The 55,806-nt window shown below is 72.3% G+C and carries 53 protein-coding genes and 1 riboswitch (2 of these 54 only partly in view); of the genes, 17 read left to right on the top strand and 36 right to left on the bottom strand.

The window, feature by feature from the left end; translation table 11 throughout:
- Positions 1 to 127, top strand: the 3' portion of a protein-coding gene (locus AB0M30_RS14615) for a cyclic-phosphate processing receiver domain-containing protein (RefSeq protein ID WP_364584216.1). Its footprint begins 110 nt before the window's first position; the window shows 127 of its 237 coding nt (coding positions 111-237); its start codon lies off the left edge, out of view; its stop codon occupies positions 125 to 127.
- Here the strand turns inward: AB0M30_RS14615 and AB0M30_RS14610 are convergent.
- From AB0M30_RS14610 to AB0M30_RS14595, 4 genes are all read right to left on the bottom strand, one after another.
- Positions 124 to 1,347 (bottom strand): helix-turn-helix domain-containing protein, encoded by a 1,224-nt coding sequence (locus AB0M30_RS14610; protein WP_364584214.1) that lies wholly within the window; start codon positions 1,345 to 1,347, stop codon positions 124 to 126. The two genes, AB0M30_RS14615 and AB0M30_RS14610, sit on opposite strands and share 4 nt — an antisense overlap.
- A 135-nt stretch (positions 1,348 to 1,482) precedes the next feature.
- Positions 1,483 to 1,941 carry a (2Fe-2S)-binding protein gene (locus AB0M30_RS14605; protein WP_013224858.1) on the bottom strand — a complete coding sequence of 153 codons (459 nt, stop codon included), beginning with the start codon at positions 1,939 to 1,941 and terminating at the stop codon, positions 1,483 to 1,485.
- Positions 1,942 to 1,952: 11 nt separating this feature from the next.
- Positions 1,953 to 4,190: a molybdopterin cofactor-binding domain-containing protein gene (locus AB0M30_RS14600; protein WP_364584212.1), complete on the bottom strand. Its 2,238-nt coding sequence runs from the start codon at positions 4,188 to 4,190 to the stop codon at positions 1,953 to 1,955.
- A gap of 164 nt (positions 4,191 to 4,354) precedes the next feature.
- Positions 4,355 to 4,906, bottom strand: coding sequence for a sigma-70 family RNA polymerase sigma factor (locus tag AB0M30_RS14595; RefSeq protein WP_364584209.1), 552 nt, complete (start codon positions 4,904 to 4,906; stop codon positions 4,355 to 4,357).
- 71 nt (positions 4,907 to 4,977) lie between these two features.
- On the opposite strand from AB0M30_RS14595, the gene AB0M30_RS14590 reads away from it, so the two are divergent.
- Complete coding sequence (locus tag AB0M30_RS14590) at positions 4,978 to 5,769, top strand: zf-HC2 domain-containing protein (RefSeq protein ID WP_364584208.1); 792 nt, start codon at positions 4,978 to 4,980, stop codon at positions 5,767 to 5,769.
- Here the strand turns inward: AB0M30_RS14590 and AB0M30_RS14585 are convergent.
- Positions 5,723 to 6,235 carry a PadR family transcriptional regulator gene (locus AB0M30_RS14585; protein ID WP_364584205.1) on the bottom strand — a complete coding sequence of 171 codons (513 nt, stop codon included), beginning with the start codon at positions 6,233 to 6,235 and terminating at the stop codon, positions 5,723 to 5,725. The two genes, AB0M30_RS14590 and AB0M30_RS14585, sit on opposite strands and share 47 nt — an antisense overlap.
- A 90-nt stretch (positions 6,236 to 6,325) precedes the next feature.
- Between AB0M30_RS14585 and AB0M30_RS14580 the strand changes: the two genes are divergently transcribed.
- Positions 6,326 to 6,886, top strand: a complete 561-nt coding sequence (locus AB0M30_RS14580) for a hypothetical protein (protein ID WP_364584203.1) — start codon at positions 6,326 to 6,328, stop codon at positions 6,884 to 6,886.
- Complete coding sequence (locus AB0M30_RS14575; protein WP_364584200.1) at positions 6,883 to 8,163, top strand: carotenoid oxygenase family protein; 1,281 nt, start codon at positions 6,883 to 6,885, stop codon at positions 8,161 to 8,163. The genes AB0M30_RS14580 and AB0M30_RS14575 overlap by 4 nt, the downstream gene beginning before the upstream one ends.
- A gap of 4 nt (positions 8,164 to 8,167) precedes the next feature.
- On the opposite strand, the gene AB0M30_RS14570 is transcribed toward AB0M30_RS14575, so the two are convergent.
- Positions 8,168 to 8,908: a DUF427 domain-containing protein gene (locus AB0M30_RS14570; protein ID WP_364584198.1), complete on the bottom strand. Its 741-nt coding sequence runs from the start codon at positions 8,906 to 8,908 to the stop codon at positions 8,168 to 8,170.
- Between the two features lie 142 nt (positions 8,909 to 9,050).
- Between AB0M30_RS14570 and AB0M30_RS14565 the strand changes: the two genes are divergently transcribed.
- Positions 9,051 to 10,208 (top strand): ROK family protein, encoded by a 1,158-nt coding sequence (locus AB0M30_RS14565; protein ID WP_364584470.1) that lies wholly within the window; start codon positions 9,051 to 9,053, stop codon positions 10,206 to 10,208.
- Here AB0M30_RS14565 and AB0M30_RS14560 read toward each other — a convergent pair.
- On the bottom strand, positions 10,205 to 10,405 hold the full coding sequence (locus AB0M30_RS14560; protein ID WP_364584196.1) for a hypothetical protein: 201 nt from the start codon (positions 10,403 to 10,405) through the stop codon (positions 10,205 to 10,207). The two genes, AB0M30_RS14565 and AB0M30_RS14560, sit on opposite strands and share 4 nt — an antisense overlap.
- 260 nt (positions 10,406 to 10,665) lie before the next feature.
- Between AB0M30_RS14560 and AB0M30_RS14555 the strand changes: the two genes are divergently transcribed.
- Positions 10,666 to 11,148: a MarR family transcriptional regulator gene (locus AB0M30_RS14555; RefSeq protein ID WP_364584193.1), complete on the top strand. Its 483-nt coding sequence runs from the start codon at positions 10,666 to 10,668 to the stop codon at positions 11,146 to 11,148.
- Between the two features lie 52 nt (positions 11,149 to 11,200).
- Entirely contained in the window at positions 11,201 to 11,530 is a 330-nt protein-coding gene (locus AB0M30_RS14550) for an ester cyclase (RefSeq protein ID WP_364584192.1), read from the top strand.
- On the opposite strand, the gene AB0M30_RS14545 is transcribed toward AB0M30_RS14550, so the two are convergent.
- Positions 11,520 to 12,020 (bottom strand): PaaI family thioesterase, encoded by a 501-nt coding sequence (locus AB0M30_RS14545; RefSeq protein WP_364584190.1) that lies wholly within the window; start codon positions 12,018 to 12,020, stop codon positions 11,520 to 11,522. The genes AB0M30_RS14550 and AB0M30_RS14545 overlap by 11 nt on opposite strands.
- A gap of 123 nt (positions 12,021 to 12,143) precedes the next feature.
- On the opposite strand from AB0M30_RS14545, the gene AB0M30_RS14540 reads away from it, so the two are divergent.
- The 3 genes from AB0M30_RS14540 to AB0M30_RS14530 are packed head-to-tail and all read left to right on the top strand — an operon-like array spanning position 12,144 to position 15,649.
- On the top strand, positions 12,144 to 12,512 hold the full coding sequence (locus AB0M30_RS14540) for a metalloregulator ArsR/SmtB family transcription factor (RefSeq protein WP_364584188.1): 369 nt from the start codon (positions 12,144 to 12,146) through the stop codon (positions 12,510 to 12,512).
- Positions 12,513 to 12,521: 9 nt separating this feature from the next.
- Complete coding sequence (locus AB0M30_RS14535; protein ID WP_364584185.1) at positions 12,522 to 13,253, top strand: beta-phosphoglucomutase family hydrolase; 732 nt, start codon at positions 12,522 to 12,524, stop codon at positions 13,251 to 13,253.
- Positions 13,250 to 15,649, top strand: coding sequence for a glycosyl hydrolase family 65 protein (locus tag AB0M30_RS14530; RefSeq protein ID WP_364584183.1), 2,400 nt, complete (start codon positions 13,250 to 13,252; stop codon positions 15,647 to 15,649). The genes AB0M30_RS14535 and AB0M30_RS14530 overlap by 4 nt, the downstream gene beginning before the upstream one ends.
- On the opposite strand, the gene AB0M30_RS14525 is transcribed toward AB0M30_RS14530, so the two are convergent.
- On the bottom strand, positions 15,630 to 15,812 hold the full coding sequence (locus AB0M30_RS14525) for a hypothetical protein (protein WP_014466904.1): 183 nt from the start codon (positions 15,810 to 15,812) through the stop codon (positions 15,630 to 15,632). The two genes, AB0M30_RS14530 and AB0M30_RS14525, sit on opposite strands and share 20 nt — an antisense overlap.
- Before the next feature lie 41 nt (positions 15,813 to 15,853).
- A complete protein-coding gene (locus tag AB0M30_RS14520; RefSeq protein ID WP_364584181.1) occupies positions 15,854 to 16,795 on the bottom strand; it encodes an exopolyphosphatase in 942 nt (313 codons plus the stop codon).
- Between the two features lie 256 nt (positions 16,796 to 17,051).
- Between AB0M30_RS14520 and AB0M30_RS14515 the strand changes: the two genes are divergently transcribed.
- A complete protein-coding gene (locus AB0M30_RS14515) occupies positions 17,052 to 17,633 on the top strand; it encodes a class F sortase (RefSeq protein WP_364584179.1) in 582 nt (193 codons plus the stop codon).
- Between the two features lie 314 nt (positions 17,634 to 17,947).
- Here AB0M30_RS14515 and AB0M30_RS14510 read toward each other — a convergent pair whose 3' ends face one another.
- From AB0M30_RS14510 to AB0M30_RS14500, 3 genes are all read right to left on the bottom strand, one after another.
- Complete coding sequence (locus AB0M30_RS14510; RefSeq protein WP_103341893.1) at positions 17,948 to 18,988, bottom strand: LLM class F420-dependent oxidoreductase; 1,041 nt, start codon at positions 18,986 to 18,988, stop codon at positions 17,948 to 17,950.
- A 94-nt stretch (positions 18,989 to 19,082) separates the two neighbouring features.
- Complete coding sequence (gene fahA / locus AB0M30_RS14505) at positions 19,083 to 20,294, bottom strand: fumarylacetoacetase (protein WP_364584176.1); 1,212 nt, start codon at positions 20,292 to 20,294, stop codon at positions 19,083 to 19,085.
- Positions 20,291 to 26,920, bottom strand: coding sequence for a DUF885 domain-containing protein (locus AB0M30_RS14500; protein ID WP_364584174.1), 6,630 nt, complete (start codon positions 26,918 to 26,920; stop codon positions 20,291 to 20,293). Before AB0M30_RS14500 ends, fahA begins: the two co-directional genes overlap by 4 nt.
- A gap of 133 nt (positions 26,921 to 27,053) precedes the next feature.
- Between AB0M30_RS14500 and AB0M30_RS14495 the strand changes: the two genes are divergently transcribed.
- A complete protein-coding gene (locus AB0M30_RS14495; RefSeq protein ID WP_364584172.1) occupies positions 27,054 to 28,067 on the top strand; it encodes an AsnC family protein in 1,014 nt (337 codons plus the stop codon).
- On the opposite strand, the gene AB0M30_RS14490 is transcribed toward AB0M30_RS14495, so the two are convergent.
- The 10 genes from AB0M30_RS14490 to AB0M30_RS14445 all read right to left on the bottom strand — a co-directional run bounded on the left by AB0M30_RS14490 (position 28,064) and on the right by AB0M30_RS14445 (position 41,422).
- Positions 28,064 to 28,993, bottom strand: coding sequence for an RluA family pseudouridine synthase (locus AB0M30_RS14490; protein ID WP_364584169.1), 930 nt, complete (start codon positions 28,991 to 28,993; stop codon positions 28,064 to 28,066). The genes AB0M30_RS14495 and AB0M30_RS14490 overlap by 4 nt on opposite strands.
- Positions 28,990 to 29,628: a signal peptidase II gene (lspA, locus tag AB0M30_RS14485; protein ID WP_364584468.1), complete on the bottom strand. Its 639-nt coding sequence runs from the start codon at positions 29,626 to 29,628 to the stop codon at positions 28,990 to 28,992. The genes AB0M30_RS14490 and lspA overlap by 4 nt, the downstream gene beginning before the upstream one ends.
- 77 nt (positions 29,629 to 29,705) lie before the next feature.
- The gene (locus AB0M30_RS14480) at positions 29,706 to 30,293 is read right to left on the bottom strand and encodes a hypothetical protein (protein ID WP_364584166.1); all 588 of its coding nucleotides are present in this window, start codon (positions 30,291 to 30,293) and stop codon (positions 29,706 to 29,708) included.
- Between the two features lie 4 nt (positions 30,294 to 30,297).
- A complete protein-coding gene (locus AB0M30_RS14475) occupies positions 30,298 to 30,900 on the bottom strand; it encodes a hypothetical protein (protein WP_364584163.1) in 603 nt (200 codons plus the stop codon).
- A 16-nt stretch (positions 30,901 to 30,916) separates the two neighbouring features.
- Positions 30,917 to 32,260: an aminotransferase class V-fold PLP-dependent enzyme gene (locus AB0M30_RS14470; protein WP_364584160.1), complete on the bottom strand. Its 1,344-nt coding sequence runs from the start codon at positions 32,258 to 32,260 to the stop codon at positions 30,917 to 30,919.
- A 39-nt stretch (positions 32,261 to 32,299) separates the two neighbouring features.
- Positions 32,300 to 32,414: riboswitch (SAM riboswitch) on the bottom strand.
- Positions 32,415 to 32,568: 154 nt separating this feature from the next.
- A complete protein-coding gene (locus AB0M30_RS14465) occupies positions 32,569 to 34,047 on the bottom strand; it encodes a potassium/proton antiporter (RefSeq protein WP_103341899.1) in 1,479 nt (492 codons plus the stop codon).
- Between the two features lie 97 nt (positions 34,048 to 34,144).
- On the bottom strand, positions 34,145 to 34,837 hold the full coding sequence (locus tag AB0M30_RS14460) for a helix-turn-helix domain-containing protein (protein WP_364584157.1): 693 nt from the start codon (positions 34,835 to 34,837) through the stop codon (positions 34,145 to 34,147).
- Between the two features lie 175 nt (positions 34,838 to 35,012).
- Complete coding sequence (locus AB0M30_RS14455; protein ID WP_364584156.1) at positions 35,013 to 36,638, bottom strand: penicillin-binding transpeptidase domain-containing protein; 1,626 nt, start codon at positions 36,636 to 36,638, stop codon at positions 35,013 to 35,015.
- Between the two features lie 83 nt (positions 36,639 to 36,721).
- Entirely contained in the window at positions 36,722 to 39,880 is a 3,159-nt protein-coding gene (gene ileS / locus AB0M30_RS14450) for an isoleucine--tRNA ligase (protein WP_364584153.1), read from the bottom strand.
- 237 nt (positions 39,881 to 40,117) lie between these two features.
- The gene (locus AB0M30_RS14445) at positions 40,118 to 41,422 is read right to left on the bottom strand and encodes an MFS transporter (RefSeq protein ID WP_364584150.1); all 1,305 of its coding nucleotides are present in this window, start codon (positions 41,420 to 41,422) and stop codon (positions 40,118 to 40,120) included.
- Positions 41,423 to 41,487: 65 nt separating this feature from the next.
- Between AB0M30_RS14445 and AB0M30_RS14440 the strand changes: the two genes are divergently transcribed.
- Positions 41,488 to 42,234 (top strand): metalloregulator ArsR/SmtB family transcription factor, encoded by a 747-nt coding sequence (locus tag AB0M30_RS14440; protein WP_364584147.1) that lies wholly within the window; start codon positions 41,488 to 41,490, stop codon positions 42,232 to 42,234.
- Positions 42,235 to 42,383: 149 nt separating this feature from the next.
- On the opposite strand, the gene AB0M30_RS14435 is transcribed toward AB0M30_RS14440, so the two are convergent.
- The 11 genes from AB0M30_RS14435 to AB0M30_RS14385 all read right to left on the bottom strand — a co-directional run bounded on the left by AB0M30_RS14435 (position 42,384) and on the right by AB0M30_RS14385 (position 51,558).
- The gene (locus AB0M30_RS14435) at positions 42,384 to 42,989 is read right to left on the bottom strand and encodes a hypothetical protein (protein ID WP_364584144.1); all 606 of its coding nucleotides are present in this window, start codon (positions 42,987 to 42,989) and stop codon (positions 42,384 to 42,386) included.
- A gap of 124 nt (positions 42,990 to 43,113) precedes the next feature.
- A complete protein-coding gene (locus AB0M30_RS14430) occupies positions 43,114 to 43,968 on the bottom strand; it encodes a DivIVA domain-containing protein (RefSeq protein ID WP_364584142.1) in 855 nt (284 codons plus the stop codon).
- Between the two features lie 52 nt (positions 43,969 to 44,020).
- Positions 44,021 to 44,296 (bottom strand): YggT family protein, encoded by a 276-nt coding sequence (locus AB0M30_RS14425; protein ID WP_013224824.1) that lies wholly within the window; start codon positions 44,294 to 44,296, stop codon positions 44,021 to 44,023.
- 115 nt (positions 44,297 to 44,411) lie between these two features.
- Positions 44,412 to 45,014: a cell division protein SepF gene (gene sepF, locus AB0M30_RS14420; RefSeq protein ID WP_364584140.1), complete on the bottom strand. Its 603-nt coding sequence runs from the start codon at positions 45,012 to 45,014 to the stop codon at positions 44,412 to 44,414.
- Between the two features lie 98 nt (positions 45,015 to 45,112).
- The gene (locus AB0M30_RS14415) at positions 45,113 to 45,829 is read right to left on the bottom strand and encodes a YggS family pyridoxal phosphate-dependent enzyme (protein WP_364584138.1); all 717 of its coding nucleotides are present in this window, start codon (positions 45,827 to 45,829) and stop codon (positions 45,113 to 45,115) included.
- Between the two features lie 31 nt (positions 45,830 to 45,860).
- The gene (gene pgeF / locus AB0M30_RS14410) at positions 45,861 to 46,565 is read right to left on the bottom strand and encodes a peptidoglycan editing factor PgeF (protein ID WP_364584466.1); all 705 of its coding nucleotides are present in this window, start codon (positions 46,563 to 46,565) and stop codon (positions 45,861 to 45,863) included.
- Between the two features lie 75 nt (positions 46,566 to 46,640).
- Positions 46,641 to 47,945 carry a cell division protein FtsZ gene (gene ftsZ, locus AB0M30_RS14405; RefSeq protein WP_364584135.1) on the bottom strand — a complete coding sequence of 435 codons (1,305 nt, stop codon included), beginning with the start codon at positions 47,943 to 47,945 and terminating at the stop codon, positions 46,641 to 46,643.
- 242 nt (positions 47,946 to 48,187) lie between these two features.
- On the bottom strand, positions 48,188 to 48,943 hold the full coding sequence (locus AB0M30_RS14400) for an anti-sigma factor (RefSeq protein ID WP_364584464.1): 756 nt from the start codon (positions 48,941 to 48,943) through the stop codon (positions 48,188 to 48,190).
- Between the two features lie 11 nt (positions 48,944 to 48,954).
- Complete coding sequence (gene sigK, locus AB0M30_RS14395; protein WP_364584133.1) at positions 48,955 to 49,569, bottom strand: ECF RNA polymerase sigma factor SigK; 615 nt, start codon at positions 49,567 to 49,569, stop codon at positions 48,955 to 48,957.
- Positions 49,562 to 50,296 carry a DUF1365 domain-containing protein gene (locus tag AB0M30_RS14390; protein ID WP_103341909.1) on the bottom strand — a complete coding sequence of 245 codons (735 nt, stop codon included), beginning with the start codon at positions 50,294 to 50,296 and terminating at the stop codon, positions 49,562 to 49,564. The genes sigK and AB0M30_RS14390 overlap by 8 nt, the downstream gene beginning before the upstream one ends.
- Positions 50,290 to 51,558: an FAD-dependent oxidoreductase gene (locus AB0M30_RS14385; RefSeq protein WP_364584131.1), complete on the bottom strand. Its 1,269-nt coding sequence runs from the start codon at positions 51,556 to 51,558 to the stop codon at positions 50,290 to 50,292. The genes AB0M30_RS14390 and AB0M30_RS14385 overlap by 7 nt, the downstream gene beginning before the upstream one ends.
- A 220-nt stretch (positions 51,559 to 51,778) precedes the next feature.
- Between AB0M30_RS14385 and AB0M30_RS14380 the strand changes: the two genes are divergently transcribed.
- Positions 51,779 to 53,041 carry a cyclopropane-fatty-acyl-phospholipid synthase family protein gene (locus tag AB0M30_RS14380; RefSeq protein ID WP_364584129.1) on the top strand — a complete coding sequence of 421 codons (1,263 nt, stop codon included), beginning with the start codon at positions 51,779 to 51,781 and terminating at the stop codon, positions 53,039 to 53,041.
- A 2-nt stretch (positions 53,042 to 53,043) separates the two neighbouring features.
- Complete coding sequence (locus tag AB0M30_RS14375) at positions 53,044 to 53,805, top strand: DUF1295 domain-containing protein (protein ID WP_364584126.1); 762 nt, start codon at positions 53,044 to 53,046, stop codon at positions 53,803 to 53,805.
- Here AB0M30_RS14375 and AB0M30_RS14370 read toward each other — a convergent pair.
- Positions 53,792 to 54,298 (bottom strand): DinB family protein, encoded by a 507-nt coding sequence (locus AB0M30_RS14370; protein WP_364584124.1) that lies wholly within the window; start codon positions 54,296 to 54,298, stop codon positions 53,792 to 53,794. The two genes, AB0M30_RS14375 and AB0M30_RS14370, sit on opposite strands and share 14 nt — an antisense overlap.
- A gap of 81 nt (positions 54,299 to 54,379) precedes the next feature.
- Here AB0M30_RS14370 and AB0M30_RS14365 point away from each other — a divergent pair, with 81 nt between their 5' ends.
- Together AB0M30_RS14365 and AB0M30_RS14360 are read left to right on the top strand one after the other, a co-directional pair.
- Positions 54,380 to 54,823: a MarR family transcriptional regulator gene (locus AB0M30_RS14365; protein ID WP_364584121.1), complete on the top strand. Its 444-nt coding sequence runs from the start codon at positions 54,380 to 54,382 to the stop codon at positions 54,821 to 54,823.
- Between the two features lie 9 nt (positions 54,824 to 54,832).
- The gene (locus tag AB0M30_RS14360; protein WP_103341915.1) at positions 54,833 to 55,267 is read left to right on the top strand and encodes an OsmC family peroxiredoxin; all 435 of its coding nucleotides are present in this window, start codon (positions 54,833 to 54,835) and stop codon (positions 55,265 to 55,267) included.
- Positions 55,268 to 55,351: 84 nt separating this feature from the next.
- Here AB0M30_RS14360 and AB0M30_RS14355 read toward each other — a convergent pair whose 3' ends face one another.
- Positions 55,352 to 55,806: the 3' portion of an SDR family NAD(P)-dependent oxidoreductase gene (locus AB0M30_RS14355; RefSeq protein WP_364584118.1), read on the bottom strand. The gene runs 349 nt beyond the window's last position; 455 of the gene's 804 nt are visible here — the last part of the coding sequence; its start codon lies beyond the right edge, outside the window — the gene reads right to left on this strand; it ends in the stop codon at positions 55,352 to 55,354.

The following is a 55,806-nucleotide window of genomic DNA, read 5'->3' as shown; positions in this document are numbered from 1 at the left end:
CCCAGTGGTGCTCTGGCGGTGCGAACACGACCACCGGCCGCCCGAGGCGCGCATCCACACAGCGAACCCGGTCGCCCGCGAGTGGCCGACCGCGATGCCGCGGCGATACGGCCCCGGCGTGCGCTAACGCGGCGCCGGCAAATGGGTCGCCTCCGGGAAGAGGTTCAACGCCCGCAGGGCCGCGCCCAGCTCGGCGATGTCCGCCGGGTTCGTCAGCGACCGGCCGAGTTCCTCCGTGATCCGCTTCAGGCGGTGGCGGATCGTGTTGGGGTGGCAGAACATCCGCTCCGACGTCAGCTTCGTCGAACCTTGGCAGTCGAACCACGCGCGCAGCGTCAGCAGCAGCACGTTGCGGTCGTCGCCGGGTAGCTCGAGCACCGGCTGGAGCACGTGGTGGGCCAGCTGCACCGAGGCCTCCGGGGCGCTGGCCACCAGGCCGGCCAGCGGCGACTCGGTGAACTGCACCAGCCCGGGTGTCCCCGGCGTCATGCTCGACAGCGCCACCCGCGCGAGGTGCAGCGCGCGGGCGGTGTTGCCGAGGCCGGTGAACACCGGGCTCATCCCGACCCGGCCCACCGGGTGCTCGCGGACCAGGTCGACGATCGCCGGAGCCGCCGCGGGGTTGCGCAGGGACACCACGCCGACCTGCAGGTCCGGCGTGAGCCGCCACGCCGAGGCGTGCTGGAGCGCGCGCAACCGCGCCTCGACCTGCGGCAGTGGCTCCTGGCCCAGCCGCGGGGTTTCCGCGGCGACGACGACGAACGTGCCGTCCAGGGACAGGTCCAGCACGCGGGCGATGTCCCACAACGTGCCCTCGGTCGCAGCGCCGCCCGCGAACAGCGCCTCCACCAGCGCCGAACGCCGGTTCTGGTGCGCCACCATGACTTCCGCGGTGGTGTCCCGGTAGGACGTCGTGAGGGCCTCGGCGAGGTCGTCGATCAGCGCCCAGATCGCCGTGGTCGCGGCGACCAGCCCGGCCAGGTCCTGCGCCCGGGCGGTCAGCTCGACGAACCGGTGCCAGACCTCGGTGAGCCCGATCCGGTAGGCCCGCAGCAGTTCCGGCAGCGGCGCGCCCTGCAACGCCCGGGCGCGGCCGGTCGCGCGGGCCTGGGACAGGTCCGGCACGTCCGAGCCGCGCAGGGTGCGCATCACGTGCTCGAGGTTGGCCCGCACCGAGTTCCGCAGCTCGGTGTGCGTGACGAACCGGGCGTCGGCGTAGACCGGCATTTCGGCGCGGATCTGCCGCACGGTGCTTTCGACGAGTTCCGGCATCGCCGCCTCGACCTCGGTGGCGAGGAGGGCGACGCGCGGCGCGAGCCCGTCGGACAGAAGCGCCTGGTAGTGCATGGTGGCCTCCGGTCCCCGGCCTCCTCGTCGAGGTCCGGGACCGACAGCTAACCCGAACGAGGCCGCCACGTCCGGGTGAACTTTCTACAGCAACCGCGAATGCGGAGGTTCTTTTGTGGAACCTCCGCATCCGCGTCAGGCCAGCTTCGCGGCCGCGCTCTTGATCGCCTCCCGGATCCGGAAGTAGGTGCCGCAGCGGCACACGTTCTGGATGGCGTCGATGTCCGCGTCCGTCGGGTTCTTCGTCTTCTTCAGCAGCGCCACGGCCGCCATGATCTGGCCGGGCTGGCAGTAGCCGCACTGCGCGACGTCCTGTTCGAGCCAGGCCTCCTGGACCGGGTGTAGCTCGTCGCCGTCGGCCAGCCCCTCGATCGTGGTGACCTCGCGCCCGGCGCACTCCGACACCGGCGTGACGCAGGGGTTGAACGCCTCGCCGTCGAGGTGGCTGGTGCAGGCCTTGCAGACGTTGATGCCGCAGCCGTACTTCGGCCCGCGGACCTTGAGCTTGTCGCGCAGCGCCCACAGCATCGGCAGGTCGGCGGGCGCGTCGACGGTGACGGTCTTCCCGTTCACCACGAAGGTGTAGTTCGGCACGGTGGCTCTCCTCAGCGCGGGAACGGGTCGAAGTCGACCGGGAAGGTGATCGGGAAGCTGCGGGGCTTGATCCCGGTCGCCCGGGCGTAGGCGTTGGCGATCGCGCCGACCGGCGCCGGCACGCCCAGCTCGCCCGCCCCGCCGATGTCCTCGCCGGTGGCCGGCATGACGTGCACCTGGACGTCCATCGGCGAGTTCTTCTGCCGCGCGTAGTGGAACTGCGAGTAGCTGCCCTCCAGCGGCAGGCCCTTGTCGATGTGCAGGCCCGCGGTGAGCGTCGTCGAAATCGCGTCGGTCAGGCCGCCGAGCATCTGCGCCTGGATCCCGCGCGGGTTCACCGGCTTGCCGACGTCGACCGCGATGGTCGCCTTCGTGACGCGCGGGTGCTTCGGATCGCGCGCGTCCAGCTCGACCAGGCAGGCGGTGTAGGACTTGTACTCGCCGTGCACCGCGATCCCCTGCGCGAACCCGGTGGGCATCTTCTTGCCCCACTCGCCGAGCTCGGCGACCTTGTCGAGCACCGCGCGCTGGCGGTCGGACTTGATGAACTCGCGGCGGAAGGCCACCGGGTCCTTGCCGAGCTTCTTCGCGATCTCGTCGACCATGATCTCTTCGGCGCCGCGGGTGTTCGCCGAGTAGACCGACCGCCACGCCGAGGTGTGGAACTTCAGCGGCACCTCGTTGAGCAGCTGCGTGGTGACGCCGAAGTTGTACGGCGACTTGACGGTCAGCAGGAACACCGTCTGCGCGAAGCTGAGGTTGCCGCCGACGGGCAGCTTCGCCGCGAACGCGGTGAGGATTTCGCCGAGCCCGTGGCTCCAGTCGGTTTCGACGCTCGCGACGCGGTGTTCGAACGTCAGCACCTGCCCGAGCGCGAAGGTGGCGCGGATCCGGTGGTAGCTCGCCGCGCGCCCGCGGCCGTGGCGCATGTCGTCGATCCGGCTCCACATCAGCCGGACGGGTTTCTTCATCGCCTTCGAGATGTGCGCGGCTTCGAGAGCGGCGTCGAAGAACAGCCGCCGCCCGAACGACCCGCCGCCCTGCTGGACGTGCACGGTGACCTTGTTCTCCGGCAGCCCGAGCTCCTGGGCGATGGTCTGCTTCGCCACGATCGGCGACTTCAGCCCGGCCCAGATGGTCGCGCTGTCCTCGCGGACGTCGGCGACCGCGGAGTTCGACTCCATCGGCGCGTGGCTGGCGAAGGCGAAGTCGAACTCGCCGTCGACGTACTGGGTCAGCAGCGGCGGCACCACGAACGGCAGCGCGGCGGCCCGCAGCTTCTTCTTGATCGTCTCGTTGTCCTCGCCGTCGACCGTGCCGGGTCCCCACGTGACGTCGAGGGCGTTCTTGCCGTCGAGGGCCTGCCCGAAGGTCTCGGCCATCACCGCGACGCCGGTCTTCACGACGGCGATGTCGATGATCCCGGGCATGGCGCGGACGGCGGCCTCGTTGTTGACCTTTCGCACCGTGCCGTTGATGGTCGGCGGGCGCCGCACCATCACCGGGTTCGCGCCGGGGACGTCGAGGTCGAGCGTGTAGACCTGCTTGCCGGTGACCATCGCGCGGGCGTCCTGGCGCGCGGTCGGCGTCCCGACGAGCGTGTGCGCCGACTCCGCCTTCGGCTGGATCGCGCCGACGCTCAAGCCGGAGCGGGCAGCGGGCCCGGCGAGGACGCCGTAAGAGGCGCTGCGCCCGTCGGGTGCCCACACCGCACCGTCGCGTGTGGACAGCCGCGAAACGTCGGTGCCCCACTGCGCCCCGGCCGCGGCGACCATCCGGGCCCGCGCGGTCGCCGCGGTGGCGCGGACCGGGTCGTAGAGCGAGCGCATCGTGTTGGACCCGCCGGTGAGCTGGTTGAACAGCAGCTCGGTGCGGGCGTCCGACAGCACGACGTCGACGCGGTCGAGCGGCAGGTCCAGCTCTTCGGCGACGAGCATGGCGGTCGCCGTCGTGATGCCCTGGCCGACCTCGGCGCGCGGCAGCTGCAGCCGCGCCCGGCCGCCGGACGTCATCTCGAGCACGAGCATCCCGGCGGTCGGCGCGCACGACAGCGTCAGGACGTCACCGAGGTCGAGGATCTCCGCCGGCTGCGGCAGCGTGGGGACGACGGCTTCGGCGCTGGCCGGGGCGACGGCGTCGGCGGTCAGCTTCGTGGCGACGGTGAGCGTGGGCGCGGCGACCAGGTAGGTCAGGAAGCGGCGGCGGCCGACCTGCCCGGGCTCGGGCTGTTCGGTGGTGGGACTGGCCATCGGGGATCCCTTGCTGGGAGGTGGCGGGGTGCGCGCCACGCTAAGGAGCCCTTGGCCGGTCGTCAACGCGGAGTAGTCGAGTTCGGCCATCTCTGTGACGAGATGACAGTCCGGGCGCCCGAATGTGTGCGCCGCCACAGCGCCGGACGGCCCAGCGGGCTGGTTCAGCCGGCCCCGCGGGCGCGCCGGGCCCGGATCAGGTCCTCGCGGGCGCGGGCGACGCGGGAGCGGACGGTGCCGACCGGGCAGCCGCAGACGTCGGCCGCTTCGGCGTAGGACAGCCCGAGCACCTGGGTCAGGACGAGCACCTCGCGCCGGTCCGGTTCCAGGCCGTCGAGCAGCAGCCGCAGTGCGACGAGCTCCTCGAAGCCGGCCGCGGGATCCGGGGTGCGCTCGGCGGCGGCTGCCCAGTCGGTGCCGGTGATCTTGGGCCGCGCGCCGGCGGCCCGGATCTGGTCGACGACGACGCGGCGGGCGATCGACAGCAGCCAGGTCCGCGAAGACGAGCGGCCCGCGAAGCGGCGAAGGCTGCCGAAAGCGCGAAGGTAGGTCTCCTGCGTCAGGTCGTCGGCCGCGGCGGCGTCGGCGAGGTGGGCGAGGAAGCGCCAGACGTCGGCTTGGGTGGCGCGGACCCATTCCTCGAGAGCGCGCCGATCGCCGCGGCCGGCGGCCAGGGCGAGAGCCGTGACGCGGTCGTCGTCCTCACGGTGGGTCATGATCCGGAAACATACAGCGGCGCGAAGCGCCTCCGTTGAGGGTGGTGGCGGGGAGGAAGGCGGAGTTAGCGGTGACGGGGAACTTCGCGGATCCGCCGTCCGACTACTCGGCCATGAGGTGCGAGGAATGCCGAGAAGCCCTGTCGGCGCGGTTGGACGGCGAGGCGGAGCCGGTCTCGCCCGACGAGCACCTCGCGTCCTGCGCCGCGTGCCGGGAGTGGTTCGCCGGCGCGGACCGGCTGCGGCGCGCGATGCTGCTGCGCCCGGCCCCGCCGGTGCCGGACCTGACCGCGGCGATCCTCGAGCGCACGCCGGCTCCTTCCGGCGAGGGCTGGGGGTGGCGGATCGCGCTGGCCGTGGTGGCGATCGCCCAGCTCGGGCTGGCGTTCGCGCAGCTGCTCGGGACGGCCCACGCGCACGACGGCGTCCCCCTCGTCCACCTCGGCCACGAGAGCGGCGCGTGGAACCTGGCGGTGGGCATCGGGCTGCTGACCGCGGCCCTGCGCCCGAAGACGGCGGGCGGCCAGCTGCCCCTGCTGACGGGGTTCGTCGGAGTGCTGCTGGGGCTGTCGGCGGGCGACCTGGCCACCGGTCAGGTCGCGGTGTCGCGCGTGGCGACGCACGTGCTCGTGGTGCTCGGCCTGGCGTTGCTCTACGCGGTGCACCGGGCCGACCGGCGACGGGGCACCCCGTTCCCGGCGGCCACGGCCGGCGACGGCACCGCGACGCCCGAGTCCACTGTGGACGCTCCGGCGGCGGGACGGCCGCGCCCCCGCCCCTTCCGGAGGCAGGCCCACGGCCTGAGCACTCAGCGGGTCACTCGACCTGCTTCACCGCCCACTCCGCCCACTCGCGCTGCATGACCGAGAAGCGCTTGCCCCACTCCAGGACGAGCCGGCCGTACCGCGACTGGTTGTCCTCGCCCCAGTCGATCGTGGTTTCCAGCTCCTCGAGCCAGCGCTCGCGCTCCCGCCCCGACTCCCCCATCCCCGCCAGGTAGCCGCGCGCCTGCTCCGAGGCGACCGAACCGAGGAAGTACACCCGCAGCAGGGCGGCACTGCGGGGCGGCCCGGTGGGCTCGGACTCGATCAGCCAGTGCCGCAATTCCCCGAGCCCGGCTTCGGTGATCTCGTACTCCTTGCGCCCGCGCGGCCCCTCGGCGACGACGTGGATCATGCCCGCGGCCTCCAGCTTGCCGAGCTCCCCGTAGAGCTGGCTCTGCGTCGCCGGCCAGACGTTGGCCATCGCCCGCTCGAACCGTTTCAGCAGGTCGTAGCCGCTTCCGGGCTCGTCGGCCAGCATCCCCAGCACCGCGTGTCGAAGGCTCATACCGCCATCATGACATTCCACTATTGACATGTCCAACCGACACGTTCTAACTTCGACCTGTCAAAGTTGGAACGTCAGGGGGAACCCACCGTGAACTACCTGAAGAGCCTGCTGCCGTGGATCGCGTTCGCCGTGGTCGCGACCCAGTTCGACTGGCGCTGGTCGGCCCTGACCGGCCTGGTGATCTCCGCCGCGCTGCTCCTGCTCGCCCGCCGAGACGGCCGCAAGGCCGACACGCTGATCATCGAATGGAGCGGGCTCGCCTTCTTCGCCCTGCTCACCGCCGTCGCGTTCAGCTTCCCCGCGTCCCCGCTGAAGACCTACACCGGCGCGCTCACCGATGCGTGGCTGGCGCTCACCGCCTGGGGCTCGCTCGCCATCGGGAAGCCCTTCACCCTCGGCATCGCCCGCACGTCGACCCCGGAGGCGCTCTGGGACAACCCGATCTTCAAGCGGGTCAACGTGATCATCACGGCGGTGTGGGCGGCGAGCTTCACCGTCGGCGGCATCGCGGGCATCGTCCTGCTGAACTTCGCGCCGCACGCCACCTTCGCGCTGATCGCGCTCAAGGTCCTCTGCTTCGCCGTCCCGGTCGCCTTCACCATCCGCTACCCGCGCATCGTGCGCGCCCGCGCCCGGGAAGCCGCATGACCACCTCCGCCTTCCACCTCACCGGCGCCTACGCGCCCGTCCACGACGAGCTGACCGCGTTCGACCTCCCGGTGACCGGCGCCCTGCCGCCCGAGCTGACCGGCTGGTACCTGCGCAACGGCCCGAACCCGCGCGGGGACAGCAAGCACTGGTTCACCGGCGACGGCATGGTCCACGGCGTCCGCCTCGAGCACGGGCGCGCCGCCTGGTACCGCAACCGCTGGGTGCGCACCGAGAGCTTCGCGGACCCGGATCTCAAGCTGTACAACGAAGACGGCACGCGGAACCTGCGCAGCAGCGTGGCGAACACGCACGTCGTGAACCACGCCGGCCGCACGCTCGCGCTCGTCGAGTCGTCGCTGCCGTACGAGATCACGACGGACCTCGAAACCGCAGGCGTGTACGACTTCGGCGGCGAACTGGCCGACGCGATGACCGCGCACCCGAAGATCTGCCCGGTGACCGGGGAGCTGCACTTCTTCGGCTACGGCAGCATCACCGCACCGCACGTGGGCTACTACCGCGCCGACGCGGCCGGGAAGCTCGTCGTCAAACAGCCGATCGACGTGCCCGGGCTGACGATGATGCACGACTTCGCGCTCACCGGGGCGCACGTCGTGTTCTACGACCTGCCGGTGGTGTTCGACCGGGCTTCGGTCGGCCAGGGCATGCCGTACCGCTGGGACCCCGGCTACGGCGCCCGGCTCGGCGTGCTGCGCCGCGACCGGCCCGAAGCCGGCGTCCGCTGGGTGGAGATCGAACCCTGCTACGTCTTCCACACGCTCAACGCGTTCGATACGCCCGACGGCCGGATCGTCGTGCACGTGATGCGCTACGACCACCAGTGGTGGGCCGGCCACGAAGACCCGCCGGCGTCGCTGTGGCGCTGGACGATCGACCTCGCGGCCGGCACGGTGACCGAGGACCGGCTCGACGACCGGCCGGGCGAGTTCCCCCGCATCGACGACCGGCTCACCGGGTCCGACGCGCGCTTCGGGCACGTCACCGGCCACGACGTCCTGCGCCGCCACGACCTGCACACGGACACGGCCACCGAGCACGTCTTCGCGCCCGGGCGCACCCCCGGCGAGGCGGTGTTCGTCCCCGCCGAGCGGGGCGAAGGCTGGCTGCTCACCTACGTCCACGACGCGGCGGAGGATCGCAGCGACCTCGTCGTGCTCGACGCCGGGAACCTCGCCGCGGCGCCCGTGGCGACCGTCCACCTCCCGCGGCGGGTGCCCGCGGGCTTCCACGGGAACTGGCTGCCGGACGCGTGAGCGCTCAGGCGAACTTGGTCTTCGGGCGCTCCTGCCGGACGTCGTCGACGTAGACGTCCACCTTCTCGTCGAGGAACGCGACCAGCCCGGCGACGCGGGTGCTCTCGGGCAGCGGCGTCGGGTAGCTCCAGGCCAGGTCCTCGTGCCCGGCGACGTCGAAGTGCTCGGCAGCGCCCTTGTACGGGCAGTGCGTCACGACGTCGACCTTCTCCAGGAGGTCCATCCGGACGTCCACGCGGGGCAGGTAGTAGCGGGTCGGCAGGCCGGTCTCGAACAGCAGGTGCGGCCGCACGGTGTCGGCGACGGTTTCGCCGTCGACCTCGATCCGGACGTGCCGCGAGCTCGGCAGGACGTCGACGCGGACGCCGGGGTCGCGCGGGTGCGTGAAGATCTGTTCGTCCTCTTCGAACCAGTCGAACGCGCCGAACTCGAAGCGGACGTGGCCGCGGAGCTCTTCGATCGGGGAATCCGGGTACTCCAGCGCGCCGTCCACCGCCTCGGCTCCGGCACCCTTTATCGTCGACAGAACAGCTTCTCCGCGGCTCGGCGAGTGCGCCGTCCGGCCGGAGGGGGTGAGAACGCCGCTCACGACGTCCGCGCGCGGGATGTAGTACGTGGGGTAGTACGGAACTTCCCACACCAGGAGGGGGTGCACCGTGTCCGCGACGACCTGCCCGCCGAGGAACACCCGTACCCGCTTCGCGCCTTGTGCCACGCGGACCCGGCCGCGTCCCGGAGTGCTCATGCACCGGTCAACGGGCCGCGAACGACGGGTATTCCGGCGGGCTCCGGGGCTGGACGGCTAGCGTGGCAGGCAGCACGAGGACGACAGGAGGCGGGCACGGGTGACCGGCGTAGCAATCCCCACGGTCGGTACCCCCGCCGGGATGCGCAAGATCAACCAGCGGGCGGTGCTGGACCTGCTGCGCCGCGGCGGGCCGGCGACCCGGCCGCAGGTGGCGAAGGACACCGGGCTGTCGAAGCCGACGGTGAGCCAGGCGCTGCTGGCGCTGGAGGCGGCCGGGCTGGCCCGGCCGACCGGGCAGACGTCCACCGGCACCGGGCGCTCGGCCGTGCTGTACGAAGCCGACCCGACCGCGGGGTACGTGCTGGGGGTCGACATCGGCCGCGAGCACCTGCGGGTGGCGGTGTCGGACCTCGGCCAGACGCTCGTGGCACGCCGCGACGAGCGGAACACGGCACGGTCCGGCGCGGCGCTGGTGACGGCGGTCGGGAAGATCGCGGCCGCGGCGGTCGCGGAGGCCGGCCTCGCGGCGGGCGACATCGTTGTCCGCGTGGTCGGCTCCCCCGGCGTCGCCGATCCGGAGAAGCGGTGTTTCCGGCACGCGCCGAACCTGCCGGGCTGGGGCCGCGCGGGGCTGATCGACGACCTCGAAGCGGCGCTGGGCCCGGACCTGATGGTGGAGAACGACGCGAACCTCACCGCCGTCGGCGAGTGGGAGAGCGGCGCCGCGCGCGGGGCGTCGGTGTTCGGCTGCATCACGATCGGCACCGGCGTCGGCATGGGCCTGATGGTCGACGGCCGGGTGTTCCGCGGCGCGACCGGCGCGGCGGGCGAGATCGGCTACCTCCCGTACGGCCGCACACGCGCGGCCGACGAGCCCGGCACCCCGCCCGCGCGCGGGCACCTCGAAGAGGCGACGGCGGCCCAGTCGGTCGTCCAGGGCGCCCGCGAACTCGGGCTGGGCACGGCGAAATCGGCCCGTGAGGTGTTCCGCCTGGCCCGCGAAGGCGACGAGCTGGCCCGGCAGGCACTGGCGGCGGAAGCCGACCGCCTGGCGTACACGGTGGCCTCGGTGGCGGCGGTGATCGACCCGGAGCTGATCGTCCTGGGCGGCGGCATGGGCACGGCGGCGGACCTGCTGCTGGAGCCGATCGACCGCGCCCTGCGCGCGTTCACGCCGCTGGTGCCGAAGGTGGTCCAGGGCGAGCTGGGCGAGGACGCGGTGCTGACCGGCGCGATCAGCGTGGGCCTGCGGGCGGCCGAGGGGCTGGTGTTCGACCGCCGGGTGGGTGCCGCCTAAGCCGCCCGCCAGGCTTCGCCGCCCGTCGATAGCCGCCAGGGTGTCAAGCGCAGCACCGTGATCTTCGGGTCGCGGTGGTCTTCGCCGCCGAGGATCTTCGGGTCGAAGCCCAGCGGTTCGGGCGTCGACGCGAACAGGTCCCACAGATCTTTGCGCGTCTCTTCGTCGTCCGCGAACTCCGCGTGGCACTCCGCCACCGCCACCTCGTGCCGCGGAATCCCAGTAAGAACACGACACGTACGGCGACGCCGCCAGGTGGGCCAGCTTCAACGGCGTCGGCCGGGTGAACAGCCGCCCCGTCAGGCCGTCCGGGGTGCGCTCCCAGATCGGGTGGACGACCCGGGATCGCGGTCTCCCCCGCCGGTCGACCGTCACCAACGTGCACCAGACGATCCGGTGCGCCACGCGCATGAACGCTTCCGCCAGCTCGGCCGGAACTCTGCTAGATTCCACAACCATGGTTGTGCATCCTAGCGCCGACACCCTCGACTTGTCACTGACCGCGCTCTTCGCGGGCTGGGCGATGACCGACGAGGTCCAGCGGCGGCTCGCCGGGCAGGGCTTCGGCGAACTCCGCTTCAACGACGGCGTCGTGATCCAGCACGTCCTGGCCGCGCCGCTGTCCATCACCGCGCTGGCCGAGCGGATGGGCGTGACCCAGCAGGCGGCGTCGAAAGCGGTCGCCGACCTCGAACGCCGGGGGCTGGTCCGCCGCGAGCCCGGCCCGGCCGACGCGCGCACGAAGCTGCTGCACCTGACGGAGCACGCGCTGGCCGCCGTCGAAGCGACGCGGGTGCTGCGGCGGGAACTCCAGGAGGAACTGATCGCGGAGCACGGCACCGAACGCGTCGACGACGCGCGTGCACTGCTGGCGGCGGTCATCGGCCGCTTCGGTGGCGGTGACGCGATCCGCGCCCGCCGCGTCCGGCCGCCACGCTGAATTACCTCCGGCGTAATCGACACCCTCGCCCGGAAGGCCGACGATCGGCGGCATGAGCGAAACCGCCGAGAACCGCCGGATCGTCGTCGACTGCCTGGAAAACCTGTTCGTGCACAAGGACTTCGACGCGGCGAAAGCCGCGCTGCACCCCGATTTCGTCACCCACAGCCCGGGTCTGCCCTCCGGCCGCGACGCGTTCGCCGACGCCGTGAAGAACTCGCCACTGGCCGGCGCGACCGCGCAGATCGAGCACGTCGTCGCGGAGAACGACCTCGTCATGGTGCACCTGCACGTGGCAGGCACGGCCATCGTCGACGTCCTGCGCGTCGAGCGCGGTCTCCTCGTCGAGCACTGGGACGTCAAGCAACCCCTCAGCGCGTGATGGCGCAGGTCCCCGACGCCGTGGCCAGCAGCTTGCCCCCGGCGTCGCGGATCTCCCCTTCCGCGAAGGCGATCCGCGACCCCTCCTTCACCACGCGGCCCGTCGCCCGGATCTCGCCGCGGCCCGCGTGGATCGCGCGCAGGTAGCTCACCTTCAGCTCCACCGAGGCGTACCCGACGCCGGCCGGCAGGGTCGTGTGGACCGCGCACCCGACCACCGAATCCAGCATCGTCGCCGCCACGCCGCCGTGGACCATGCCGATCGGGTTGTACAGCGACTCGTCCGGCTCGGCGACCGCGACGACCTCGCCGTGGCCGATGTGCTCCCAGCGCAGCCCGAAGTGCGCGGCGATCGGCGGGCCGGGGACGCGCCCCTCGGCGACGGCGGTCAGGTAGTCGAACCCGGACATGGTGGCGCCGAGCCGAGCCGTCTCCAGCGGGTCCTGCCACGTGATGGTCTTCGAACGGACCTGCGCTTCGACGTCGGTCATCCCGGCTCCTCGACTATGACAACTGTCTTAACGCCAGCGTTGCCCCCGGGGCGGGCGGCGTCAAGCGCGGCGTGACCCAGACCACCCGTGGTCCGCCCGCGCGACGGGTGGAATCATCCGGGGGTGAGCACCGACCGCAAGCTGATCGACCCGGAACGCGTCGCGGCGGCGGTCGACGGGCTCGGCGACCGCGCCGTCATCGACGAATGGGCCCGGCGCTTCTCCGTGGTCGCCGACCCGTCCCGGCTCGCCCTGCTGGTCTCCATCCACTACGCCCGCGAGATCAGCGTCACCGACCTCGCCGCGGCCACCGGCATGACCGACACCGCGGTGTCGCAGGCCCTGCGGCTGCTGCGGGCCCACGGCCTGGTCACACCGCAGCGCGTCGGCCGGGTCGTCCGGTACCGGCTCGCCGACGCGACCGTGCACGAACTGATCCACCACGTACGCCCGCATCCCCAACAACAGGTGGACCAGACCGAAGACCGGTAGCGTGCGGGCATGACGGGATTGCCCGAGACCATCACCGCCTGCCTGTTCGACCTCGACGGAGTATTGACCGGCACGGCGGTCCTCCACCGCGAGGCCTGGAAGCGGACATTCGACGAATTTCTCCGCGCCCGCGACGGCGCCGGCTTCGCGGAGTTCACCGACCACGACTACGCGGCCTTTGTGGACGGCCGCCCGCGCGCCGACGGCGTGCGGGAGTTCCTGCGGTCCCGCGGGATCGAACTGCCCGAAGGCACCCCGGACGACCCGGTGGACGCCCCCACCGTCAACGGCATCGGCAACCGCAAGAACGAACTGGTCCTCAAGATCATCGACGAGCGCGGCGTCAACCCGTACCCGGGCTCGGTGCGCTACCTCGAAGCGGCCAAGGCCGCCGGGCTGCGGATCGCCGTCGTGACGTCGTCCGCGAACGGCGCCAAGGTGCTCGACGGCGCCGATCTCAGCAAGTACGTCGAGGCGCGCATCGACGGCAACGTGATCCGCGAACGGCACCTGCGCGGCAAGCCCGCGCCGGACTCGTTCTTGGCCGGCGCCGAGGCGCTCGGCGTCGAGCCCGCGCACGCGGCCGTCTTCGAGGATGCCCAGTCCGGCGTCCAGGCGGGCAAGGCCGGCGGCTTCGGGTACGTAGTGGGCGTGAACCGCGCGGACCAAGCCGAAGAACTGCGGGCCCACGGGGCCGACATCGTCGTCGACGACCTCGCCGACCTGCTGGAGGACCGATGACCGAACCGCACGGCTACGAGTGCGCGCCATGGGAACTGCGGTGGCGCGGCATGGACGTCGACGCCCTGCAGCGCACGGAATCGGCGTTCGCCGTGTCGAACGGCCACATCGGGCTGCGCGGTACCCTCGAGGAGGCCGAGCCGCGCGGGCTGCCCGGGACGTACCTCAACGGGTTCTACGAGCAGCACGAACTCCCCTACGCCGAGGCCGGCTACGGCTACCCCGAAGAGGGCCAGACCGTCGTCAACGTGACCGACGGCAAGATCATCCGGCTGCTCGTCGAGGACGAACCGCTCGACATGCGCTACGGCGCCGCCACCGCGCACGACCGGGTCCTCGACTTCCGCACGGGGACGCTCAGCCGGACCACCGAGTGGTCGTCGCCGACCGGGCGGCGGGTCCGCGTGCGCACTGAGCGGCTCGTGTCGTTCACCCAGCGCGCGATCGCCGCGATCCGGTACGAGGTCGAGCCGCTCGACGAGGACCTGCAGCTGGTGGTCCAGTCGGACCTGCTGGCCAACGAGCCGATCGAATCCGACACGAGTGACCCGCGGGTGGCCGCCGCGCTGGAATCGCCGCTGATCGGCGAGTTCCACCGCGCGTCGGACTACAACGCCGTGCTGGTGCACCAGACCCGCCGGTCGGGGCTGCGGATGGCCGCGGCGATGGACCACAAGATCGAGGTGGACGACGGGATTCGCGCCCGCATCCACAGCGAAGAGGACCTCGCGCGGCTCACCGTCGCCGTCGACGTGCCCAAGGGCGGGCGGCTGCGGATCACCAAGTTCCTCGCCTACGGCTGGTCCGCGCAGCGCTCGGTGCCCGCGCTGCGGTCCCAGGTCGAGGCGGCGCTGGCCGGCGCCCGCCAGACGGGCTGGAAGGGCCTGCTCGCCGAGCAGCGCGAGTTCCTGGACGACTACTGGGCCACTTCGGACATCGAGATCGAGGGCGATCCCGAACTGCAGCAGGCCGTCCGCTTCGCCCTGTTCCACATCCTGCAGGCCGGGGCCCGCGGCGAGAGCCGCGCGATCGCCGGCAAGGGGCTGACCGGGCCGGGCTACGACGGGCACGCCTTCTGGGACACCGAATCCTTCGTCCTGCCGGTGCTCACCTACACCATCCCGGACGCGGCGCGCGACGCCCTCCGCTGGCGTCACTCCACAATGGACAAAGCGCGGGAACGCGCGCACCAGCTGGGGTTGCGCGGCGCGGCCTTCCCCTGGCGCTCGATCAACGGCGCCGAGTGCTCGGCGTACTGGCCGGCCGGCACGGCGGCCTTCCACGTCAGCGCGGACATCGCCGACGCCGTCCTGCGCTACCTCAACGCCACCGGCGACGAGCAGTTCGAGCGCGACTACGGCACCGAGCTGCTGCTGGAAACCGCGCGGCTGTGGGCGTCACTGGGCCACCACGACCGGCACGGCGCGTTCCGCATCGACGGCGTCACCGGGCCGGACGAGTACTCGGCGGTGGCGGACAACAACGTCTACACGAACCTGATGGCGCGGCGGAACCTGCAGGCGGCGGCGCAGTCGTGCGAGCGGCACCCCGACGTGGCCGCGCGGTTCGGCGTCGACACCGTCGAGCTGGACTCGTGGCGCGCGGCCGCGGCGGCGATGTACCTGCCCTACGACGAAGAACTCGGCGTGCACCCGCAGTCGGAGGGGTTCCTCGACCACGACGAGTGGGACTACGAGCACACCGATGCGGCGCAGTACCCGCTGCTGCTGCACTTCCCGTACTTCGACCTGTACCGCAAGCAGGTCGTCAAGCAGGCGGACCTGGTGCTGGCGCTGCACCTGTGCGGCGACTCGTTCAGCGCGGAAGAGAAGGCGCGCGACTTCGCCTACTACGAGGCGAGGACCGTGCGCGACTCCTCGCTGTCGGCCGGGACGCAGGCGGTGGTGGCCGCCGAGGTGGGGCATCTGGAGCTGGCCTACGACTACCTCGCCGAAGCCGCCCTGACCGACCTGCACGACGTGCACAACAACGTGCGCAACGGCCTGCACATGGCGTCGCTGGCCGGCGCGTGGCAGGGCGCCGTGGCCGGGTTCGGCGGCCTGCGCGACCACGGCGGAACGCTCGCGTTCGCGCCGCGGCTGCCCCCGCAACTGGGGCGGATCACCTTCCGCCTGATGTTCCGCGGCACCCGGTTCCAGGTCGAGATCGATCCCGACCAGGCCACTTACCACGTCGTCGCCGGTGCGCCCCTGGAGGTCGTGCACCACGGGGAGCGCATCACGATCACCGCGAAGCCGCAGCGGTACGCCATCCCGAAGATCGACGCCGGCACGCCGCCGAAGCAGCCACCCGGCCGCGCCCCGATGCGGCGCGACTCGGAAGCGGTGCGTCAGTACGCGGAGCCGGCCAACCCCATCACCGAGGAAGGTCGCTAGCGGCTTCGCGCCCGGGTGGGGCCTGGACGTCCTCGGTCCCACCCGGGCTCACGTCCGGGTCCGGCGCGGTCGGCACGTCGTGCGTCAGCTTGCCGGGGGTCGGGAGCTTCGGGAGCTCTTCGTCTTCATCATCGCGGCCGTGGAGGCGCTGTTGCTCGCTCATGCTTTCCGGAATACCCGGTTTTCCCGGTGACGGCCAGCGGATCAGGCCGCGTGCGTCCCCGCCGCCGCCCGCGCCTTGTCCTGCAGGGTGAGCAGCAGGCCGTCGCGGGTCGACCAGGGGCAGATCGTCACCTTGCCGCCGGCGACCGTCAGCAGTGCTTCCGCCACGATCGCGCCGGCCAGGGCCTGGTGGGCGCGGTTGCGCGAAATACCGGGCAGTTCCGCCCGCCGCGACGGCGGCAGCGCGGCGAGCCGCGGGATCCACGCGCGGAGCTCGTCGAGCCGCAGCTCCTTGCACTTGCCCGGGCGGGCGCCGGCCAGCCGCGCGAGCTGCTGCAGCACCTTGGAGCAGCCGACGACCCGGGGATCGTCGACGTCGGCGGCACCGAGCGCGGTGGTCACGACGTCGAGGGCGTGCGCGCGCAGCGCCTTGACCTGCTTGTTCGACACTCGCTCGGACGGCAGCCAGTCCCGCGTCATCGAGCGGGCCCCCAGCGGCAGCGAGCGCGCGAAGGTGGCTTTCTCGCCGGAGCCGGCGGCCAGTTCGACCGTCCCGCCGCCGATGTCGAGCACGAGCATCGGCCCGGGCTCGGCGTCGTACCACCGGCGGGCGGCCAGGTAGGTCAGTTCGGCCTCGCGGCGACCGGAGAGGAACCGCAGTTCGACACCGGTTTCGCCGGCGACGTGCCGGACGACGTCCGCCGCGTTGGCCGCGTCGCGGATCGAGGAGGTCGCGAGCGGGTAGACGTTGCTGACGCCGTGGCGGTAGGCGGTGGTCATCCCCGCGGCGACCGCGGCCGTGACGGCGTCGATGCCGCGCTCGGACAGGCGGCCGCGGACGTCGAGCTCGCGATCCAGCCGCAGCCGCGTCTGGTGGTTGACCACGGGTTCGCGGGGTGAGCCCTCCACCGGCACCACCACGAGCCGGGCGCTGAACGAACCGACGTCCAGCACGCCCACCGCGGGCTCAGCTCTTTTACGCACTGCTCGGCGCACCTCACTTCCGCCTGGTGAATATCCCCAGTTCGACGGCTCGAAACCACTAATCATGTCGGATCTCACGTGCCGCTGCCGGGCATTTCCGCGAATGAGGCCCTCCGGGGGCGCATTCCTGACGCGAAGGTCACAGTGGGATAACCCGATCGAGTGAACCCCTGTACAACTGGACACGATTCGGTAACGCCGACGGCGGCGCTGCGATTAATCGGACGTCGGAACCGGCGTGGAGCAGGGGAAAGAGATGCAACGGCCCGAGCAGTTCGTGCGGCCGGCCGCCGTCGTGCTCGCGGTCGTGGCCGGGCTCGGCTGCGTCCTCCTCGGCGTGACGTCGGTGCTCGCACCGGCGCCCGCGGCCGCCCCGGCCGCGGACCGCCCCGAGGCCGCCGGAGCCCCGCCGGCGGTGGTGCTGATCCCGGACCTGGGCCTGACGCTCGACCACGTGGTCGCCCTCGGCCACGTCGGCGGCCGCCGCGAGCAGCCGGGCACGGCATCGGGCGTGGGCTGGTTCGCCGACGGGCCGCCGCCGGGAGCACCCGGGGTGGCGGTGTTGTCGGCCCACGCGAGCTTCGGCTACGCGGCCGGCGCGTTCGCCCGGTTGGACAAGCTCCCGCCGAAAGCGGCGATCACGGTCCGCGACGCGAGGGGCCGCGAGTCCAGGTTCACGGTCCGCAAGACGGCGGTGTTCCCGGCGACCGAGCCGGACACGACGCTGGTGGCACCGGAGGGAACGGGGCCGGAGCTGCGGCTGATCACGAGCGACGGAACGTACGACAGTGCCGGTCTCGGCGGCACGCGGGTCGCGGTCTACGCAACCCTGGATTAGGTCTACGCAACCCTGGGTCAACGGCGGTCACGGCGATCACCGCAGCCGTGCGGCTGCGGCCTCCGGCAGCGCACGCACCCCACCCGACCTCACGGCCGCTGCCTTCCCGCAGCGCACACCTCGCCCCGCCCCACCGGCCCAGCGACTGGAGGGCCGCAACCACCCGCCACCAACCTCGCGGCCGCCGCCCTTCCCGCAGCGCGCGCACCTCACCCGACTCGGCCGGCCCAGCGGCGGCGCGAGACATCCAGCCCCTCAAACGCGCGAAGGCCACCTCGAGGACCTTTCCCCAAGGTGGCCGCCGCGCGTCGGACTCAGTCGATCAGCTCGCGCAGCTGGGACACCGCCGCCACGCGGGCCTCGCGGCCGGGCTGCAGCGGGTTCACCACCAGCGTCGTCGCGCCCGCCTCGGCGAAGGCCGCCAGGCGCTCCTTCACGTAGCCCGCCGGGCCGACCAGGGAAATCGCGCGCAGCAGCTCGGCCGGGACCGCCGCCGCCGCTTCTTCCTTCTTGCCGTCCAGGTACAGGTCCTGGATCAGCTTGGCCTCCGCCTCGTAGCCGTAGCGGCAGGCCAGGTCGTTGTAGAAGTTCTTGCCCCGGGCACCCATCCCGCCGATGTACAGGGCCAGGACCGGGCGCACGTAGTCGAGCAACGGCTCCACGTCGTCACCGATGGCCAGGGCCACCGTGACGAACGTTTCCAGCTCGCCCAGTGCCGCGTCGCGCTTGGCCTTGCCCTCGGCCAGGGAGGCGCCCCAGACGTCGGCGGCCCTCTCCGGGTGGAAGAAGATCGGCTGCCAGCCCTCGGCGATCTCGGCCGTCAGCGCGACGTTCTTCGGCCCGATCGAGGCCAGCAGCACCGGGATCCGCTCCCGCACCGGGTGGTTGATCAGCTTGAGCGGCTTGCCGAGCCCGGTGCCCTGCTCGGGCGGCAGCGGAATCGTGTAGTGCTTGCCCTCGTGCACCACGCGCTCGCGGCGCCACACCTGGCGGCAGACCTCGACGATCTCCCGCGTGCGGCCCAGCGGCGCGTCGTACTTCACGCCGTGGAACCCCTCGATGACCTGCGGGCCGGACGCCCCGAGCCCGAGGATGAACCGGCCGTCGGAGACGAAGTCGAGGCCGGCCGCGGTCATCGCGGTCAGCGTCGGCGTGCGGGTGTAGATCTGGAAGATGCCGGACGCCAGCTGGACGCGCTCGGTCTTCGCGGCCAGGTAGCCGAGCTGGCTGACCGCGTCGAACGAGTACGCCTCCGGTACGAAGACGACGTCGAGGCCGGCCTTCTCCAGTTCGACGACGTCGGCGACGCTTTCGGCGAAGCCTCCGGAGTAGCTGATGCCGGTCCCGATCCTCATGGGCGTCCTCCCGTGGTGAGCAAGCGCTTAGTCGCCGTCATTATGCGCGCTCCCCGGCCCGTTCCGGTGTGCGCACCGCCACTTCTGGCTCGGTTCAGCCCGGAACCACCGTCCCCCGCACGTCGCCGAAGCCGATGCGCGTGCCGTTCGGGCCGGGCGCGGTCGCGCCGATCACCACTTCGTCGCCGTCCTCGAGGAACGTCCGCGTCACGCCGCCGGGCAGCTCCAGCGGCTCCTGGCCGCCCCAGGACAGCTCCAGGAACGAGCCTCGCTGGTCAGGCTCCGGGCCGGTCACCGTGCCCGAGGCGAAGAGATCGCCGGTGCGCAGGCTCGCGCCGTTGACCGTCATGTGCGCGAGCTGCTGCGGGGCCGTCCAGTACTGCGTCGCGAACGGCGGGCTCGACACCAGGTGGCCGTTGAGGCGGATCTCCAGCGCCAGGTCCAGCCCCCACTTTTCGGAGGTCCGGAGGTATTCGAACGGCTCCGGGTCCTGCGGCGGGCCGTCGACGCGCGCGTGCTCCAGCGCGGCCAGCGGGACGATCCACGGCGACACCGACGTCGCGAACGACTTGCCGAGGAACGGGCCCAGCGGCTGGTACTCCCAGGCCTGGATGTCGCGCGCCGACCAGTCATTGACGAGGCAGACGCCGAACACGTGGTCCGCGAAGTCCGCTGTGGACACCCTGGTGCCCACAGTGGACGGAGTGCCGACGACGAACCCGACCTCCGCCTCGATGTCCAGCCGCTGAGACGGGCCGAACGACGGGGCATCGGCGTTGCGGGGCTTGCGCTGCCCGTGCGGCCGGACGACCGGCGTTCCGGACGCCACGACCGTGCCCGCCCGGCCGTGGTAGCCGATCGGCAGGTGCTTCCAGTTGGGCGGGAGCTCGGTCGCGTCCGGGCGGAAGATCTTGCCGGCGTTGAGGGCGTGGTGCTCGCTGGAGTAGAAGTCGACGTAGTCGGCGACCTCGAACGCAAGGTGCGTGGTCACCTCGGCCAGGGGCACGAGGTGCGGCCGGAGCTGGTCGGCGTAGCGGCGTTCGGTCAGCCACCTGGTGACGCTCTCGCGGACTTCGCGCCAGGTGGCGGCCCCGGCGGCGAGCAGCGGGTTGAGCACCCCGGAAGTGAGCAGCGGGGCGAACGCGGCGGCGGTCCCGGCGGCCGCGGCGGTCAGGTCGAGCACCTGATCGCCGACCGGCACGCCGATCCGCCGCTCGGGCGCGCCGCCGACGGAGAAGACGCCGTAGGGCAGGTTGTCCAGGCCGAACGGTGTGTCGTCGGCGAGTTCGAGCCAGGTCACAGTCACTCCTCGTCCCGGGCGGCCCGCGCCGCCACCCACTCGGCCACCACGTCCGCCAGGACCGGCAGCGGCAGGGTTCCGCTGCCCAGCACCGTGTCATGGAACTCGCGGATGTCGAACGCCTCGCCCAGCGCCTGCTCGGCCTCGGCGCGCAGCCGCTGGATCTCCAGGCGGCCCACCATGTAGCCGAGCGCCTGGCCCGGCAGGCCCGCGTACCGGTCGATCTCCGCCTCGATCTCGATCCGGGCCATCGGCGTGTGCTCGACCAGGTAGTCGACCGCCTGCTGCCGGCTCCAGCCCAGCGCGTGCAGGCCCGTGTCCACCACCAGCCGCGCCGCGCGCATCGAATCCTGCGTCAGCAGGCCGAGCCTCGCCGTGTTGTCCGAGTACAGCCCCATCTCGTCCGCGAGCCGCTCGGCGTACAGCCCCCAGCCCTCCGCGTACGCGTTGAACATGCCGATGCGGCGCAGCATCGGCACGCCGGTGAGCTGCTGGGCGAGCGTCAGCTGGAAGTGGTGGCCCGGCACGGCTTCGTGGAAGGCGACGGACTCGCTCAGCGTGCGCTGCCGCTGGTCCGCCTCGCGCGTGTTGGCGTAGTACGTGCCCGGCCGCGAACCGTCGAGCGACGGCTCGATGTAGTAGGCGATCGAGCCGCTTTCGGCCTCCGCGTCGGGCACCGGCGCGACCTGGCACCGCTGCTCCGGTATGCGCGAGAACCACTGGGGCGCCGCGGCTTCCGCCCGCTTGATCGTCGCGCGGGCGGACTCCAGCAGTTCGTCGCCGTCCCGCCAGCGCAGCGCCGGGTCCGTGCGGATCCGCTCGAAGATCTCCGCGAGCTCGGTGGTGCCGAACAGCTCGGCGCCCAGCTCGCGGTACTCCCCCGCCAGCCGTTCGATGATCGCCAGGCCGGTGTCGTGCAGCTCCCGCGGCGTGCGTTCGGTCGTCGTCTCGGCCCGGATCAGCGCCGCGTAGCGCTCCGGCCCGCCCGGCAGGTCGCCGATTCCCGGCGACGTCTCGGGCCGGGCCACCGGGACGACCTCGTCGGCCAGGAAGTCCCGGTACCGCCGGTAGGCCGGCCACACGACTTCGGCCAGCAACCGGTCGCGCTCGGCTTCCCGGCCGCGGACCGGCACCTTCAGCGGGTCGCTCTCCGGGGCGGCGAGGTACCGCTCGACGTAGCCGACGCCGATGCGCGCCAGGAACGCCGGCGGCGTCAGGCCCTCGGCAAGCGCCGCCCGCTGCCGCTCGATCACCTGGTCCAGGTAGGTGCCGATGGCGGCGAGCCGGTTCAGGTAGCCGCGCACCTTGACGTCGTCGTCGAGGATCGTCTGCGGCAGCTCGGTGAGCAGGCTGAGGGCCGGTGCGTCCAGCCCGTCGCTCACCGCGATGTCGGCCCGGCCGGAGTCGAGCAGGTCGAGCTGGGTGCGGGCCTGCCAGATCACGACGTCCCGGGTGACGCGTTCGGCCGAGGTCAGCCCGGCCGGGTCGATCGCCTCGGCACGCGCGATGACGCCGCTGAGCCCGGCGCGGAACCGGGCGGCGGCTTCGGCGGTCTGGTCGGCGAGCTTGTCGTGCGTCCCCGGCAAGCCGTGCACCGACGGAAGCAGCGGCTGCGCCTCGAACATCAGCTCCAGGCACTCGTCGGCGAGCTTGCCCGGCGTGTCACGGCGCTGCGCCACCCACTCGGCGACCACGCCGGACAGCACCGGCAGCGGCAGGGTCCCGCTGCCCAGCACGACGTCGTGGAACTCGCGGATGTCGAACGCCTCCCCCAGCGCCTGCTCGGCCTCGGCGCGCAGCCGCTGGATCTCCAGGCGGCCCACCATGTAACCCAGCGCCTGGCCGGGACCGGCGGCGTACCGGTCGATCTCCGCCTCGATCTCGAGCCGGGCCATCGGCGTGTGCTCGGCGAGGTAGTCGACGGCCTGCTGCCGGCTCCACCCGAGCGCGTGCAGGCCCGTGTCGACGACCAGCCGGCCCGCCCGCATCGAGTCCTGGGTCAGCATGCCCAGCCGCGACACGTCGTCGGAGTACAGGCCCATCTCGTCGGCCAGCCGCTCGGCGTAGAGCCCCCAGCCCTCGCCGTAGGCGTTGACGTGCACGATCCGGCGCAGCAGCGGCAGGCCGGTGAGGCCCTGGGCGAGGCACTGCTGGAAGTGGTGCCCCGGCACGGCTTCGTGGAACGCGATCGCCTCGCTGGTGAACCGCGGCCGCTTCGCCGCTTCGTGCGTGTTCGCGTAGTAGACGCCCGGGCGCGTGCCGTCGAGCGACGGCCGCAGGTAGTACGCGATCGTGCCGCTGGTGGCCTCGGCCGCCGGGACCGGCGCGACCTGGCACTGCTGCTCAGGCACCCGCGAAAACCACTGCCCGGCCACGGCTTCCGCGCGGGTGATGGCGGCCCGGGCGCCGGCCAGCAGCTCTTCGCCGTCCCGCCAGCGCAGCGCGGGGTCGGTCCGGATCCGGTCGAAGATCTCCCCGAGATCGGTGGTGCCGAACAGCTTCCCGCCCAGCTCGCGGTACTCGCCGGCGAGTTTCTCGATCAGCGCCAGCCCGGTTTCGTGCAGCTCCTGGGCCGTGCGCTCGGTGGTCGTCTCGACGCGGATCAGCGCGGCGTACCGCTCCGGCCCGCCCGGCAGGGCACCGATGCCCGGCGACGTCTCGGGCCGGGCCACCGGCGCGACCTCGTCGGCCAGGAACGCGCGATAACGCGCGTACGCGGGCCGGACCACCTCGGCGAGCAGGCGATCGCGCTCGGCCTCGAAGCCCTCGAGCGCATACGGCGGTGTCACCCGCAGCGGGTCGCTCTCCGGCGCGCCGAGGTAGCGGTCGACGTACTCGATGCCGATGCGCACCAGGAAGCCCGGCGGCACCAGCCCTGCGCCCACCGCCGCGCGCTGCCGGTCGATCAGCGCGTCGAGGTAGCCGCCCAGGCCCGCGAGCCGGCTCAGGTAGCCGTGGACCTTCGGCTCGTCGTCCAGGACCGTCTGCGGCAGGTAGAGCAGCAGTTGCAGCGCGGGCGAGCCGAGCCCGTCACTGACCGAGATGTCGGCGCGGCCGGAATCCAGCTCGTCGATGGCCGCTTTCGCCTGGGAGAGCACGACTTCCAAGGTGACGCGCTCGTCGGCGGGCAACCCGGTGGTGTCGAGGGCTTCGGCGCGCGCGGCGATCGCCGCGTACCCGGCTCGGAGCCGCGCCTGGGCTTCGGCACCCGGATCGGGCAGCTTGCCGTGGTCGCCGGGCAGGCCGAACACCGACGGGTACAGCGGCTGCCGTTCGAAGTGCAGCGCGACCAGCTCGTCGGCCAGCCGGCCGGGTGTGTCGAGCCGGCCGGCCACCCAGTCCTCGACCACCTTGGCCAGCGCGGACAGCGGCAGCATGCCGTGACCGAGCACGACTTCGTGGAACCCGCGGATGTCGAAGCGCTCGCCCAGCGCCTGCTCTGCCTCGGCGCGCAGCCGCTGGATCTCCAGCCGCCCCACCATGTAGCCCAGCGCCTGCGCGGGCCAGCCGATGTACCGGTCGATCTCCGCTTCGATCTCCAGCGGCGCCATCGGCGTGTGGTCGGTCAGGAAGTCGATCGCCTGTTGCCGGCTCCAGCCCAGCGCGTGCAGCCCGGTGTCGACGACCAGCCGGCCCGCCCGCATCGAGTCCTGCGTGAGCATGCCGAACCGCGAGACGTCGTCGGAGTACAGGCCCATCTCGTCGGCCAGCCGCTCGGCGTACAGGCCCCAGCCCTCGGCGTAGGCGTTGAACATGCCGATCCGCCGCAGCAGCGGCAGGTCCCGCAGCTCCTGGGCCAGGCTGAGCTGGAAGTGGTGCCCGGGCACGGCTTCGTGGAACGCGATCGCCTCGCTGGTGAAGCGCGGGCGCTTCGCCGCCTCGTGGGTGTTCGCGTAGTACGTGCCCGGCCGTGATCCGTCGAGCGAGGGCTGGAGGTAGTACGCGATCGTGCCGCTCGCCGCGTCGGCTTCCGGCACCGGCGCGACCTCGCACTTCTCCGCCGGGATGCGGGAAAACCACTGCGGCGCCACGGCTTCGGCCCGCGCGATGGCGTCCCGGGCCGCGGACAGCAGCTCCTCCCCGTCGCGCCAGCGCAGGGCCGGATCGGTGCGCAGGTGCTCGAAGATCTCGCCGAGCTCGGTGGTGCCGAACACCTTCGCGCCGAGTTCGCGGTACTCGCCGGCGAGCTTCCCGATCAGCGCCAGCCCGGTTTCGTGCAGCTCCTGTGCCGTCCGCTCGGTGGTCGTCTCCGCGCGGATCAGCGCGGCGTACCGCTCGGCCCCGCCCGGCACGTGGGAGATCCCGGGTGCGGTGTCGGGGCGCCCGGCGGGCTCGACCTCCGTGCGCAGGAAGTCCCGGTACCGCGCGTACGCCGGGCGGACCACCTCGGCGAGCAGCCTGTCCCGCTCGGCCTCGAAGCCCTCGACGGCCGCCGTCGTCCCCAGCTTCAGCGGGTCGGTGTCCGGCGCCGAGAGGTAGCGGTCGACGTACTCGACGCCGACGCGGGCCAGGTACGCCGGCGGCACCAGCCCTTCGGCCAGGCTCTCGCGCAGCCGCTCGGTCAGGTCGGCGAGGAACGGCTCGATCGCGCCGAGCCGGGTCAGGTAGCCGCGCGCCTTCTTCTCGTCGTCCAGCTTGTAGTACGGCAGGGCCATCAGCAGCCCGAGCGCGGGCGAAGTGAGCCCGTCGCTGACCGCGATGTCGGCGGTCCGCGCGCCGAGCCGGTCGGCCTCGACTTCGGCCGAGGCGATCACGACTTCGCGCGTCACCGCTTCTTCCGGCGTCAGGTCGCCGGTGGGGAGCGCCCGCGCGCGGGCGGCGAGATCCGTGTAGGCCGCCCGGAACCGTTCCTGCGCTTCCCGCGTCTGGTCGGCGAGCCGGTCGTGGTCGCCGGGCAGGCCGAGGATCGACGGGTTCAGCGGCTCCTGCTCGAAGGACAGCTCGACGAGCTCGCTCGCGAGGCCATCGACGGTGTCGCCGTGCCCGGCCACCCACTCGTCGACGACGGTGGCGAGCACCGAGAGCGGCAGCGGGCCGCCGGCCAGCACGAGGTCGTGGAACGCGCGGACGTCGAACCGCGAGCCGAGCCGCTGCCCGGCGCGGGCCCGGGCGCGCTGGATTTCCAGCCGCCCCACCAGGTACCCGAGCGCCTGGCCCGGCCACGCGATGTACCGGTCGACCTCGGACTCGACCTCGGCGCGTGACTCCGGCGTGTACTCCAGCAGGTAGTCGATCGCCTGCTGCCGGCTCCACCCCAGCGCGTGCAGCCCGGTGTCGACCACCAGCCGGCCCGCCCGCAGCGAGTCGCCCGCCAGCATGCCGAGGCGGGCGATGTCGTCGGAGTAGAGCCCCATTTCGTCGGCGAGGCGCTCGCTGTAGAGGCCCCAGCCCTCGATGTAGGCGTTGAACATGCCGATGCGGCGCAGCAGCGGCAGCTCGGTGCGGCCCTGCGCGATGCTGAGCTGGAAGTGGTGGCCCGGCACGGCTTCGTGGAACGCGGTCGTTTCGGCCATGTGCCGGAGCCGCTCGGTGGCTTCGTGGGTGTTCGCGAAGTAGATGCCCGGCCGCGAACCGTCGGCGGCCGGGCGCAGGTAGTACGCCGCGGGCGCGCCGGGCGCGACCTCCGCCGGCACGGCTTCGACCGTGCACTGCTGCTCCGGGATCCGGCCGAACCACTTCGGGGCTTCCGCGGCCGCGCGGGCGACGGCGGTGCGGGCGGTCTCCAGCAGCTCCTCCGCACCGCGCCAGCGCAGCGCCGGGTCGGTGCGCAGGCGCGCGAAGATCTCGGCGAGGTCGTCGGTGCCGTACACCTTCAGCCCCAGCTCGCGGTACTCGGCGGCGAGCGCCTCGATGGTGTCGAGGCCGATCCGGTGCAGCTCTTCCGGGGTGAGCCCGGTGGTCGTGTGCATCCGGGCCAAGCGCGTGTAGGTCTCGTCCCCGCCCGGCAGCCACGACAGGCCCGGCCGGTCCGCGGGCCGTCCGTGCGGCTTCACCTCGGTGGCCAGGAACTCGCGGTACCCGGCGAAAGCCGGGCGGACGACGTCAGCGAGCAGTTGCTCCCGCCGCCGCTCGAACTCCTCGTCCGGCGCGGACTGGCGGCGCAGCGGGTCGGCGCCGGGATCGGCGAGGTAGCGGTCGAGGTGCGCGATCGCGGCGTCGACCAGGTGGGCCACCGGGAGCAGGCCGTCGGCGATGCCGTCGGCGTGCCGCCGCGCGGCCTGGCGCAGGTAGTCGGGGATCGCGGCCAGCCGGCCGAGCTGGGCTTCCGCGGCCTCGCCCGGCGTCACCGTCGTCATCGGCAACGCCAGGAGCAGGCCGGCCGCGATCCCGACGGAGAGGTCGGTGACGGTGAACTCGGTCATCCGGCTGTCGATCGCCGCGATGCGGTTTTCGGCCGTGGTGATCAGGACTTCGCGGGTGACGCGGTCCTCGGCCGGCAGGCCCTCGGTCTCCAGCGCGCGGGCCCGGCCGAGGAACTCCGTGAGCCGGGCCCGGAACGCCCGCTCGGCCTCGGCGGACAGGTCCGCCAGGCCGGGCGCCGCCGGCCGCAGGCCCAGCAGCGCCGGCGTCAGCGGATCGGCGGCGAACAGCGCTTCGACGAACTCGTCGGCGAGTTCGGTGACCGCGGTCATGGCAGGACCCCCAGCTTCGGCTGATGTGCTCACGGCCGACCCTAACGGAGATCACCGACAGAAACGGCGGACCGTTCGCCGGGGGCGGACCGCCTCGGGCGGCGCGGACCGGCCAGGCGGTAGCGTTTCCGACGTGGCCGTGACCGATCCCGTGGATGCCCGCCTGCTCGCCGCGCTCGCCGACCTCGGCAAGGCGGCGGTGCACGAGCTGGCGGCCAAGGTCGGCATGGATCCCCGCGAGGTCGCCTACCGGCTGGTCGCCCTCTCCGGCAGCGGGCTCCCCCTGCTCGTCGGCGTCGAAAGCGACCCGAACGGCCTGCGCGCGGCCATCGCCGGCGCCCCGCCGTCGTGGGCGAACCGGCCGCAGGTCCCCCCGCCTTCGCAGCCGGTGCCGCACCAGCCCGCGCCGCCGATGCCCCCGCCCGTCCAGGGGACGCCTTCGGGGCCGTACACCGTTCAGGGCGCCCCCTCCGGGCCGTACACCGTGCAAGGCGCGCCTTCGGGGCCGTACAACATCCAGGGCACGCCGTCCGGGCCCCACCAGGTCCAGGGGACGCCGTCCGGGCGTTACCCCGGCCCGCCACCGCAGCAGCCGCCGCGCGCGCCCCGGCCGTTCACGCCGCCGCCGGTGCCGCTCGACCCGGCCGTGAGCACGTGGGGCGTGCCGCAGACGGCGTCCTGGGCCCGCGGCGACGACCCCGCTCGGCCGAGCGGGCCCGCCACCGGCAAGCGGGGCCGGCTCGGCGAGGTGATGGAGACCCAGGGCCTGGAGGGCGAGCAGCTGTCGGTGCAGCTGCTGGAAGTCCAGGACCCGGCCGACTACCTGTTCAGCGCGGCCGGGTACCGCCTGGAAGCCGGTGAGCGTGCGGTGGTGGTGCACACCGAGATCACCAACCGCGGGCCGATCCCGTTCGCGTCGCTGCCGGACAACTACCTCGAGCTGCTCGCCGCCGACGGCCAGGCGATCGGCAAGGCACCGGTGTCACTGACGTCCCGGCCCCCGCACAAGATCGGCGTCAAGCCGGGCGAAACCCTGGGCGGCCACACGGTGTACGTCCTCCCGGACGCCACCCGCGTGGTTTCGGTCCGCTGGAGCCCGCGGCCGGAGCCGGACGAGCGCACGATCACCTGGTCGATCGAGGACTAGTAGCTTTCGTCGCGCAGCTTTTCCAGGGCCTTCGCCAGGTCGTCCGGGTACTCCGACTCGAACTCGACCCAGCGGCCGTCCGCCGGGTGGGCGAAGCCCAGGGTCTTCGCGTGCAGCCACTGCCGGCTGAGCCCGAGGTGGCGGGCCAGGACCGGGTCCGCGCCGTAGGTCAGGTCGCCGACGCAGGGGTGCCGCAGCGCCGAGAAGTGGACGCGGATCTGGTGCGTCCGCCCGGTTTCGAGCTTGATGTGCGCGAGCGACGCCGCCCGGAACGCCTCGACGACTTCGTAGTGCGTCACGCTCGGGCGGCCGCCCTGGACCACCGCGAACTTGTAGTCGTGGCGCGGGTGGCGGTCGATGGGGGCGTCGATCGTGCCGCGCATCGGGTCCGGGTGGCCCTGGACGATCGCGTGGTAGCCCTTGTCGACCGTGCGCTCCTTGAACGCGCGCTTCAGCACGGTGTACGCGTGCTCGCTCTTGGCCACCACCATCACGCCGGTGGTGCCCGCGTCGAGCCGGTGGACCACGCCCTGGCGCTCGGCCGCGCCCGAGGTCGCGATGCGCAGGCCGGTCGCGGCGAGGCCGCCGACGACGGTCGGGCCGGTCCAGCCCGGGCTCGGGTGCACGGCGACGCCGACCGGCTTCGAGATCACGACGATGTCGTCGTCGTCGTGCAGGATCTGCATGCCGTCGACCGGCTGGGCGACGACCTCGACCGGGTTCGCCGGCTCCGGCAGGGTGATCTCCAGCAGGCCGCCGCCGGAGAGGCGGTCGGACTTGCCGGCGGGACGGCCGTCGAGCAGCACGTCCCCGGATTCGGCGAGCTCGGCGACGACCGTGCGGGACAGCCCGAGCAGCTTGGCGAGGCCGGCGTCGACCCGCATCCCGTCGAGCCCGTCGGGCACCGGGAGCATCCGCGAGCTCACGCCTGCTCCTCCTGCTGTTCCTGCTGCTCCGGCGCTTCGGCCTTCTCGTCCTTGGGCGCCTTTTCCCTGGCCGCCTTGTCCTTGGTCGACGTGCCGTCGTAGTCCTTGCCCAGCAGCGACAGCAGCACGATCAGGGCGCCGCCGACGCAGATCGCGGAGTCGGCGATGTTGAAGATCGCGAAGCCCTTGCCGTTCGGGGCGAACGCCGAGATGAAGTCGACGACGTGGCCCTGCAGCCCGCCGGGCGCGCGGAAGATGCGGTCGGTCAGGTTGCCGGTGGCGCCGGCGAGCACGAGACCGAGGCCGATCGCCCAGCCGATCGACCGCAGCCGCCGCGACAGCCAGATGATCGCGATGACGACGGCGAGCGCGACCAGGGCGAGCACCCACGTCATGCCGGTGGCCATCGAGAACGCGGCACCGGGGTTGCGGATGACCTGCAGGTAGATCAGCCCGCCGAGGACCTTGACCGGCTCCTTGCCCTCCAGGTTGGCCACGACCAGGTTCTTCGTCACCAGGTCGATCGCCCAGAACACGACGGCGACCGCGAAGACCCAGCCGACCCGCCGCTTGGGCAGCAGCGGCTTCGCCGGGACTTCCGGGTTCTCGGGCGCGTCCGCGGCGGGATCGGGCACCGCGTCGGCGGGCGCGGCGGTGTCGGGTTCGGAGTGGCTGGGCTCGGTGCTCACCGGTCCATTGTCCACGGCGCTGGTCAGGCCGCGTCGGGCCCGTCCGGCCGCGGGCGCAGGAGGACGGCGAAGGCGGCCGCGAACAGCACGCCCGCCGCGGCGAGCGCGCCGGCCACCGGGGGCAGGAACACGGTCGCGACCAGCGCGAACACCCCGGCGACGGCCAGCAGGAACCGGCTGCGCTCGTAGCCGGCCAGCAGCAGGAGGCCCAGCGTCGCCAGCAGAGCGCCGCGGACGTCGCCGCCGAGCCGGAGCTGGAGGGCGCCGGCCAGGTCGAGCAGCGGGACGGCGGCCAGCGCCCCGAGCGTGCCGAGCAGGAACCGGCCGGGCCGCGGGGGCCGCAGCTCCCGCCAGTACCAGGCGGCCACGGCGAGCACCACGCAGGCGAGACCCGCGAGCCAGCCGAGCTTCGTCGCGGGCGTGGGATCGACCGAGACCGCGATGGCCCGCACCTCGTTTCCGGCCGCACGGCCGGGGCCGTACCAGCTTGGGGACGGCTGGTAGCCCTGCGCGACTCCGATGCCGCCGGGGACCACTTCGACGGCCACCATCACCAGCAACGCGAACCCCAGCGCGGCCAGCGGGAACCAGGACCGCCGTGCACACCCCATCGCGTCAGGGTATCGGGCTCGGGTTTCCCCGCAGCAGGGCGACGAAGGCGGCGGCGAGCAGGATCGACGCCGAGATCAGCACGCCCGCCATGTCCGCCGAGAGCACCACGGCGACCAGGGCGAACGCGACCGTGGTGACCAGGAGGAACAGGCTGCGCTCGTAGGCGGCGAGCAGCAGCAGGCCGAGGGTGGCCAGCAGCGGGCCGCGCAGCCCCTCGTCGAGCCGGAACTGCCAGGACCCGACCAGGTCGAGCAGCGGGACGGCGAGCAGCGCGGCGACCGTGCCGAGGACGAACCGCCCGGTGCGGACGGGCCGCCGGGCCAGCGCGTACCAGACGGCCGTGCCGGCGAGCACCACGCCGAGCGCGACCAGCCACGCGGGCCCGGCCGGCAGGCCACTTTCCACCCGGTGGAAATCGTCCAGGGGCAACCGAAACGCCTGGCTGTGCTCGGTCACGCCGGGCGGGACCGAGTACGGTCCGACGAGGAGGTTCGCGGACTCGCTTTCGGCCCGGCTGCGGCGGGCCACCAGCAGCACCGCCGCCAGACCGATCTGGGCGAACCCCAGCAACGCCAGCGGAAACCAGAAACGCGGCCCTCTCCCCATCGGCCCAGGCTAGCGCTCAGCAGAAGGGCGGCAGCTCCCGCGGGTCGCCCACCGGCGCCCAGCGGCCGTCCACCTTCGCGTACTCCCAGCGGGCTCCGCGGGCGACGATCTGTCGCAGCGCCAGCAGCACGCGGTCGACGTGTTCCGCCGTGCTGCCGAGGCCGAGGCTGACGCGGACCGCCTGCTGCCCGTCGCCGCCGGCGACGCCGATCAGCCGCTTGGCCGCGATGTGGGCGCAGAAGGCGCCGTCGCGGACACCGATGCCGTACTCGGCGGACAGCACCGCGGCGAGCCAGCCGGGGTCGAAGCCGTCGACGACGAAGCTGACCGTGCCGACCCGGTCGACCGGCGCGTCGAACAGCCGCAGTTCGGCGCAGCCGGGGATGGCCTCGAGGCCCTTGCGCAGCCGCGTGAGCAGGGCCAGCTCGTGGGTTTCGATCGCGTCCCAGTTGTCACTGAGTGTTTCGCACGCGACGCCGAGCGCGTACACGCCGACGGTGTTGGGCGAACCGGCTTCGTGGCGCTCCGGGCCGGTGTTCCAGACGACGGCGTCCTCGGTGACGAGCTTGGTCGCGCCGCCGCCGGCGAGGTACGGCCGGGCCGCGCGCAGCCAGTCGGCGCGGCCGATCAGCGCACCCGCGCCGAAGGGCGCGTACAGCTTGTGGCCGGACAGGGCGATGTAGTCGACGTCCAGTTCCTTGAGCGAGATCCGGCGGTGCGGGGCGAGCTGGGCGGCGTCGAGGGCGATGCGAGCGCCGTGTTTCCGTGCCACGGCGGAGATTTCGGCCACCGGGAGCAGTTCGCCGGTCACATTGGACGCTCCGGTGACGACGACCAGCCGCGGTCCCTGCGGGGCGTCCGCGAGTGCTTCGTCCACGGCGGACACCGCGGCGAGGCGGGTGCGCGGGGTCGGGATCCGCCGGACGTTCGGTCCTGGCCACGGCAGCAGCGCGGCGTGGTGCTCGGTGTCGAAGACGATCACCGTGGTGTGCCGCGGCAGGCTGCGGGCGAGGAGGTTGAAGGAGTCGGTGGTGTTGCGGGTGAAGACGACGGTGTCAGTCCGCCGGGCGTCGACGAAGCGGCGCAGGACGTCCCGGGTGCGCTCGTAGAGCTTGGTGGAGACCTGCGACGCGAAGCCGGCCCCGCGGTGGACGCTGGCGTACCAGGGCAGGAACTCGTCGACGGCGCCGCGGACGGCCTCGAGGCACGGGGCGCTCGCGGCGTGGTCGAGGTTGGCGTAGCCGATGTCCCCGCCGGTCACCAGCGGCACCCGCAGCGACGCCCCCGCGACGGCGGGGATGGCGCGGGTTGCGGGGCTTGCGGGGGTTTCGAGCGGGGTGCGGTCGATGGCGAGAGTCATCGGGGTGCCTCCTCGGCGATCCGGGGGACCCCGGCGAGGGGCCCGCGCTTGCCCGTCGCACGGCGCGACCGGCCCGGTCTTCACCCGGGGCACCCCACCGCGGTAGGAGGGTTGCCGGCCAGCAAGCCGGGGCTTCGCGCTGGCACTCATGACCTGAGCCAGAAGGTAACCGAGAACGCGGCCGGTGGCCAACCCCCGCCTCACATTCTGAGACGCCGCTCACAGAGAGTGATCCCTCCAAGTGCCCCAATGTGGCCTTCGGTGCGTTGAACGCAACCAAGGCCACATTGGGGCGGAAGAGGTCCCCGTCAGCGGCCGGATTCGCCCTTCCAGCGAGCCAGGCGCCCGGCGCGGTCGACGGCGCGCAGCCGGCGTTCGGCGTCGTCGCGGACGGCGCTCGTGGTGACGACCAGCAACTGGTCGTTCTCCTGCAGCCGGCTGGTCTTCTGCGGTGTGAAGCCCGCGCCGTCGCGGACGACCAGGCTGATCGTCGCCCCGATCGGCAGCCGCAGCTCGGACAGGTACACGCCGTGCAGCTTCGATCCCGGCTGGATCCGGACCTGCAGCAGTTCGGCACCCAGCTCGTCCAGCGGCGCGGAGTCGACCTCGACCTCGTGCGGCTCGGACTTCTTGGCCAGCCCGAGCCGGCGCGCGAGCGGGCCGAGCGTCGCCCCCTGCACCAGCGTCAGCACGATGACCAGCACGAACACCGCGTCGACCAGCCGCTGCGCGCCCGGCAGACCCTGCGACAGCGGGATCATGGCGAGCACGATCGGCACGGCGCCGCGCAGCCCGGCCCACGACAGGAACGCCTGTTCCCGCCACGGCAGCCGGAACGGCAGCATCGCCAGGACGACCGAGACCGGCCGCGCCAGCAGCAGCACGACCGCGCCCGCGACCAGGCCCGGCACGATCGCGTCGAGCAGCCGGCCCGGCGACGCGAACAGCCCGAGCAGCACGAACAGCCCGATTTGCGCCAGCCAGCCCAGGCCCTCGGCGAACGACAGCGTGTCCGATCGGTGCGGCAGCCGCGAATTGCCGAGCACCAGCGCGGCGACGTAGGTGGCGAGCAGCCCGGACGCGTGCAGCAGCTGCCCGGACGAGTACGCGACGACGCACACCGCGACCGTGGCGAGCGGGTAGAGGCCCGTCGCCGGCAGCGCGGCCCGGCGCAGCGCGTGGCCGCCGAGCCAGCCGAAGGCCAGCCCGATGGCCAGGCCCGCCGCCAGCTCGTAGACCGCCAGCAGCGGCAGCGTCCAGTCCACAGTGGTGCCTTCGGCCAGCACCACGACGGCGATGTAGGCCGGCGCGTCGTTGATGCCCGACTCGAGTTCGAGCGCGCCGGTGAGCCGTTTGCCGATCCCCGCCGTGCGCAGCACCGAAAACACCGCGGCCGCGTCGGTCGAGGCGAGCACCGCGCCCCACAGCAGCGCCAGCCGCCAGTCCAGGCCCAGCAGCCAGTGCAGCGCCGCGCCGGTGACCGCGATGCTCACCACCACGGACACTGTGGACAGTGCGATTCCGCGGCCCAGCGCGGGTTTCACCGCCGACCACCGGGTGGTCAGCCCGCCTTCGGCGAGGATCATGACGAGCGCGGCGAGGCCGAGCGACTGGGTGAGCCCGGGGTTGTCGAACCGGATGCCGAAGCCGGCTTCGCCCAGCACGACGCCGATCCCCAGGTACAGCAGCAGCGAGGGCAGGCCGAGCCGGATCGACACGCGCACGGCCAGCACGGAGGCGAGCAGCACGACACCGCCGACGCCGAGCAGCACGGGAAGCTGGTCCATGCCCGCCTCCTCCCGAGTGCCGTGGGGCCCTCAGAATAGTGAAGCGCGGGGGTTAACTCGTTCGTGTACCGCTGCCCGGCGCCGGGCACCCGGTGTGTTAAGGCGCCGCGACACCACCGAGCGCGTCGAGATCGACACCGAGAGCGGCGAACGGCTCCCCCGCCGCGGGCAGCACCTTGACCGCGCGGTGGCCGTCCCTGGCCACCCAGCCGGCGTCGACCGCCCGGTCGAGCAACGCCGCGGGCAGGGCACCGGCGAGGTGGTCGCGGCGCTCCGTCCAATCCAGACAGTCACGCAGCAGCGGCCGCCGGCCGGCGGCGACCGGCACGCCGAGGTTCGCCAGCACCGTCCGCCCGCGCGGGGTCAGCGCCAGGCCGTCGGCGGTGTCGACCAGGCCGGTGGCGAGCATGCCTTCGCGGAGGGCCACGCCGAGCTCGCCGGCGAGGTGGTCGTAGCAGGTCCGCGCGAACCCGAGCCGCCGTGCGCGCAGCGAGGACTTCAGGCCGGTTGCGGGCCGGTGTTCGGCGTGCTGGGCCAGGTGCTCGATCAGCTCGGCCACCCGCGGGTCGGCGATCCGGACGTAACTGGCCCGCCCCTGCTTGACCCGGACGACGAAGTCGGCACCGGCCAGCCGGGTGACGTGCTCACTGGCCGTCGAGAGGGCGATCCCGGCCGCCTTCGCGAGCTCGCCGACGGTCCAGGCCCGCCCGTCCAGCAGCACGAGGCACATGGTGGCCCGGCTCGGGTCGGCGAGCACCGCGGCCACCTCGGCCAGCGCGATCGTCTCCATGCCCCCACGCTACGGCCCCGACCCGTCGGCCACGGCCGAACCATCGCCCCCCACCGGACGACACGCGTACCTGGACGGTCGGCTCGCGTACCTGGACGGTCGGCTCACCGGCCGACCCTGTAGGTACGCGAGCCGACCCTGTAGGTACGTGAGCCGACCCTCTGGGTATGCGGGGTCAGAGGGGTTTGAGGAACTTGGCGGCGACCTGGACGGCCGGGCCCGAGTCGTTCGAGTTCTCGAGGACCACCGCGAAGGCGATGGTGCCGCGGTAGCCCACGAACCAGCCCGTGGCCTGCTTGCCGTCGCCGAACTGGGCGGTGCCGGTCTTGCCGAAGACGGTGCCCGCGGCCGCGGCGGCGCGGCCGGTGCCGCTGGTGACCACCGCGCGCATCATCTTCCGCACCTCGCCGAGCACCGACGCCGGCGGCGGCGAATAGCCCTTGACGACCGTGGTCTCGGCGTCGTGCCACAGCCGCGGCGTGATCGCCTTACCGCTGGCGACCGTGGCGGCCATCAGCGTGCCGCCGAGGGCGCTGGCCTGGATGCGGCCCTGGCCGAACCCGTCCTCGACCTGCTCGTCCTTGCTCGCCGCGGGCTCGACCTTCCCCAGCTCCGTCTTGAGCCCGGGGATCTCGTAGTCGGCGTTGAGGCCGAGCTCGTCGGCGGCCTTCTTCAGCCCGTCCGCGGGCAGGCCGAGCGCGAGCTGGCCGAACGTCGTGTTGCAGGAGCGCGCGAACGCCGTCTGCAGGTTGGTCGCGCCCAGCTCGAACCCCTCGTTCTTGACCGTCCGCGTACCGATCGTCGCGACGCCCGGGCAGTCGACCGGCGACGTCGCGTTGAGCCCGCTCTGCTGGACCGCCGCCACCGACGTCGCGATCTTGAACGACGACCCCGGCTCGTACAGGCCGTTGAGCGCCTTCGGCGAGTTCCCGGCGGCGGCGTTCTGCGCGACGGCGAGGATGTCGCCCGAACCCGTGTCGAGGGCGACGAGCATCGCCGACCCCTGGTAGCCGTCCACCGCGGCCTGGGCGGCGTTCTGCGCGTCCAGGCTCAGGCTCGCCACGAGCGGCTTCGCCCCCTCGGCCGACGCCTTCCCGAACAGCGTCTCGAGGCTCTTGCCGCCGGCATCGACGCGCTCGACGGCGAATCCCCCGCCGGCCGCGGCGGTGACCTGCCCGGTGAGCGCCGAGCGCAGCAGCGGGGCCGGGTTGCCATCCGCCGGCCGCACGCCGCCGGGCCCGCTGACGACCAGCGGCTTGCCGTCGCGGTCGGCGACCGCGGTGGTGTCCTGCGCGGCGGTGCTGATCACCAGCCGCTGGCCTGCCTCCAGCTTCGGGTGCAGCAGCGACGGCGCCCAGTGGACCAGCCACTGCCCGCCGTTCTGCGCGACCTGGAACGGCACGTCGTAGGTCCACGTCTTGCCCGGCTTCAGCACCCACGAGAGGCTGAACGTCCCGTCCGTCTGCTTCGCGCCGGCCGCGGCCGGCTGCAGGGCGCTCAGCTTGGCGGTGACCGACGACGGGGTCAGCGCGTTCCGCGTGGCCCGCAACGCCACCGCGGCCGCCGCGTTGTCGTCGGTCAGCCGGGCCGCAGCGTCGGGGTTGTTCTCGGAAAAGTCCTGCAGGTACTCGGTGATCGCCGAGTTCGGGTCGTGCGCGCCCGGGTTTTCCACCGTGGTCGCGCCCGCGGCGGCCTCCGGCGTCGATCCCCCGCTGTTCAGCACGAAGAACGCGGCCACCAGCACCACGACGACCAGCAGCGCGCCACCGATCAGGATGCCGCGTCTCTTACCAGGATTCACCTTCGACGTACCCCTCCCCCAAGGTGCCGCCCCGGATCCGGGGTGGCCGGTCGAGTCTGCACCCTACCGGCCACCCGCGGCAATCATGCTTTCGCCACCGCCACGGTGACCTTCGTGCCGTCGCCGACCGTGCCGGCGAAGCCCTCGGCCACCGGGCCGTAGCTCACCGACGTCGCCAGCGTCTCCGACGCGAGGAACTCCTCGTGCGTCCGAGCCGCTTCGACGACTTCGGCGGGCGCGTCGATGGTGAGCGCGATCCGGTCGGCGACGTCGAGCCCGGCGTCCCGGCGGGCCTGCTGGACGACCCGGACCAGGTCGCGAACCAGGCCCTCGGCCGCCAGCTCCGGCGTCACCTCGGTGTCGATCAGGACCAGCCCGGACCCGCCGGGCAGCTCCGCCGCCGCGCCGCCGCCCTTGGCGACCAGCCGGCGTTCGAACTCGCCCTCCTGCAGGGCGATCCCGGCCGCGACCACGGCGCCGCCCTGGAACGACCAGTCCCCCGCCTTGACGGCCTTGATCACCGTCTGGACGTCCTTGCCCAGGCGCGGGCCGGCGGCGCGGGCGTTCACCGCGACCTCGAACCCGCCGTGCGCGCCGACGTCGGTGGTCAGCTCGACCGCCTTGACGTTCACCTCGTCCCGCAGGATGTCGGCGAAGGCGCCCATCGTCTCGGCGTCCGAAGCGGCCACGACCAGCGACGACAGCGGCAGCCGCACGCGCAGCTTGTTGGCCTTCCGCAGCGACAGCGCCGACGACGCCACCTGCCGCACCCGGTCCATCGCCGTCACCAGTGCCGCGTCCGCGGGCAGGTCGTTCGCGTTCGGCCAGTCGGTCAGGTGCACCGAGCGGCCGCCGGTGAGCCCGCGCCAGACGACCTCGGTGGTCAGCGGCAGCAGCGGCGCCGCCACCCGCGAAGTCACCTCCAGCACGGTGTGCAGCGTGTCGATCGCGTCCTTGTCGCCCGCCCAGAAGCGGTCGCGCGAGCGGCGCACGTACCAGTTCGTCAGGACCTCGAGGAAGTCCCGGACGGTCTGGCACGCGCCCGCGACGTCGTAGTGGTCCATCGCGTACTCGACGTCGGTGACCAGCTCGTGCGTCTTCGCCAGGACGTACCGGTCGAGCACGTTCGGCGAGTCCGTGCGCCACTGGCCCTCGACGCCTTCCGCGTTCGCGTACAGCGCGAGGAAGTAGTACGAGTTCCACAGCGGCAGCACGGCCTGGCGGACGGCGTCGCGGATGCCCTTGTCGGTGACGACGAGGTTGCCGCCGCGCAGGATCGGGCTTGCCATCAGGTACCAGCGCATGGCGTCGGAGCCGTCGCGCTCGAGCACCTCGTTGACGTCCGGGTAGTTGCGCAGCGACTTGGACATCTTGGCGCCGTCGGAGCCCAGCACGATGCCGTGCGCGACGCAGGTGCGGAACGCCGGCCGGTCGAACAGCGCCGTCGCCAGCACGTGCAGCAGGTAGAACCAGCCGCGGGTCTGCCCGATGTACTCGACGATGAAGTCGCTCGGGTAGTGGTGCTCGAACCACTCGGCGTTCTCGAACGGGTAGTGCACCTGGGCGTACGGCATCGAGCCCGAGTCGAACCAGACGTCGAGGACGTCCGGGACGCGGCGCATCGTCGACCGGCCGGTCGGGTCGTCCGGGTTCGGCCGGGTCAGCTCGTCGATGTAGGGCCGGTGCAGGTTGTCCAGCCGCACGCCGAAGTCGGCCTCGAGCTCGTCGAGCGAGCCGTAGACGTCGGTGCGCGGGTACGCCGGGTCGTCGGACTGCCACACCGGGATCGGCGTGCCGAAGTACCGGTTGCGGGAGATCGACCAGTCGATGGCGTTCTCCAGCCACTTCCCGAACTGGCCGTCCTTGACGTTCTCCGGGTACCAGGTGATCTGCTGGTTGAGCTCGACCATCCGGTCCTTGAACTGCGTCACCGCGACGAACCACGACGAGACCGCGCGGTAGATCAGCGGGTTCCGGCAGCGCCAGCAGTGCGGGTAGCTGTGGTCGTAGGTCTCGTGCCGCAGCAGCACGGCGCCCTGCTGCGCCGCGGATCCGGTGCCGTTCTTGAGGTCCCGCACGATGTTCGGGTTGGCGTCGAAGACCTGCTGGCCTTCGTAGTCCGGCACGGTCGCGTCGAACTTGCCGTGCGCGTCGACCGGCGTGACCGGCGGGATGCCGGCGGCGTCGGTGACGACCTTGTCGTCGGCACCGTAGGCCGGGGCGATGTGGACGATCCCGGTGCCGTCGTCGGTGGTGACGTAGTCGGCGGCCAGCACCTGGTGGGCGTTCTCGGTGCCGGTGAAGTACGGGAACGGTGGCGCGTAACGGGTTCCGAGCAGCTGCGTGCCGGTGTAGCGCGCGACGACCGTCGGCTCTTCGCCGAGTTCACGCGCGTACGCGGCCACCCGCGCTTCGGCGAGCAGGAACCGCTTGCCTTCGCTCTCCACGACGACGTACTGCACTTCGGGGTGCACGGCGGTGGCCAGGTTCGACGGCAGCGTCCACGGCGTCGTCGTCCAGATCAGCAGGTAGGTGCCGTCGAGGTCATTGTCGTTGCCCTGCAGGCGGAAACCGACCGTGACGGCCGGGTCCTGGCGGTTGCGGTAGACGTCGGAGTCCATGCCCAGCTCGTGGTTGGACAGCGGCGTCGCGTCGCGCCAGCAGTACGGCAGGACCCGGTAGCCCTCGTAGACGAGTCCCTTGTCCCACAGGCGTTTGAACGCCCACAGCACCGACTCCATGTAGGTGACGTCGAGGGTCTTGTAGTCGTTGTCGAAGTCGACCCAGCGGGCCTGGCGGGTGACGTACTCGCGCCACTCGTCGGTGTAGCGGAGGACGGACTCCTGCGAAGCCTCGTTGAACTTCGCGATGCCCATCTCTTCGATCTCGGACGTCTCGGTGATGCCGAGCTGGCGCATCGCTTCGAGCTCGGCGGGCAGCCCGTGGGTGTCCCAGCCGAACCGGCGCTCGACCTTGCGGCCCTTCATCGTCTGGTAGCGCGGCACCAGGTCCTTGACGTACCCGGTGAGCAGGTGACCGTAGTGCGGCAGGCCGTTGGCGAAGGGCGGGCCGTCGTAGAAGACGTACTCGTTTTCGCCCTTTTCGCCGGCCGGGCGTGCGTCGATCGACGCCTGGAAGGTCCGGTCGCTCTCCCAGTAGGCGAGGACCTGCTTCTCCAGCGCGGGGAACGACGGCTGCGACGGGACTCCTGCGCCGTCGCCAAGCTGGGCCTGGGGGTACATCCGGGTGCTCCTCGGTTCGTCGCTCGCGTACGGACGACCGGCTTCGCACCGGTCACCCACACGGGGACGAGACGCCTCGGCGTTCCGCGGTACCACCCCGCTTGCCCGCTCGCGCAGGCCACTTCGTTCGACGGCTGTCACGGGCCGAACCCGTCCGGTTCTACTGAGAGCGGTGAAGCTCGGTTCTTCCGGAGGCTCCCCGGTGATGGCCGGATCGACGCCGTGTTGCCTACCAGGTTAACCGGCCCGCGCAACCGGGTTGTCACGAGGGGCACATACGGTCACGACGATCGCGACCAGCCAGAGCGCGCCTGCGATCAGGCCCACCTCGTGCAGACCGGTGACGAACGGGCCGGCCACGACGGTGCCGAGCACCGCCACCCCGAGCGCGCCGCCGGCTTGGCGGGCGGTGTTGTTGACGCCGCTGGCCACGCCGGCGCGCTCGGGCGGGATGCCGCCGACCGCGGCCGTCACCACCGCCGTCGTCAGCAGGCCCATCCCGATGCCGAGACCGAGCAGGGTCGGCAGCAGGGCCGGGTACCCGCTGTTTTCGTTGAGCAGCACCAGGTTCAGCATTCCGAGCGCGCCGAGCGCCAGGCCGGCGACCATCAGCGGGCGGGGACCGAAGCGGCCGGTGAGCCGGCCCGCGACGGGAGCCAGCAGCGAGAGCGGGCCGAACAGCGGCAGCACCTCCAGGCCGGCTTGCAGCGGACTCGCGTGCCGGACGCCCTGCAGGTAGAGCGTCAGGACGAGGATCGCGCCGATGCCGGTGAAGTTCATCGCCGCCGCGACGAAGTTCGGGCCGAGCGTCCGGCGGACGACGTCCGGGGGCAGCATCGGATCCGCCACCCGGCGTTCCACGACCGCGAACGCCACGAGCGCGGCCGCCGCCACGATCCCGGCCAGGAGGTTCCGCTCGATGACCGCGTACACCCCGGCACCGAGGGCCGGCACCGCCGTGGCGACGCCGGCGGCGTCGATCCGCCGTCCGGACGTGCGCTCGCCGCGCGGGACGAGCCGCCGCGTCGCGAAGGCCGCCGCCAGCACGACGGGGACGTTGAGCCAGAAGACCGGCTGCCAGCCCACCGCGGTGACCACGGCGCCGCCGAGCACCGGGCCCGCGGCCAAGGCGAGTGCCGACACCCCGGCCCAGATGCCGAGGGCCCGTGCCCGCTCGGTGCGTCCCGGGTAGGCGTTCGTGATCACGGCGAGGGTGCCGGGCAGCAGCAACGCGGCGCCCAGGCCCTGGCCGGCGCGGGCGGCGACGAGCCACGGCGCCGACCCGGCGAGCCCGCACGCGGCCGACGCCGTGCCGAACAGCGCGAAGCCCGCGAGGACGACCCGGCGGTGGCCGAAGACGTCGCCGAGCGCGCCGCCGGTGAGCAGGAAGGCGGCCAGGACGACCGCGTAGCCGTCGACCACCCACTGCTGCGCCGCGAGGCCGGCGTGCAGGCCGGTGCCGATGGCGGGCAGGGCGACGTTGACGACCGTGACGTCCAGCTGGACGAGGAACATCCCGGCGCACATGGTGAACAGGAGCACGTCCCCAGTGGACCGCGCGGACACTTCGGTTTCGGTGGAAGTGTCGCGGGGGCATCCTGGGAGGCGTGGAAGGCGACGCCGACATCGCGCGGACGGCCGCGCTGTTCGCGGACCCGGCCCGGGTCCGCGTGCTGCTCGCGCTGGCCGACGGCCGGGCGCTGGCGGCGTCGGTGCTGGCCGCCGAAGCGCGGCTGTCCGCGCCGGGCGTCAGCGCGCACCTGGCGAAGCTGCGGTCGGCGGGGCTGGTCGTCGCCGAGAAGTCGGGGCGGCACCGGTTCTACCGGCTGGCCGGTCCGGCCACCGCGGAGCTGCTCGAGACGCTGGCGCGGTGTTCGCCGTCCCACCCGGTGACGTCGTTGCGCGAGGGGACGCGGGCGGAGGCGTTGCGGACGGCCCGGACCTGCTACGACCACCTCGCGGGCCGGCTCGGGGTGGCGGTGACGTCGGCGTTGCTGGCACGCGGCGCGTTGGCCGGCCCTGGCGATACGCGACGGCGGCCGGGTGACCGGATTTCGGCTCCGCTGCGCGAACACCCGTACACGCTGGGTCCCGCGGCCGCTCCGGTGTTCGGCTCACTAGGCGTGGACCTGGACGCCGTCGCCGCCGGACGGCGTCCACTGCTCAAGTTCTGCGTCGACTGGAGCGAGCAGCGGCACCACCTGGCGGGCGCGCTGGGCGCGGCGGTGGCGGCCCGGTTCCTCGACGCGGGCTGGGTCCGGCGGCGAGCCCAGGCCCACCGCGCACTCCGCCTCACCCCGGAAGGCTCCCAGGCTCTCGCCACTCACCTCGGCTTGGCCGACCTCGCCGCCTGACGCCGTGTCGTCCCTTCAATCACGCGTGTCGTCCCTCCAGACACGCGTGTCGTCCCCTTAGGCACGCGTGTCTGGAGAGACGACACGAGATCCGGCGGGCACCACGCGTGATTGGGGAGGCATCACTCGTGATTGGGGGGTCGACACGGTCAGCGGTGGGCGGCGACCAGGGTGGCGTCGGGGCGGCAGCGGTCGCAGGGGGTGAAGCCGAGCTGGCGGGCCTCGCCCACGCCGATCGGGATCGTGTCGCGGGTGCCGAGCCAGGGGCACGTGGTGAGGTGGTAGCGGGGGTGCTCGTCGACGACCACGACCTCGTCTTCCAGGTCGGCCAGGACCGCGACGTCGGCCTCCGGGGTCTCTTCCACGCCCGGGTCGGAATCGGGCTTCGTTTCGGCCTCGGCTGAAGCGTCGGCCTCTTCGGCAGGCTCGGGGTCGGGCGTGTCGGGGGTGTCGGCTGGGTCACCGAGGTCGCCGGCGGCCGGGATCAGGGTGGTTTGTTCTTCTTCGGCCGGTGACTCGGGCGCCTCGGCCTCCGGCGGGGAAACGGCCGAAGCGGCCGGAGCTGCCGCAGCGGCGGCCGGGGCCGCAGGCGCGGAGGATCGGCGACGGCGGCGCAGCCAGTCGGCGACCAGGAGCAGCCCGGCCAGCACGGACAGGCCGATGGAAACCCACGCCCACAGCGAAGAAGCCGTGATCAGCGCGGTGACGAGCAACCCCAGAGCCGCCAGTACCAGGACCAGCACGATGTAAAGCACGCTGAATTACAGCACGAACCGGCCGGGAGCGGACCACGACCCGCCCACGTGTGGTACCGGATCGACTCCGAACCGTGGTCCACCCCACCGGCGGGTGCCGGTGGGGTGGACGCGGAACGAAAACTCAGCCGGCTTCGGCCCGCGGGCCGAAGGAGTAGCCCTGGCCGCCACTCGTCGAACCGGACGACTGGCCGGAGTTCGACGACGCCGACGCGGGGGCCGCGGAACCGCGGTCGTCGAGCTCGCGCAGCTGGGACTCGAGGAACCCGCGCAGCCTCGTGCGGTACTCCCGCTCGATCGTGCGCAGCTCTTCGATCTTCTTGCCCAGCCCGCTCTTCTCGGAGTTCAGGCTGTTCATCGTCTCGGTGTACTTCCGCTGGGACTCGCGCTCCAGCGTGGTCGCCTTGTCGCGCGCCTGGCGCTCCAGGGTTTCGGCACGGGTCCGCGCGTCGTTCAGCATCGTGTCGACGCGGGTGCGGGCCTCGTTGACCATCGAGTCCGACTTCGCCCGGGCGTCCGAAAGCAGCTGCTCGGACTTGGTGCGGGCCTCGGCCAGCATCCCGTCGGACTCGGTCTTCGCCTCGGCGGTCAGCCGGTCGGCCATCTCCTGGGCCAGGCCCAGGACCTTGGCGGCCTGCACGTTCGGCTCCGTGCTGTCGCCGGCCATCGAGTGCGTCGAGTGCGCCTGGGTCTGCTCCATGGCCGACTGCGGCGGCGGCACCGGGGCCAGCCGGCGCGACGGCTCTTCCCGCATCGGGGGGGCGGATTTGGCGCTGTCGAGCTCGCTCCGAGTCGACTCGAGCTCGGCGTCGAGCTGCTCCATCTGCTGGCGCAGCTCGTTGTTGTCTTCGATCAAGCGGGCCAGCTCGGTCTCCACCAGGTCGAGGAACGCGTCCACCTCGTCCTCGTTGTAGCCCCTCTTGCCGATGGGCGGCTTGCTGAACGCAACGTTATGCACGTCAGCGGGGGTCAACGACATCAGATCACCTCACGCACTCCATGGCCTGCAGGGTCCACCCAAGTTTCCCCGATCAACTTGGAGTCGCCAGTTGCATCGCGAAGAACACAACCAACAGCAGCACCATAATCGACAAGTCCAGTCCGACGCCGCCGATTCGAACCATCGGAATGATTCGCCTGAACAGACGAACCGGCGGGTCCGTCACTGTGTAGATGGTCTCGAGCGTGACCGCAACCCCTCCGGCCGGATGCCACTCACGCGCGAAGGTCCGGACGAGTTCGACCACGATCCGCGCCGTCAGCAGCAGCCAGAAGGCGAACAGCACGTACCAGACGACCAGCCACACAGCTTCCACGTACCTACTCTAACCGGGCGTCCTCTCCGAAGACGCAGTTGAGGGGGCCGACCTCGCCTCGGGTCGGCAAAGTCACGTCTGCTTGCGCTCAGCGGTCCCGGCGACTTCAGCCCCGCAAAAACAATCCGCCCTCGGCAATCCGCCGACGGTCTTCCGCGGTGACGTCCACATCGGGCGGTGAGAGAAGGAACACCTTGTTGGTGACCTTGTCCATCGACCCTCTGAGCGCGAACGCCAGCCCGGCCGCGAAGTCGACGAGCCGCTTCGCGTCCGCGTTCTCCATCTCGGTGAGGTTCATGATCACCGGGATGCCCTCGCGGTAGTGCTCCCCGATCGCCCGCGCCTCCGCGTAACTGGTCGGGTGCAGGGTGGTGATGCGGCTCAACGGATCACGCACCGGCTGGCGCACGACCGGTTCGGTGACCGGCCGAAGCCGGGCCACGGGTTCCGGCTGCCGGTCCATGGCGAGCGCGCCGTGGACAGCGGGCTCGGAGCTGGGCACGGAGCGTGACCGGCTGCGGCTGACGGGCTCGTCGTACGTGTCATCGACATCGCGGTACCGTGAGCGGGACGACCGCGGTGCCGGCTTCTCGTAGGAGTCGTAGTCGTCGTCCGCGTAGCCGCGCCGGTAATCGTCTTCGACGTCGTAGCCGTCGTCATCAGCGGGCACCATCCCGAAGTAGGCCTTCAGCTTCTGCAGCGCGCTCATGCCTCTCCCTAGCCCTAGCCGCTCCCGCACTGACTCGATCTCCACGCCATCAGTGCCCCGCACGGGCGGCCACGAAACGTGACGACCGCGCGAGCTCCCTACGGCGAGGCTAAACCGCGTCCACCGAGCAACGCGGTTCCGACACGCACACAGGTCGAGCCGTGCGTGATCGCCTGTTCGAGATCATGGCTCATCCCGGCGGAGACGTCTGCGGCATTCGGGTGATCTTTTCGGAGCGCCTCACCCGCGCGAGCGAGCCGTTCGAAGGCGGCGGCCGGGTCCGCACCCCGCGGCGCGACGGCCATCAGGCCGCGAAGCCGCAGCTCTTCGGACTGCGCAATGTGGTCGGCGAGCGCGGGCAGCTCGGCGAGCGGGCAGCCGCCGCGCTCGGGGTCGTCGTCGAGGCTGGCCTGGATCAGCACGTCGAGGGGTTCCTCACGTTTGCCGCTGTAACGCTCGGTGTGCACCGCCTTGGCGAGCGCGTCGGCGAGCCGCCCGGAGTCGACGGACTGCACCTCGTGCGCCCACCCGACCACGGACCGCGCCTTGTTCCGCTGCAGCCGGCCCACCATGTGCCACCGCAGCCCGGCGGCGACTTCGGCGGCTTTCGGCCCGGCTTCCTGGTCGCGGTTCTCGCCGACGTCGGTGACGCCGAGTTCGGCCAGTAGCGCGACGTCGGACGCGGGGAAGGTTTTCGTGATCGCGATCAGCTTGACCTCTTCGCGCGGCCGGCCGGCCTCGCGGCAGGCGGCGGCGATCCGCTCCTCGACCTCGGCCAGGTTCTCGGCCAGCTCGGCCTTCCGATCGGTGCTCATGCCGCCTCCGCGGGAAGAAGTACGTCGGCGGTCACGCTTCGATCCAGGTGATGCCCGCGATCCGCCCGGTGGTCCCGTCGCGGCGGTAGCTGAACAGCGTCTTGTCCTCGTTCGTGCACCGCGGGTCGACGCCGATCTTGCCGACACCCAGGTCGGCGAGCTGCCGCCAGAGCCCGGCGCGCAGGTCGAGGCCCGGGGTGCCCGTGCGGGTCTTGCACGCGCTGCCGGGGACGTGTTTCTCGACGTCGGCGGCCATGGCGGCCGGCACCTCGTAGCAGTCGCCGCAGATGGCCGGGCCGAGCAGGGCCTCGATCCGGTGCGGCTCGGCACCCACCTCTTGCATGGCGGCGACGGCGGCCGGGACGACCCCGACCCGCGTGCCGACGCGCCCGGCGTGCACCGCCGCGACCACCCCGGCCTCGGCGTCGGCCAGCAGGATCGGCACGCAGTCCGCGACGAGCACCACGAGCGCGACCCCCGGGGTCGCGGTCACCAGGGCGTCGGTCGCCTCCGCCGCGCGGGTCTCGGAACCGTCCACGATGGTCGCCGTGCGGCCGTGAACCTGCTCCATCCAGGCCAGCTTGTCCTCGGCCAGCCCCAGCTCGGCGGCCAGGCGCTTGCGGTTGGCGAAGACGTTCCCCTCGTCGTCACCGACGTGGTCACCCAGGTTGAAGGTGTCGTAGGGCGGCCGCGACGCACCGCCCGCCCTGGTCGTCACCACTCGCCGAACCCGCACGAAATCCTCCTGGACGTCACTGAAGGCCATCACCCCCGACTCTAGTTCGCGGGTGATGGCCTTCAGAGGTGGTGGCTAGCGCCGCATGAACGGCGGGACGTCGACCTCGTCGTCCGACGGGTCGTCGTGCACCGGCATCGCGCGCCCGGGCAGGCTGCCCTGGGTCGCGTTGGAGCCGAGCGGCGAGTAGCCGCGCGAACCGCCGCCGGGCTGCGGGAGCCCGCCGGACGGCTGGTTGCCGCCGGCCGGCGGCAGCGGCGAGTGCGACCGCGGGGGCGCCACCGGGTAGCCGGAGCTGCCCGCGGACGGCACCGGCGTGGCGCCCGACGGCGGCGACTGCGAGTTCGAGACCTGCCCCGCCGAGGCCGAAGCCGTGGTGGACGCGCGGGAGCCGGAGCCGAACGTCGACGGGTCCAGCTTCTTGTGCGTCGGCGCGCCGGCGTCGAACCCGGCGGCGATCACCGTGACGCGGACCTCGTCACCGAGGGAGTCGTCGATGATCGTGCCGAAGATGATGTTCGCGTCCGGGTGCGCGGACTCCTGGACCAGCGACGCGGCCTCGTTGATCTCGAACAGGCCCAGGTCGGAGCCGCCCGCGATGGACAGCAGCGCACCGTGGGCGCCGTCCATCGACGCCTCCAGCAGCGGCGAGTTGATCGCCTTCTCCGCGGCCTGGATGGCCCGGCCCTCGCCGCGCGCCGAGCCGATGCCCATCAGCGCGGAGCCCGCGCCGGACATGACGCTCTTGACGTCGGCGAAGTCCAGGTTGATCAGGCCCGGCGTGGTGATCAGGTCGGTGATGCCCTGGACACCGGAGAGCAGCACCTCGTCCGCGGAGCGGAACGCGTCCATCAGCGAGACGCCGATGTCGCCGAGCTGCAGCAGCCGGTCGTTCGGGATCACGATGAGCGTGTCGCACTCGTTGCGCAGCGACTGGATGCCGTCTTCGGCCTGCTTGCCGCGCCGCTTGCCCTCGAAGGTGAACGGACGGGTGACGACACCGATGGTCAGCGCGCCCAGCTTGCGGGCGATCTGGGCCACGACCGGCGCGCCACCGGTGCCCGTGCCGCCGCCTTCACCGGCGGTCACGAACACCATGTCGGCGCCCTTGATGACCTCTTCGATCTCTTCACGGTGGTCTTCGGCGGCCTTCTGGCCGACCTCGGGGGCGGCGCCCGCGCCGAGGCCGCGGGTCAGCTCGCGGCCGATGTCCAGCTTGACGTCGGCGTCGGACATGAGCAGTGCCTGGGCGTCGGTGTTCACCGCGATGAACTCGACACCCTTGAGGCCGACCTCGATCATGCGGTTCACGGCGTTCACGCCGCCACCGCCGATGCCGACCACCTTGATCACCGCAAGGTAGTTGTGCGGGGGCGTCATCGAAGTCCGCCTTCCTGATCGTTGTGCCCGTACAGCCCGTCGCCGGTGATCAACCCTCAACCTCAACCCCAGATCGAGAGTTATGTCAACCGCCGACGTTAGGCAGGACGGTAGGCACCAGGCAGGCTCTAATCCAGTAGGCACGCCGTGTGTCGCAAAGGTGTTTTGCCACAACACGTTCGAGCGCGCAAGAGCGACGGGCCGCGAGCACCCCTTCGGCCCGATCTGGTATGGCCGCCGGATCAGGCGGGAACGGGCATGCTCATGAGGACTTCCGTGGGTGCTCCGGTGGTCGATCCACCGGCCGGTTCGACGCTCACCGCCACCTTGTCGGCACCGGCGACGCCGTCCGCCACGACCAGGCCGCCCTGGTCCGCCGCGGCGATCACCCCGGCCGGGCGCGGCGCGGCCGCGCCCGTGATCAGCCAGGCTTCGTAGACCTTCCCGCCCGGCTGCGACGGCAGGCCCGCGTCCATCACCATCACCCGGTTCAGCGAGCGCGACAGGACGACCGTGACGCCACCGCCGGTGGGCGCCTCGCCGTGCGCGGTCTTCGCGTCCGGTGCCGCGAGCAGCGCCGCCACCGGCGCGAACTGCTGTTTCGCCTGGTCGAGACGGCTCTGCGCGGCCTGCAGCTCCTGCTGCTGGGTCAGCGCGATCCCGCCGAACACCCCGCCCGCGGCGAGTCCCACGACGGCCGCCGCGGCCGACACGACGACCGCCCAGCGCGGCACCCGCGCCGAGCGGCGGTGCCGCTCCGGGGCGCCGGGCCGGGTGCGCGGCGGCAGCTGGCGGGTGGCGTGCATGGCGGTCAGCACGCGGTCCTTGAACCCCGGCGGCGGCTCCTCGGCCATCGCCGCGCCCAGCCGGGCCGCCGTCGCCCGCAGCTCGGCGACCTCCTGCGTGCACGACTCGCACTGCTCGAGGTGGCGGGCGAACTCCGCGCGTTCGACGTCGTTGACGGCGTCGAGCGCGAAGGCGCCGGCCAAGGTGTGCATCTCCGGCGTGCTCAAGCGGTCACCCCCAGGCAGTCCCGCAGGCGGATCAGCCCGTCCCGCAGCCGCGTCTTGACGGTTCCTTGCGGCGTCGACAGCACTTCGGCCACCTCGCGATACGTATAGCCCTGGTAGTAGGCGAGCAGCACGGACTCGCGCTGCAGGTCGGTCAGGAAGGACAGGCACCGGCGCACCTGGGAGCGTTCGAGCCGCGCGGTGACGGACTCGGCGACCTCGTCGAACGGGCGGCCGCGGGCGGCCTCGAAGGTCGCCTTCTGCTCGCGCTCGGTGCTCGCGCGCGCCGAGCGGACGCGGTCGACGGCGCGGCGGTGCGCCAGCGTCATCGCCCAGTTCAGCGCCGAGCCCTTGTCCGGCGCGTACCGCGTGGCGGTGCGCCAGAGCTCGACGAGCACCTCTTGGGCGACCTCTTCGGACTGGGCCGCGTCGCGCACGATCCGCCGGACGAGCCCGTAGATCGGCCCGGAGAACTGGTCGTAGAGCAGCTCGAAGGCCCGCTCGTCGCCCTTGGCGACGCGGATCATCAGCTCCTCCGGGGACGGCACCGTGGAGCCGGCCGGAACCTCCGAGGGCACCGGCGCCATGTGGCGCGGGCGGGCCGGCTCATCCATGCAGCTGTCCTCCGGCGTTCTGCGGGGTGCGCGGCACGACCGCGGCCTTCCGCAGCCACAGCGCGACGCCGTGGCGGCGGATCAGCGCGGACACCCGCTGCGGGAGCAGCGGCCGGGCCAGGACCAGCCGGGCCAGCCACCGCGGGTTCACCGGGCGGCGAACTCCCCGCAGCGTAGCGACCAGCGGCGTGGCCGTCCCGCGGCGCAACGCCACGGTGAGGTCGAGCAGCGCTTCCGGGTGCGGGAGGCGCATCCGGTATTCGCCGTCCATCTCCTGGAACGGCGAGACGTAGAACGCCTTGGCCGCACGGGCGCGGCCGGCCTCGTCCGGGTGAAGCAGGTAGGCGTGGCGGCCGCCGTAGGTGTTGTGCACCTCGGCGACGACGCACGCCGGCCGGCCCGCCGGATCGTGGCACCAGTAGACGCTGATCGGGTTGAACGCGTACCCGAGCACGCGGGCGGCGGCCAGCATCTCGACCCGGCCGCCGCGCAGGTCGACCCCGCGCTCGGCGAGCCAGGCGTCCAGCTTCTCCCGGATGCCGCGCGGGTCGCCGGCCGCGAAGTGGTCGCGGGGGTCGAACCGGGCGAACGGCCGCAGCCACCACGGCAGCCGCGGCAGGTCGTCGAGGTCCACCCGCCACAGGTACACGCGGTGGGTGAAGGCGTGCGGCGGGTCGATCCGCCGCACGTGCGCGACCGTGGCGTCGTAGAGCGCGTTCGTCACCACGTCACCCCCAGGCTTTCCGCGGCGCGGGCGCCCGAAGCGCAGCCGTCCTCGTGGAAGCCCCAGCCGTGGTAGGCGCCCGCGAACGCCAGCACGCCGTCGTTGAGCCCGGCCAGCCGGCGTTGCGCGGCCACGGATTCGGGCGTGTAGACCGGGTGCTCGTACCGCATCCGCGCGACGACGTGGTCCCGGTGGGGACCGTCGCCGGGGTTGAGCGTGACGACGTAGCCAGTCGGCTCGTCGAGGCGCATCAGGCGGTTCATGTCGTAGCTGACCTGGACCGCGCCGGTGGGCGCGCCGCAGGCGGGCGCGCGGTAGTTCCAGCCGGCCCGGGCGCGGGGCAGCGAGGGCAGCACGCTCGTGTCGGTGTGCAGCCAGGCCTCGTTCTCGGAGTAGCGGAACGCGCCGAGCACCTCGCGCTCGGCGGCGGTCGGGTTGGCGAGCAGCGACAGGGCCTGGTCGGCGTGCGTGGCGACGACGACCTTGTCGACGCGGTGCGGGGTGTCGGCGTCGTCGCGGATCTCGACGCCCCCGGCGGTCCGCAGCACCGACCGCACCGGCGTCGACAGGTGCACCGCCGTCAGCTGCTTCGCCGCGAGCTCGACGTACTCGCGCGAGCCGCCGACGACGGTCCGCCAGGACGGCGAGTCCTGCACCGAGAGCATGCCGTGGTTGCGGAGGAACTCGAACAGGTACCGCGCCGGGTACCGCAGGGTGTCGGCGCGGTCGGCCGACCACACGGTCGACACCAGCGGCAGCATGAAGTGGTCGACGAAGTAGCGGGTGTAGCCGCCGATGGCGAGGAACGCGCCGAGCGTGACGTCCCCGGCGTCCTTCGCCGCCAGCAGCCGCTTCGCGTGCCGGTGGAACCGCTTCACCTCGGTCAGCATCCGCAGGTACCGGCCGCGGACGGCGTTGGCGCGCTGGGCGAACAGGCCGCCCATGCCCTTGGCCCCGGCGTACTGCAGGCCGCAGCCGTCGCAGCGGATGCTCATCGACATCTCGGTGTCGCGCGTGGCCACCCCCAGCTCGCCGAACAGCTTGAGCAGGGTCGGGTAGGTGCGCTCGTTGTGGACGATGAAGCCGGAGTCCACCCCGACGGTGCCGCCGAGGGTGCTCGGCACGTCGTGCGTGTGCGCGTGCCCGCCCAGGCGGTCGTCGGCCTCGAACAGCAGCACTTCGTACTTGCGTTGCAGCAGGTATGCCGCGGTCAGCCCGGCCACCCCGCTGCCGATGACGCCGATGCGTTCTCCGGTGATCTCCACACCGGTGCTTCGGGACCGCGGCCCGCCCGGATTGCCCGACCGGGCGACCAATCCACCGGGGTGCCGGCCCGTCGCCTGAGTGCTCTGCCGCAGCTCGCACGTCGCGAATGACTCATTCGCGACCTCTGAGGTCCCGAATGAGTCATTCGCGACACCGGCGGCGCCCGGATTGCCCGACCGGGCGACCAATCCACCGGGGTGGGGAGAGCGAATCCCGGTCATGCCGCACACCACCGCGCACCGCCTCGCTTCGTTCGCCGCGAAACTCCTCGGCGGCCCGCTCCCCGTGGGCCTCCGGACCTGGGACGGGACCCGGGCCGGCCCGGAAAACGCACCCACGGTCGTGCTCCGCAACCGCCGTGCCCTGCGCCGCCTGCTCTACGCGCCCGGCGAGCTGGGGCTCGCCCGCGCCTACGTCACCGGCGACCTCGACGTCGAAGGAGATCTGGCGGACGGCTTCCGCCGGATCTGGGCCCTCACCCGCACGGGCGACCTCAATCGGGCGAAGCTGGGACCGCGCGAGTGGGCCGAAGCCGTCCGCCTGGCGGCCCGGCTCGGCGTCGCCGGGCTCCCGCCGAAACCGCCCGCCGAAGAGGCGCGGCTGTCCGGGAAGCTGCACAGCCTGCTGCGCGACCGCTCCGCCATCGCCCACCACTACGACCTGAGCAACGCCTTCTACCAGCTGCTGATGGACGAGTCGATGGCGTACTCCTGCGCCTACTTCACCTCCGGCTCGTCGAGCCTGGAGCAGGCGCAGCACGACAAGCTGGAGCTGATCTGCCGCAAGCTGGGGCTGCGGCCGGGCATGCGGCTGCTCGACGTCGGCTGCGGCTGGGGCTCGCTGCTCGTCCACGCGGCCAAGCACCACGGTGTCGAGGCCGTCGGCATCACGCTCTCGGCCGAGCAGCTGCAGCACATCCGCGGCCGGCTCGCCCAGCACGACCTCGAAGACCGCGTCGAGGTGCGCCGCCAGGACTACCGGGAGCTGCCGGACGCGCCGTTCGACGCGGTCGCGTCGATCGAGATGGGCGAGCACGTCGGCGAGGTCAACTACCCGGCGTACGCGGCGACGCTGCACCGCATGGTGAGGCCGGGCGGGCGCGTGCTGCTGCAGCAGATGTCCCGGGGGCACGTCGCCCCGGGCGGCGGGGCGTTCATCGAGCGGTACATCGCGCCGGACATGACGATGCGCCCGGTCGGGCGGACCATCGACCACCTGGAGACGGCCGGGCTCGAGGTGCGGGACGTGCAGGCGCTGCGCGAGCACTACGTCTGGACGGTCCGGGCCTGGGCCGCCACCCTGGAGGAGAACTGGGCCGACGTCGTCGCGCTCATCGGCGAGACGGGCGCGCGGGTCTGGCGCCTGTACCTGGTGGGCGGGGCGCTGGCGTTCGAGGAGAACCGGATGGGCGTCGATCAGATCCTGGCCGTGCGACCCGACCAGCACGGCGGCTCCGGCCTGCCGGCGACGCGGGAGTGGTGAGGATGCCCCAGCTGCTCGTCACGGCCGTCGTCACGCTCGTGGCGGTGACCGTGACCTTCGGGATCGCGCGGGCGCGCCGGCGGTACGACACGATCGACACGTTCTGGGGGCTCGGGTTCGCGATCGTCGCGCTCGCCGCCTTCCCGTTCGGCGACGGCCCGCTGCCGCTGCGGCTCTTAGTGGTGCTCCTGACGGTCGTCTGGGGCGTGCGGCTCTCGGTGCACCTGCACCTGCGCAACCACAGACTGCCGGAGGACCCGCGGTACGCGCGGATGGGCCACGGGCCGCTGAAGATGTTCCTGCGCGTGTACCTGTTCCAGGCCGTCGTCCTGTACTTCGTGTCGCTGCCGGTGCAGTTCGCCGTGGACGGCACGGGCATCGGCGTCCTCGGCTGGCTCGGGGTCGCGGTGTGGCTGGTCGGGTTCGCGTTCGAGACGATCGGCGACGACCAGCTGCGCCGGTTCAAGGCCGACCCGGCGTCGAAGGGCAAGGTGCTCGACACGGGGTTGTGGCGCTACACGCGGCACCCGAACTACTTCGGCGACGCGTGCGTGTGGTGGGGCCTCTACCTGCTGGCCTGTTCGACGTGGCCGGGCGCGCTGACGATCCTCTCCCCCATCGCGATGACGTTCACCCTCGCCCGCGGAACGGGCAAACCCATGCTGGAGAAGGGAATGGCGCGCACGCGCCCGGCGTACGCGCACTACGTCGAGCGCACCAGCGGGTTCTTCCCGTTGCCGCCGAAGAAGGTCACTCCCCGGTGAGACCGTCGGTCAGCTCGCGCAGCACGTCGAGGTGGCCGACGTGCCGCGCGGTCTCTTCGATCATGTGCGTGAGGACCCAGCGGACGTTGAAGGTCTCGTCCTTGTGCGTCACCTGATCGTCCAGATCGTGCTTCGCGATGATCTCGCGGCTGCGGGCGCACTGCTTCTCGTAGTCGGCGAGGAGGGTTTCGAGCTTGGTGTCCGCCGGGACGCGGAACTCCGCGTCCGGGTCGTCCTTCAGGCGCTCCTCCCAGGTGTCCTCCTCGTCGTCGACGACCACGCCGAACCAGAACCACTCGTCGAGCGTGAGGTGGGCGACCAGCCCGGCGACGGTCGTCAGCTCGCTCGGCAGGTGCACCTGCCGGGCTTGGGCTTCGGTGAGGCCGCCGGCCTTCCAGGCGACGGTCGCGCGGTGGTAGTCGAGCAGGCCGGTAAGGATTTCCCGCTCGCCACCGGTGAGCGGGACTTCGGGGCGCTGGGGTCGTTCGGTCATGGCCGGGAGTCTGCCAGGCACCACCGACAGGTTTTCCGGAATACCTTGTGCACGATGTAATCGTGGGCTAGGTTTACGAACGTGCCGGACGAGTTCCTTCTTGACGAGCAAGCCTGCTTCGCGCTCTACGCCGCGTCGCGCGCGGTGACGGACGCGTACCGTCCCCTGCTCGGCGAGCTCGACCTCACCTACCCGCAGTACCTGGTGCTGCTGGTGCTGTGGGAGTCCGACGCCCGGCCGGTCAAGGAGATCGGCGAGGCGCTGCACCTGGACTACGGCACGCTTTCCCCGCTGCTGAAGCGGCTCGAGGCCAACGGGCTGGTGACGCGGGCGCGATTGCCCGCGGACGAACGCACGGTGGTGATCAGCCTGACCGAGCAGGGCCGGGCGGTGCGCACGCGCGCCGCCGGCGTCCCTTCGGCGATCGGCTGCGCACTGGGCCTCGGCGAGCGGGAGCGGCGGGAACTGATCACCACCCTGCGGCGGCTGACGGCGTCGGCAGCCGCGTATTCATCCGAGCACTGAGGAGGCTTTATGCCCAGCCGTGACGCCACCACCCACTGGGTCGGCGGACTGAACAGCGGGAAGGGCGAGGTCACGCTGGACTCGTCCAACGCGGGCACGTTCGCGGTCTCGTTCCCGACCCGGGCGGGCGACCCGGACGGCCAGACCAGCCCGGAGGAACTCATCGCGGCGGCGCATTCGTCCTGCCTGGCGATGAACCTGTCGGGCGTGCTGGAGTCCCAGAAACTGACGGCGGACTCGATCGACGTGAGCGCCGAGGTGACGCTCGGCCCGGCCCAGGGCGGCGGCTTCGAGATCAGCGGCATCGCGATCACCCTGCGCGCCTCGGTCCCGGGCGTGACGGCGGAGCAGTTCGCGGAGTACGCGGAGACGGCGGAAAAGACCTGCCCCGTGTCGAAGGCCCTGGCGGGCACCACGATCACCATGGACGCGGCACTCGCCTGAGATCGCTCCGGTGTCCGGCCCCTCGCTTCGTGGCGAGGGGCCGTTCGCTTGTCAGAACACAGATCCGCGGGCGCCGACGACACCTCAGCCGAACGCGGCCAGGGCGAGGGGTTCCCACTTGCGCCAGCCGTCCAGCCGTTCCTGGTACTCGGCTTCGACCGCCGCGAACGACTTGCCGAAGAACATCCGGTGCGGCGGGTCGTCGGTGTCCGCGAGTTCCAGCATCGGCGCCCGGGTCGCCCGCGGGTCGCCGAGGTCCCACTCGATCCGGCCCGCTTCGCGGACCGCCTCGTAGGCCGGGTCCGGCTCGCTCTGCCGGACGCTGCCGCCGCCGAAGTCCGTGCGGTACGGGCCCGGCTCCAGGCAGATCACGTCGATCCCGAACGTCGCGACCTCCTGCCGCAGGGACTCCGAAAGCCCTTCCACCGCCCACTTCGACGCGTGGTAGGCGCCGATACCCGGGAACGCGCGGATGCCACCCTCGCTGGTGACCTGGATGATCCGGCCCCGCCCTTGGCGGCGCATGATCGGCAGGGCCG

It is taken from the genome of Amycolatopsis sp. NPDC051716 (genome assembly GCF_040681595.1).
Classification (GTDB): Bacteria; Actinomycetota; Actinomycetes; order Mycobacteriales; family Pseudonocardiaceae; genus Amycolatopsis.
The sequence above is the reverse complement of the archived record's forward strand: the minus strand, read 5'-3'. Positions and strand labels throughout refer to the sequence as shown.

Excerpts from the sequence above, each read along its gene's own strand:
- AB0M30_RS14610 (WP_364584214.1), bottom strand. The coding sequence starts at position 1,347 with ATGCACTACCAGGCGCTTCTGTCCGACGGGCTCGCGCCGCGCGTCGCC.
- AB0M30_RS14600 (WP_364584212.1), bottom strand. The coding sequence starts at position 4,190 with ATGGCCAGTCCCACCACCGAACAGCCCGAGCCCGGGCAGGTCGGCCGC.
- AB0M30_RS14595 (WP_364584209.1), bottom strand. The coding sequence starts at position 4,906 with ATGACCCACCGTGAGGACGACGACCGCGTCACGGCTCTCGCCCTGGCC.
- AB0M30_RS14585 (WP_364584205.1), bottom strand. The coding sequence starts at position 6,235 with ATGAGCCTTCGACACGCGGTGCTGGGGATGCTGGCCGACGAGCCCGGA.
- AB0M30_RS14575 (WP_364584200.1), top strand. The coding sequence starts at position 6,883 with ATGACCACCTCCGCCTTCCACCTCACCGGCGCCTACGCGCCCGTCCAC.
- AB0M30_RS14570 (WP_364584198.1), bottom strand. The coding sequence starts at position 8,908 with ATGAGCACTCCGGGACGCGGCCGGGTCCGCGTGGCACAAGGCGCGAAG.
- AB0M30_RS14565 (WP_364584470.1), top strand. The coding sequence starts at position 9,051 with ATGCGCAAGATCAACCAGCGGGCGGTGCTGGACCTGCTGCGCCGCGGC.
- AB0M30_RS14555 (WP_364584193.1), top strand. The coding sequence starts at position 10,666 with ATGGTTGTGCATCCTAGCGCCGACACCCTCGACTTGTCACTGACCGCG.
- AB0M30_RS14550 (WP_364584192.1), top strand. The coding sequence starts at position 11,201 with ATGAGCGAAACCGCCGAGAACCGCCGGATCGTCGTCGACTGCCTGGAA.
- AB0M30_RS14545 (WP_364584190.1), bottom strand. The coding sequence starts at position 12,020 with ATGACCGACGTCGAAGCGCAGGTCCGTTCGAAGACCATCACGTGGCAG.
- AB0M30_RS14535 (WP_364584185.1), top strand. The coding sequence starts at position 12,522 with ATGACGGGATTGCCCGAGACCATCACCGCCTGCCTGTTCGACCTCGAC.
- AB0M30_RS14530 (WP_364584183.1), top strand. The coding sequence starts at position 13,250 with ATGACCGAACCGCACGGCTACGAGTGCGCGCCATGGGAACTGCGGTGG.
- AB0M30_RS14525 (WP_014466904.1), bottom strand. The coding sequence starts at position 15,812 with ATGAGCGAGCAACAGCGCCTCCACGGCCGCGATGATGAAGACGAAGAG.
- AB0M30_RS14515 (WP_364584179.1), top strand. The coding sequence starts at position 17,052 with ATGCAACGGCCCGAGCAGTTCGTGCGGCCGGCCGCCGTCGTGCTCGCG.
- AB0M30_RS14510 (WP_103341893.1), bottom strand. The coding sequence starts at position 18,988 with ATGAGGATCGGGACCGGCATCAGCTACTCCGGAGGCTTCGCCGAAAGC.
- AB0M30_RS14500 (WP_364584174.1), bottom strand. The coding sequence starts at position 26,920 with ATGACCGCGGTCACCGAACTCGCCGACGAGTTCGTCGAAGCGCTGTTC.
- AB0M30_RS14480 (WP_364584166.1), bottom strand. The coding sequence starts at position 30,293 with ATGGGGTGTGCACGGCGGTCCTGGTTCCCGCTGGCCGCGCTGGGGTTC.
- AB0M30_RS14475 (WP_364584163.1), bottom strand. The coding sequence starts at position 30,900 with ATGGGGAGAGGGCCGCGTTTCTGGTTTCCGCTGGCGTTGCTGGGGTTC.
- AB0M30_RS14470 (WP_364584160.1), bottom strand. The coding sequence starts at position 32,260 with ATGACTCTCGCCATCGACCGCACCCCGCTCGAAACCCCCGCAAGCCCC.
- AB0M30_RS14465 (WP_103341899.1), bottom strand. The coding sequence starts at position 34,047 with ATGGACCAGCTTCCCGTGCTGCTCGGCGTCGGCGGTGTCGTGCTGCTC.
- AB0M30_RS14460 (WP_364584157.1), bottom strand. The coding sequence starts at position 34,837 with ATGGAGACGATCGCGCTGGCCGAGGTGGCCGCGGTGCTCGCCGACCCG.
- ileS (WP_364584153.1), bottom strand. The coding sequence starts at position 39,880 with ATGTACCCCCAGGCCCAGCTTGGCGACGGCGCAGGAGTCCCGTCGCAG.
- AB0M30_RS14430 (WP_364584142.1), bottom strand. The coding sequence starts at position 43,968 with ATGTCGTTGACCCCCGCTGACGTGCATAACGTTGCGTTCAGCAAGCCG.
- sepF (WP_364584140.1), bottom strand. The coding sequence starts at position 45,014 with ATGAGCGCGCTGCAGAAGCTGAAGGCCTACTTCGGGATGGTGCCCGCT.
- AB0M30_RS14415 (WP_364584138.1), bottom strand. The coding sequence starts at position 45,829 with ATGAGCACCGATCGGAAGGCCGAGCTGGCCGAGAACCTGGCCGAGGTC.
- ftsZ (WP_364584135.1), bottom strand. The coding sequence starts at position 47,945 with ATGACGCCCCCGCACAACTACCTTGCGGTGATCAAGGTGGTCGGCATC.
- AB0M30_RS14400 (WP_364584464.1), bottom strand. The coding sequence starts at position 48,943 with ATGCACACCTTGGCCGGCGCCTTCGCGCTCGACGCCGTCAACGACGTC.
- sigK (WP_364584133.1), bottom strand. The coding sequence starts at position 49,569 with ATGGATGAGCCGGCCCGCCCGCGCCACATGGCGCCGGTGCCCTCGGAG.
- AB0M30_RS14380 (WP_364584129.1), top strand. The coding sequence starts at position 51,779 with ATGCCGCACACCACCGCGCACCGCCTCGCTTCGTTCGCCGCGAAACTC.
- AB0M30_RS14375 (WP_364584126.1), top strand. The coding sequence starts at position 53,044 with ATGCCCCAGCTGCTCGTCACGGCCGTCGTCACGCTCGTGGCGGTGACC.
- AB0M30_RS14370 (WP_364584124.1), bottom strand. The coding sequence starts at position 54,298 with ATGACCGAACGACCCCAGCGCCCCGAAGTCCCGCTCACCGGTGGCGAG.
- AB0M30_RS14360 (WP_103341915.1), top strand. The coding sequence starts at position 54,833 with ATGCCCAGCCGTGACGCCACCACCCACTGGGTCGGCGGACTGAACAGC.